The sequence below is a fragment of the Agrobacterium sp. A3-95 genome (assembly GCF_053521785.1).
In genome coordinates this window covers 1-54529 of sequence record NZ_JBNWDR010000017.1, presented here as the reverse complement: position 1 = coordinate 54529, position 54529 = coordinate 1, and the positions used below count along the sequence as shown (strand labels likewise).

Here is a 54529-nt window from a genome sequence, read left to right as displayed (position 1 = left end):
GATAAGAGTGAATCAGGCGCGCGGGGGCCGTGGGGGAGGCTCGACGAGAGCCGATGCGAATTCCTCTCCGGCGATGCGCGGGAAAGATACCGGAAGCGGATGGATGAGCGGCAGGCTGGCGCCCGCGGACAGGTTCCCGACGATCATTGTCGAGCAAACGAGCGCAAGAGGGCAGGACTTCATGCAGTCGGGTATGGCAGGCTTATTCTCATCCGGACAGCACGGCATATCCGCCATTGCCTCTTCGTCCGCAACCTGGCCCTCCAACTCCATCGCCATGTCCGCCATCGGGGACGATGATCCCATGGCTGCTGCGACCGCCGTCACGCTCACTGGACCCATCAGGACCGAGAGCATGGCGAACGCGCAGAGAATGCGTGGAATGACCATCAGTGGCTTCATGGATGCATTCTTGCACGACAATGAGGCAGTTGTGAAGCCGCCCGAGCCCACTGCGCCATCCGATCGCCATGGCAACAGGTCATCAAAGTGGTCGGGAGGATGAGGACACCCTCCCGATACCCGCTCAGGCCGCCATCTTCTCACAGCTCTCGGCGCACTTCCTGCATGCAGCGACGCAGTTCTGCATGCCACCGACGCGTTCGCAGTCGTCCGCGCACTGACGGCAGATTTCCGCGCACTCGCGGCAGGTGTGCCTGTGATGCTCGGTACCGATCAGCATGAGGTGCGCGGATGTCCGGCACATTTCAGCGCAGGCCATCATCAGCTTGAAGTGCCCCGGCTCGGTGTGCTCTCCTCCCATCTCGAGGCAGTGCCCCATCGCCATCGAGAGGCATTCGCTGTAGCAGGCGAGGCAGTTGTCGATGCAGGTCTTCATTTCGGACGACATGTGCTGCATCACCTGACCTCCTTCTCGACCCACGCCGTCAGTTCCTTGATCTCCTTCGTCTGGTCGTCAATGATCTTCTGTGCCTTCGCCTTGGTCTCGGCGTTGTCACCGTACTTCAGCTCGACCTGGGCCATGCTGATAGCGCCCATGTGGTGCGCGATCATCCCGCACGCGAATGCCACGTCCGGGTCCTTCTTCATCATGCCCTGCATCATGTTCATGTTCATGGTCTTCATGCCGTCCATGGAAGCCTTCTGATGCTCTCCCATGCCGGACATCTCATGCCCCTGCATGGCCATGTCACCACCGGAAGACATGTCGGACTTGCACTTCTCTGGAAACGCCATCGCGGATGGGGCCATCTGGGCGGACGCCATCGGGGCGGCAAGGAGATACGCTGCGAGAAGCGAAGAGGCGAAAGCAGTCTTGATCGTGTTGTTCATCTTGAACTCCTGTTTCGTAAGATTTCGTTCCGGGTTCACGAAGCGGAAGATCGTGGAGGCGGGTCGATCACCGTCACTAGCAGCAGTGGCTGCTCGGACTTGAGGTAGGCATGCGGTCGGAAGCACGCTGCCGACGGCGTTTCCGGCGACGGGAGCCCCGGAAGCATGGGACAGCAGTGCATGCTGTCACAGCAGGCTGGCTGCGTTGTCGAATCATGATGATGAGCGGTGTGGGTGTCGGACCGCGAAGCATTGCACTCATGTGCCGAAGCGGCGGCTGGCGGAACCATGGCAAACAGGTTTGTAGCCACCATCGCGATCGCGAAGGCGCTCAGAACAGATCGCAGGCTGAGTTTCAGGATCATCCGCTACCCCCGAGATTAATGCGTGAACATCAGGCTGAGAATAAAGTTCCACAGAGTGGATGATGCGAACTTGATTTTTTTCGTCTGAAACACGTGGAAGATGCGCTTTTTGCGCGAGGCCGCAAGCCGAAAAGATACGCACCGCGTCGGCGGCAAAGGTGGCAGATGCGGTTCAGGCTTCTGCCGCATCCATCTCCTTGCCTCGCGAGGAGCGTGTGGCGGCGCTCGCGGCTCCGGCGGAATCCGAACGCGATTTGAAGAGTTCGTTCAGTTCCAGCTACACGACCGGATATACGGGCCCGAACGGCTTCAGCCCGGTGTCCGCGACAGGGACGTTCGACATCGGACGTTTCGGCGATCTCTCTCGCCAGGCAGTGAGCTCCCCCCCGTTTCACGATCGGTCGCCTGGGAAGATGACCGTGACCTTGAGGCCGGGGGCGTTGTCGGACAGTTCTATACTGGCATCGTGCAGCTCGCAGATCGCCTTCACCATGCTCAGGCCGAGACCAGAACCTTCGGTCGTCCTGCTCTTGTCGAGACGATAGAAGCGCTCTAGCACCCTGAAGCGCTCGGCCTGCGGAATTCCCGGACCATTGTCGCTGATTGTGAGCGCCATTCCCTTCCCACGGTGCGCCAGCTCTAGGGCGATTGCGGATCCGGCAGGGGTGTGTCGCATGGAGTTCGCGAGCAGGTTGGTCAACATCTGCCGGATCAGGTCGGGATCGCCTAGAAGGCGAAGTTCCTCCTCGGGGACCACCAACCGGAGAAGGTGTCCTTCTTCGGACGCGATGACATCGTATATCTCGTGAATGTCGCGGACAATGTCGGTCAGGTCGATGTCAACGAACTGCGCCCTCCTGCTTCTGGATTCGATCTGCGCGATCCGGAGCAATGCGTCGAAAGTCTTGGCGAGGGACGATAATTCCTGAAGCGCCACCGCGACGGCGCCCTTCACTTCGTCAGGATGGTCGCGGTTCAGTGCGTCGTCGAGAGCGAGAAAAGCGCGTCCGATCGGAGTCTTGAGATCGTGGGCGATATCCGTCGTCACCTGCTTGAGGGCAGTGACGCTCGCCTCCAGCCTACCCAGTGCGACGTTTACCTCGCTAGAAAGTACGTCGATCTCGTCCATGCGCGGCGACACCGCAAGCCTTCTCGACAGCTCGCCATGACCGATCGCATGTGCCGCCTGGGACAGGGCGAAGATTCGGTTGCGCGCCCGGTATCTGAGAACTGCCGCACCAAGCAGACCCACGGCGAAGACGATGGCTGTGGTCCAGCCGAAGCTCAAGAGTACGATCCGCGCAAGTTGCTCGGTGTCTCCTTCGCTTGTCCCCACCACAAGATCGTTGTCCCCGAGCTTGCCCCTCAAGAGCTTGTACCCTGTCGCTCCTTCACGATGGTTGTCGGGCATCAGGACCGAAAATCCGGCGGGAACGGCTGCGAGCGCGGCGTTGCCTGCCAGCACCCTGCCCGTCGGATCCTGTAGCGTATAGATTGTCTCCTGCCCCCTGATGGCGGGGCCGTGGCTATTGACCATGTCGACAGCACCGGAGACGCCTCTGGTCAGGAACGCGGTCTCGATCTCCCGGTAACGCTCCATCACTGCCGCTTCGAGGCGATCGTCGAGATAGCCGAGCACCATCTGATATGCGACGACGTTCGCCCCCAGGTAGGCAAATACGAACAGCGAGCTGTAGATGATGGCGAGCCGGACAGCGGTGCTCTTGAAGAAGCTACCGCCGAGCATGGAGCGAGTAGCCGATGTTGCGCACGGTGTGGAGCAGCGGGAATTCGAAGGGCTTGTCGATCTTCGCGCGCAGCCTGCTGATGTGCGTTTCGACCACCGAGCTCTGGGGGTCGAAATTGAAGTTCCATATCCGTTCCAGCAGCATGGTCTTGGTGAGCACCCTGCCCTCGTTCCTCATGAAATGCTCCAGGAGCAGGAACTCCCGGGGCAGCAGCTCGACTGGAGCGCCCCCACGTTGGGTGGTCCGCTTCACGAGGTCGATTTCCAGATCGCTCACGCGCAGCGTCGTCTTCTCTGCCGCAATCGGAGGCCGTCTCACAAGCGCGTTTATCCTGGCGGCGAGTTCTGAGAAGGCGAAGGGTTTCACGAGGTAGTCGTCACCGCCCGCCTCGAGGCCTTCAACACGGTCGTTGACCCCGCTCATGGACGTGAGGAAAAGAACGGGGGTGCGAACGGCGGCGGCACGCATCGTCTTGACGACAAGAAGCCCGTCCAGTCCCGGCACCATGCGATCGACCACCATCACGTCGTAGGCTGATCCCAGGGCCGCCGAGAGACCGTCGCGACCGTCGCAAACCCAGTCCACCACGTGTCCGGACGAGGTCAGCCCCTTGGAGACATAGTCTCCGGTTTTCTGGTCGTCTTCTAGGAGGAGTATCTTCATCTCGGGGACCTATCCGCGACTCGTCAGGCTTCATCGCACTCCCGAAGAGCCGAACAATCGGGCTTTGTTGCGGCGGATCTGATCACGCCAGCCGGACCGCGCCTTACAAAAATGTAAAGTTCGCGAGAAGGCCCTGTCAGAACGAGTGTCTAGTGTCTCCATGCTGCAGTCCGCAGCTTTCATACGAGGAGATCACCATGAATACAAAGTTCATCGCGACATTCATTGTTCTGGCATCGACGGCGACATCGGCGTTCGCAACCGGTACCCTGAGCGAAAGTGCTGGTCCGGTCGACCGGATCGTACAGGGCCACGGTCGGCCGGGCGAAAGTGCCGTCGCTTCTTCCGATCGGTCGGTCACGTTCGAGGTGCTTGCCGACGGACGCGTTCGGCGCACCAACGCCAAATATGGAACCGTCACCATCTCCAACCCGGCTGCCGAGGCCCTCAGAGCACGCGGTCGTCGCTAACCAAGTCCAACGGAACCGGAGCGTCCGAACATGAAGCGGATAAAAGTCAGGTATCTTGCAAGAGCGCTGGGCAGCATCCTTCTCACCACGGCGTGGGCGGAGCACGAAAGGGTGCTGCACAGCGCAAGGAGAGAGGCACCTCCCTCAAGAGACTTGCTACGCGTTCCCGGCTGAGAGCCTTCAGATGTTCCGGCGTGCCCGGCGTATCAGGAGGCAAGACTTATCGCGCCGTTGTGGCGATGCCACACAGATAACGCGAATTGATAATCGAAGACTGCGTCGATTGACAAGGCCATGGGCTTTGGTGATCTTGGAAGGCATGAGCGGGATGTATCGAATCACGTCGAAAGCGATGGCACTGTTGTTCAGACTGGTGATGATACTGTCACTGGCTGGCTATAGCTTTACCGCCGTCAACGCTGCGATGCATCCCGACAACTCGGCCGGGACCTCCCAGATGGAGACCGATCATTCTTCACACCACGGCGGCGATCACACTGCCATGGCCAAGGCGGATGATCATGGAGACCAGCACGAACACGCCAGCTCGGAGAAGACAAAGAACTCCTGCTGCAAGGACTACTGCGGTGTCGCCGCCATCACGTGCACTGGCTCATCCCTGAGCCATCCACGCGTGATCTCCATCCTTGAATTCGCCGACGACACGGACACGGTCGGCGAGGCGCCGAGCCTGCATCGACCACCTAACATCTGAGAACTAGCACCCGCTGCGCGGGTCTTGCTGTGCCTCGACGCTTGTCTGCGTGGCGGCGCAAAACCGATCTCATTCTTGGATACTCACCATGAAACGTATGTTCCTGGTGGTTGCCATTCCGCTTGCCGCAAGCGGATGCGCATCCACCCTGCCTCAAGTCGTAGCCTCGGCCGACAATCCCGACACCGTGTCCTATGCCCAGCATGTCCGCTACCAGAGCCCGATCGGTGGCTATACCCACCGGATGCCCGTCGACCCCAAGCCGTGGCGTGATCTCAACGACGCCCAGGCCCCCAAGAAGAAGGGCTGAACGCGATGAAGCTTCGCAAACTCAAGGTCATATCCGCCCTCGTGCTTCCTCTTGTAGCCGCCGGATGCGTGACGACGAACTATTCTGCGGTCGATGCGGGATTTGCCAATGCCTCCCTGAAAAGCGGCGAGGCCACGGGAAAGCAGACGGTCTGGATCCAGAACCAGGCGCAGGCTCAGGCAACCCGTGACCGCGTCAAGGCGCTGATGGCGAAGAAGACCATCGATGTCGAGACGGCAGTCCAGGTGGCGCTTCTTAATAACAAGGGTCTTCAGGCTTCGTATGCAGATCTCGGCGACAGCTCCGCCGATGCGTGGCAGACGCAGTTGTCGGTGTTTCCGACGTTTTCGGTCGGACTTTCCGGCATCGGAACGCCGGGCCTCGAGGCATACCGGGTTCTTGAAGGCGCGATCGCCGCAAACATCCTGGCGCTCGCAACCTACGACCGGAACATCAAGCTCGCCGACAACCGCTTCCGGCAGGCTCAGCTCAAGGCGGCGATCGCGACGATCTCGCTCGCTGCGGAGACGCGGCGTGCGTGGATCAATGCCGTCGCGGCATGGGAGAACGTCGCATACCTCAATCAGGCGAAGATCGCCGCCGACGCTTCCTCCGAACTCGCGAAGAAGATCGGCGAGGCTGGCTCCATGCCCAAGGGGGAGCAGGCACGCGAGCATGTCTTCTATGCGGAGCTGACAGGTGACACCGCAAAGGCGCGGCTGGCGGCCAAGATCGCAAAGGAGGAACTCGTCCGGTTGATGGGCCTGTCGGGATCGGACATCGACTTCCAGATACCGAACCGCCTGCCGAACCTGCCTAAGGCATTGATCAAGCGGGACGACATCGAAGCCGAGGCGGTCCACAAGCGGATGGATCTGCAGGTGTCCCGTCTCGAACTGCAGGCGACGGCAAGGTCCTACGACCTTACGAATGCGACGCGCATCGTCACCGACATCGAGCTTGTCGGCAACTGGGAGAAGGAGCGCGAGCGGGAGGACGGGAAGATCGTTTCCGACATTTCGAAGACCGCAGGCCTCGAGTTCACCATCCCGATCTTCGATTCCGGACAGGCGCGCCTGCGCAAGGGCGAACTCGCCTACATGCGGACGGCGAACCAGTTGGCCCAGCTTGCCGTGAACGTGCGGTCGGAGGCGCGCTCCGCCTACGTTGCCTACAGATCCAACTATGACATCGCCCGGCATTACCGGAACAACGTCCTGCCGCTGCGCAGCGCGATCGAGCAGCAGTCGATGCTCAACTACAACGGCATGATCACCAGCACGTTCGAGCTCATCTCCGACACGCGTGACAAGATCACGTCCACCATCCTCGCCGTGAACGCGAAGCGCGACTTCTGGCTAGCAGAGGCGAACCTTGCGCCCGTCATCTACGGCGGCAGCACAGGGTCCGCTGCGGCTGAATCCGAAGTCGCGTCGGCCGAAGAAGCGCCCGCGGGCGGTCACTGAGAAAGGAAAAGAGAATGTTCAGCAGAAGACAATTGCTCGGAGCGGGCGCTGCCTCCGCCGCCCTCGTCTCCTCACAGGCATGGAGCCAGACCACGAACATGGGCTTGCCGGAAGCGGCTCTCATGGATTCGGCGGCGACGCAGAAGCCTGTGAAGCCATCGGTCGGCCCGGACTACAATCCGGTCGTCACACTCAACGGCTGGACCCTGCCATTCCGTATGAACAACGGGGTCAAGGAGTTCCATCTCGTCGCCGAACCCGTCGAGCGGGAGATGGCGGAAGGCATGACAGCCTACCTCTGGGGCTACAACGGCCAGTCACCGGGTCCGACCATCGAGGCCGTCGAAGGCGACCGTGTCCGGATATTCGTGACCAACAAGCTTCCCGAGCACACCACCGTCCACTGGCACGGCATGATCCTGCCGTCGGGCATGGACGGCGTGGGCGGCCTGTCGCAGCCGCACATCCCGGTTGGCAAGACGTTCGTCTACGAGTTCGACCTCGTGAAATCGGGGACGTTCATGTACCACCCGCACTCCGACGAGATGGTGCAGATGGCGATGGGCATGATGGGCTTCTTCGTCGTTCATCCCAAGGATCCGGCGTTCATGCCCGTCGACCGGGACTTCGTCTTCCTCCTGAGCGCGTTTGACATCGATCCCGGCACCTATGTGCCTCGGGTGATGGAGATGACCGACTTCAACCTCTGGACATGGAACAGCCGCGTCTTTCCCGGCATCGATCCGCTGGTTGTTTCGAAAGACGACAGGGTCCGCGTCCGTGTCGGCAACCTGACGATGACGAACCATCCGATCCACATGCACGGCTACGACTTCGAGGTCACGTGCACCGACGGCGGCTGGGTCCGTCCGGAAGCCCGCTGGCCCGAGGTGTCGATCGACATTCCGGTCGGAGCTATGCGCGCCTACGAGTTCGACGCGAAGTATCTCGGCGACTGGGCGATCCACTGCCACAAGTCGCATCACACGATGAACGCGATGGGCCACGAGATCCCGACGTTCATCGGGGTCGACAAGAAGGAGGTCGCGAAGAAGATCCGGCAGTTCCGTCCGGAATACATGCCGATGGGCACTGCAGGCATGGCCGACATGGGCGAGATGTCGATGGAGATCCCGGAGAACACCGTTCCCATGATGACTGGCTGGGGTCCCCACGGCCCCATCGAGATGGGTGGCATGTTCTCCGTGGTGAAGGTCCGCGAGGGCATCTCGGCGGGCGATTACACCGATCCGGGCTGGTACGAGAACCCGCCCGGCACGCAGGCCTGGGAGTGGACGGGCAGCCTGCCCGACGCGACCAAGGCAAAAGACGCGAAGACGCAGCCGCCGTCGAAGCATTCGAACCACGGCTGAGAACAAGTTCCCCGAACAACCAAAGGACACCAACATGAAGAATGCATTTATCGGCCTTTTGCTGGCCACCGCACTTGCAACCCCTGCCCTCGCGTCCGGCAACCATGCCGGAGGACACGGCGAGGCCATGGCCGTCGGCGAGCCGGGCGACAAGTCCAAGGTCACGCAGACCATTCGCGTCAGCATGAAGGAAACTCCGGACGGCAAGATGGTCTTCACCCCGAACAATTTCAAAGTCCGCAAGGGCCAGACCGTCCGCTTCACGATCAAGAACGAAGGCGAACTGGATCACGAGTTCGTCCTCGATCAGGAAGACAAGGTCATGGAACACAAGGCCGTCATGGAGAAGTTCCCGGAAATGGAACATGACGACCCGAACGCAATCCGGCTGAAGGCGGGCAAGTCCGGCGAGATCGTCTGGAAGTTCACCAACGACGGCGTCTTCAAGATCGCCTGCCTCGTGCCCGGCCACTACGACGCTGGCATGCACGGCGATGTTGCCGTCGCCAAGTAACCTGAAAGGAAATCGAACATGAAGAACATCATCAAGCTCGGCCTTGCCGCCGCCATCGCCCTCTCTTCCGCCGCCGGCGCCTTCGCGCAGGAGTTCACCAACGGCACCGTGAAGAAGCTCGACGCAAAGGCGAAGAAGGTCACGCTGATCCATGAAGAGCTCAAGGGTCTTGAGATGCCCGCCATGACCATGGTCTTCGAGGTCAAGGACGATGCCGTCCTGGCCAAGCTCAAGGAGGGCGCGAAGGTCCAGTTTGTGGCCGAGCGCGTCAACGGCAAGCTGACGGTCACGCAGGTCAAGTGATGTGATGGCGGCCGCGCTTGCAGAGGCAGGCGCGGCCGCCCACCTCATGACGTGGGTTGTAGGCAGAGAGCCGTCCAGAGATCCTGCATCCAGTCACCGGATCCCGGCGCCACTGGCATGAGATGGACGGAGACACCAACCTTTACGGCCCGCGGCGTTTCGCACCTGACCTGCACTGCATGCGCTCCATTGTCCGTGAAGGCCTTGTCACCGCTCGCCGAAAACTCGGTGAGTCCGATTCCGACCTCATAGTCGTACTGCCTGTCATCCGGCTTCATCGATGACGTTATGGCAAGACTGATGGTCCGGCTGTCGGAAAACCTGGCAATGTGGAATGGCTGACGTTCCTGGGCGTGCGCGCCCGAGACGACGGTGGCGATTGCTGTAACGAAAATACAGATGCGGCACATGGGCACCTCCCGGTACCATTTGTCGAGCATACCATAATGCACGCGTCCGCGACAGGTTTTCCGTTGGTTGGCAGCGGGTCGTTCTGGGCAGTCGCAAGGAAGGAAAGAGACAATGAAACGCAGGCAATTCATCTGCATGGCAGCGTCGGCGGCGCTTCTCCCAAGCGCGGCGGCGGCCAGCATGCCGGAACTGATCGTCCACAAGGACCCATACTGCGGCTGCTGCGAGGCCTGGGCGTCTGCGTTCGGAGACGCTGGCTTTTCCGTCGTTATCAGGAACGAGGACGACATGGACGCAGTCAAGGCCAAGCTCAAGATCCCTGGCCCGATCCATGGATGCCATACCGCAACCGTGAACGGATACTTCCTCGAAGGCCACGTACCTCTGGAAGCGGCACAACGGCTTCTTTCGGAAAAGCCAACCCTGGCAGGGCTGGCTGTCGCAGGCATGCCAAGGGGATCGCTCGGCATGGGCACCGATCCCGGCGCGTCCTACGATGTCATCGCTGTACCGAAAAATGGTGGCGCGCCCTATGTCTACCTCGCCGTCAGGCCTAGGTGACAGCGCTCCGTCAGATTCCGAAAGACGACAGGATGGGGCATGGCCCCGTCTTCCCGGATGCGCACTCCCCCACCAACCGCTTGAGCGCCACCCTCGCCTGATCGAGTTCGGCGATGCGGGCTTCGAGGGCCTTGAGCCGGACCTTCGCAAGCTGTCGCGCCGTTTCACGATCGTCTCCGGCATCCAGATCCATGAGTTCCTTGATCTCTTCGAGCGTGAAGCCCGCGGTCTGCGCCTGCCTTATGAACCTGAGACGGCGAAGATCATCCTCCCCGTAATGCCGGACACCGATGTGCTTCTTCGGGGTCATGAGCAGACCCCGCCGCTGATAGAAGCGGATCGTCTCGACCCCGACGTTCCCTGCTGCAGCAAGTTTTCCGATTGTTATGTCCATTGGCTGTTGACTCCGTACCACGGTACGGAACGTATGGTCGTGGCAGAGGTTTCACAAGACAAAGGAGACGTGAAATGTTGCACAGGGTCCAGAACGATAAAAAGGCTCTGATCCACCGGATGGTGATGCCGGGCCACACCTGCCCATACGGCCTGAAGGCGAAGTATCTGCTTGAGCAGTCCGGCTACGAAGTCGAAGACCGTCATCTCACGACACGCGATGAGACGGACGCTTTCAAGAAGGAGCACAACGTGGCCACCACGCCGCAGGTGTTCATCGACGGCAGGCGGATCGGCGGACATGACGACCTCCGCAGGTTTCTAGGCAAGAAGGTTGCCGATCCCAAGGCGAAGACATACCGCCCGGTGGTGGTCCTCTTCGCCATGACCGCTCTGACGGCGATGGCGGCGAGCTATGCGGTCAGCGGCAATCCCTTCACGCTGAGAGCGGCGGAATGGTTCATTGCCTTCTCGATGGTCGTGCTCGCGCTTTTGAAGCTCCAGAACGTCGAGACCTTCGCGACCATGTTCCTGAACTATGATCTGCTAGCGAAGCGGTGGGTGCCCTACAGCTACGTCTATCCGTATGCGGAAGGACTCGCGGGCATCCTTATGGTGGCGGGCGCCCTCAACTGGATCTCCATCCCCGCCGCCCTTTTCATCGGCACCATCGGCGCGGTCTCGGTCTTCAAGGCCGTCTACATCGACAAGAGGGAGTTGAAATGCGCCTGCGTTGGCGGGTCGAGCAATGTCCCGCTGGGTTTCATCTCGCTCACCGAGAACCTGATGATGATCGCGATGGCGGTCTGGATGGCGGCGACGTCTCTAGGCTTCGTCGGCGGCCACGCGATGTGACCCGTGCGGTTGCTTGAGGATAGTCGGAGATGGCCGCCACCGTCTTCGGACTGGCCGACCCCAACGGCGTGCCCGGTCTCTCCTCGATGCGGGCTCTGAGTTCAACGTCCGCCTTCTCAACGGGTCACGCGAGGATACGCTTATCCACTGGCACGGGCTGACCCCGCCCTGGAACATGGACGGTGTGCCGGAAAATCCCGCTGCGCTGCTCGCCGCCGGACAGAGCCGCGATTACGCCTTTCCTGTCGGACCCGGCGGCACGCAATGGATGCATGCCCATACCCTGCAGGAACAGCGCCTGCTTGTCGCACCGCTGATCGTTTGGACGGCCGAGGACAAGAGCCGGGATGAACAGGAAGTCGTGCTCATGCTTCATGACTTCTGGTTCAAGTCACAGGAGGAGCTAATGGAAACCTTGAGGGGCGGCAGTCCCGGCCACGGCGGCATGCCGTCGGGGCACCAAGAAATGATGCAGACGATGACCAACATGCAGAGTCATCAGATGCCGATGACAGGCATGTCTACCATGGGCATGCCGATGAAAGGGATGTCGTCTGCGGACCTAAACGACATCGAGGACGAGGCGTACTTGGCAAACGACCGAACCTTGGACGATCCCGAAGTGGTCAGGGTCGAAAAAGGCGGGCGTATTCGCATACGCATCATCAATGGAGCCACCGCAACCGCGTTCACGGTCGACACGAGAGCTGTCGTCGGCAGCCTGATCGCATTGGGCGGCAACGATATCGAGCCCGTGGCAGGAAGCCGTTTCCCCATCTCGATAGGGCAGCGCCTCGATATCCGTCTGGAGCTTCCCGCGGTTTCAATTTCGTATCCGGTTCTTGCGATGCGAGAAGGCGCGGCAGAACAGACCGGAATAATCCTTGCGACCAAGGACGCAGCCGTCAGGAGGATCGACACCACCGCCTCGAAAACGGGTCCCGTCCTCGACCTCGCACTCGAGCAGAAGCTCCACGCACGGACGGGTCTCTCCACGCGCGCACCCCTCGAGGGGCGAAGTTCCGTCGACGAATCCATGATCACAGGTGAGTCCATGCCAGTGACCAAGGATGTTGGAGCCAAGCTGATCGGCGGCACGATGAACCAGACAGGTGGCTTCAACAAGTAGGCTGGCAAGGTCGGGCGCGACACCATGCTGTCGCAGATCGTCCGGATGGTCGCGGAGGCGCAGAGATCGCGTGCTCCCATCCAACGCCTGGCGGACAGGGTGTCCGGCTGGTTTGTCCCCGTGGTGATCGCGATCGCCGTTGTGTCCTTCGTCACGTGGCTGCTGGTCGGGCCGGAACCGCGGTTCGCGCATGGCCTGATTGCGGCGGTCGCCGTTCTCTTTATCGCCTGCCACTGCGCGCTGGGGCTTGCCACTCCCATGTCGATCATGGTTGGAGTTGGACGTGGCGCAAGGCTCGGCGTGCTCATCAAGAGCGCCGAAGCTCTTGAGCGCCTCGAAAAGATCGACGCGCTGATCGTCGACAAGACCGGGACCCTGACCGAAGGCCGCCCCAAGGTCACGGCGATCGCGCCCCGCGAGGGCATGTCCGAAACGGATTTGCTCCGGCTCGCGGCCACCCTGGAACGCTCGAGCGAACACCCCTTGGCGTCGGCGATCGTGAATGTCGCCACTGACCGAAACATTCCGCTTGGCGACGTACAGGACTTCGACAGCCCGGTTGGCAAGGGCGTGACGGGAACCGTCGAAGGCACGAACCTGATCCTGGGCAGCCACCGAATCATGAGCGAGGCCGGCGTCGATGTGTCAGTGATGGCATCGAAAGCCGAGGAACTGCGCGGCGAAGGAGCTAGTGTCATCTTCATGGCGGCGGACGGTGTGCTGACAGGCCTGTTCGCCATAGCGGATCCGATCAAGGCGACCACGCCGGAAGCGGTCAGAACACTGGTGGGCGAAGGAATTCGGGTCGTGATGCTGACGGGAGACAACAGGACGACGGCTGAGGCGGTGGCGCGGAAGGTGGGCATCGCCGAGATCGAGGCCGAGGTCCTGCCAGAGGACAAGAGCAAGATCGTCGCACGCCTCCGGAACGACGGCCGCATCGTCGCCATGGCCGGAGACGGCGTGAACGATGCTCCCGCATTGGCGGCCGCGGATGTCGGGATAGTGATGGGGACAGGCACCGACGTTGCGATCGAGAGCGCCGCAGTGACCCTCCTGAAGGGAGATCTGCAAGGCATCGCGCGTGCCCGGCGGTTGAGCGGGATGACGATGCGAAACATCCGCCAGAACCTGTTCTTCGCCTTCATCTACAACGCCGCAGGCATTCCCGTCGCCGCAGGCGTCCTTTATCCTACCTTCGGGCTTCTTCTGGCGCCGATCATCGCAGCCGCGGGGATGGCGCTTTCATAGGTCAGCGTGATCGCCAACTCCCTCAGACTGAGAAGCATCAACCTATGAACTTGTCTCGCACATGGCTGCTGATGGCGGCCTCACTCATCATCGTCGTTGCTTTCTTCAGAATCCGCGAACACTGGGCTCACGCGTTGGGGCTGGCGCCGTACCTCCTGCTGCTTGCCTACCCGCTGATGCATCTGTTCCAAGGACATGGCAGCCGCGACCACAAGGATCGCCATCATTAGGGGGAGAGGAAGGCCCTTAGGGCGCCGCGGCGTTTGTAAGCCCATTTTCCATCAACAATCCCACGGGTTGGCGATACTGGCTCATCCATTTCGCCAATAACTATCGTGCCAGGCAGGAATCTAGCAACGTCCTACATCGCAACAGCACCATGCAGTCGCACTTCGGTAGTTCAGGCTTGAGGATGCTTTCGTACACGGCGCCCGATCCCTCAAGTGGACTTTATCTGTTTGAGGACGCCGATCGGGTTCGCGCGCGCGATCAGCCTAATGACGATATCCCGAGACTGGTCAACAAATACGGGGACGCAATTCTGGTCGGCGACTTTTACCGGGGCATCTACAATATGACGCCTGCCCATATGGACGATATCCACGCCAGCGTCATGATCAATCCCGACCTTGAGATCGTGACCGATGCGGGCGGTGCCCGACGAACTTCGAACACCATCGCCGCGACCGACGTTCTGCGCCTGAAGCCACAACGAAGATTCCTTCCGATGTTCCTGAATTCTCAGACCGATCTCAAAAAAAAATAGGCGAAGGGTAGTCCTTGCGTGACCACACAGATGGTTCACCCAGCAGAATGGGCAACGATACGAAGCTCGACCGATGCATCACACGCTCGCATCCTTCGTAGTCTTGGTCGTCAGACATCCTGAGAAGGCAGCTCCTCTCTAGCAGAATCCCGCTTACGCGACCAGCGCGCTAAAGCTGCCGTCCTAGCGATAGCGGAACGCTGTTCGGCCGTCAGGCTTTGGGCCCTTTTCTTCCCACCCTTAGATCCAAGGGCTTGAGCGGCAGCATCCTTACAGGTTCCTGGCTCTGGATGAATTGGATCCTGCGTGGGTTTGCCTGCAATTGTATTGCTACGGTTACCGTTCATCAGACTTTCTCCGCGACCGGTCTAAGCAACGAGCTCAGATTGTCTGAGGGTATCTAGTGCTATTTCGACGATACGATCTTCAAACAGCTGCAGCTTTCGATCCGCCGACTCTTTTCCTCCCGGCCAAGACCCGAGCTTCTCCCGGATCGAGGGAACCGTGGGGTCCGCGCCCATTTCGACAATCAGCCAATCGACAGTTGAAAGCAGTTCCATACTAAGGGGAGATTCGAAGCCATCGATAAGGGTCGAGGTTGCTTCGAGGGCTGGCAGATGGCCTCTGCCCTCGGTCTTCATGAAGAGCGCAACCATGTCGCGCTTCGACTCGTCAAATCGTATTGGCTCGAAAGGACCTGCATCGGCAAGACGCTTGTCGCAGTGAAGATAGCTGCCATCAAGCCCGTTCAACATATGCTTCAGCTTCTCTGAGTAAGGTCCAAACTTGTTGGCACTAAATTCGAACTCAAACTTCGGGAGCGATAGCTTTTGATTAAACCGCTCAAGGAAGTATCCGAGCTTCTGAACTTCAAGAAGTGAGCATTCGATACCCAGGATCGAGTAACGTCTTATCAATTCCGCTATCGAAGCTCGCGGAGGCGTAAGTTTCTCAACGCCAGTCCGCTTAGCCACATTCTGATACTTCTTCGTCGGCTCATAGATGACAACATGAACATTTTCGAGGTCGGTGAGTTTCTCGACCATCAGTTTTCTGACTTCCGCCCATTCCAGTCCGCCATTGCCAGCGCCGAGAGGTGGCAAGGCGATGGATCGAATGTGGTTGTGAAAGATCACGGATTTCAAGTCATCAAGGCCCCGCTCGACCCATTCCATTTTGGACGGGTAACGCCAATGAGCCTTAGTTGGAAAATTCACAATCCACTTCGGCCCCAGTAACGAGTCCCGACGGGTTACGAACATTCTTCCGACTTGCAGCTCTTTTGCGTGGCAGGCAGCTTCATACTTTTTGAAATTTTCTGGAAATGCTTCCTTGAACATGAGCGCGACACCCTTACCCATGACGCCAACGGTGTTGACCGTGTTCACAAGCGCCTCGGCGTCGGAATCCAGCAAATTTCCTTCGGTGAATTCAATCATCATAAGAACCAGCTTCTTTGAGCGACGATCTGAACGGCTACGCCGTGCGCACCAGCCAACTGCTGCACGTTATCGCGGGTTTCGGTGTCATAACAGGCAATCCCGATCAGGGCATCCACAGGAACGTGCCAATGCACAAGCGCCTCGGCCTGATACTTTTCGAACTTGTCCAGATCGTCACGCTTAAAGTCACGCGATTGAAGCACTGACCAGATGATCCTGTCCAAATCCGCCAGATCGTTAGAAAACTGAGCAGTCTTTAGGTAAGCATGGCGGTCACTGAACACGAAGAGCCTGTTCTGTTTCTGCAGCTTTGGCAACGACGAGACTAGGATCACGATATCTTTCAGTGGCTTTTGCGGCACACCATAGCCTGTCTTGATGTTATAGATCATAGGCGTATAGGGCGTGAAGTAAAATGGAACATAGTCACTTAGCGTTCCGCCTGGTGCGCATGTTACTAGGCGCTGTGTCCTCTTTTGGATGAGTTCTTGGTTGCCAATCTCTACATAGCTTGCTTGTGCTGCAGCACTTCTGCTGTGGCTTTTACTTTGAGGTTTCAAACTGGAAATCGTCATTAGGCTGTTAGAGTTAGGCGTTATTGGTAGGAACGATTATCGCTAACGATTTCGATGAGGCCAGATGTGCCAAATCCATTTCAATATTGCCGATCGACACCTGCCCGTGAATCTACTGAAGCCGATTGGGCGGCTGCGCGCAGGCTCGCGGACCAACTGGATCGCATCCTGGAAGGATACGGTTCGCGCAAATCGGCCATTGACCGCGCTGCTGCGGAATTGAGGCTGTCGTCCCGACAAATATACAATCTCTTGGCCCGATATCGAACCGACAGAACGGTGACCGCGCTCCTGCCGCGCACATCCGGCCCCCGGCGAAAGCGGATCTCGGCGGACGTCGAAGCTATCGTTGCGAGAACTTTGCAGGAGCAGTGGCTCACCCTCGAAGCGCCGCCATTGGCTCCGGTCGTCGCCGAAATCCGCGCGCGCTGCGAGGAGGCAGGCCTGTCCCAGCCATCGTATGTCACTGTCGCGCGCAGGATCCCTGAATTGTTTTCAGCCGAAACGATCGCGAGGAAGCGCTCGGCCAATCCGAAACATCTGTTGCGGCTGAAGCCACGGCCTGGATACATCCATGCAACAAACCCATTGGATGTCTGCCAGATCGACCACACGCCGACGGATGTAAATTTCGTCGAGGTCATCGATGGGGCTGGGGTTTTCGTTGGGCGGGCGTATCTGACACTGGTATCGGACGTTGCTACCCGTGCCATCCTGGGCTTTTGCCTATCGCTGGAAAAACCCTCGGTGCTGTCGGTCGCGCTTTGCCTTGCGCAGGCGATTTGCCCCAAGGATGGCTGGCTCGCATCGCGCGATATTCGCCATGACTGGCCAATGTATGGAAGGCCCCGGCTGCTGATGGCCGACTCGGCGATGGAGTTCAAGGGGCATGCTTTTCAGCGAGGCTGCGACGAATACGGGATCCGCATTCGATATCGGGATCGTGCTCGGGTTCACCACGGCGGCGTCGTGGAACGGCTTCTCGGAAAGCTGAACGGTGTGTTGGCAACATTACCGGGCACCACGAAACGTTCCGTGGCAGCTCGTGACGAATATCCTGCCGAACACCGTGCCCGCCTCTCATTTTCCGAATTGGAGCGGTGCGTGGTCCTGGCGATCCTGGATCATAATCGCCATCAAAATCCGAAAACGCTGAACATTCCCGCCAAGGAGTGGGAGCAGCGTGCGTCAGGCCACCCTCATATCATCGACGACCAGCACCATGTGCTGCTCTCCTTCTTGCCGGCCGGTCAAAGGCAATTGTCGCCTCAAGGGATCAGTCTGTTCGCGCTGCACTACTATTCGAGTTGGATTGGCAGGCTGGTGCCGGAACGAGATCGGCTCAGTAAGCTCGAAGTGCGATACGATCCCCGCGATATAAGCCAGATCTTTGTTCGCGACCCCGAAACACAAGTGTTTCGGGCAGTGGAGCGGCGAGATGGCGTGGTCGCCAGTATCACACTGTGGGAGCATCGGGCCGAAAGGGCACGAAGGCGCGATTTATGCGGCCGATCCAGCGTCGAGATCGTCTCGCTGCGCCGGGAAATGGCTACGATTGCCGACACCGCCGGGCTTTAAAGCGCCGGCTGCGCAATGCGGCGCGGGGCATTTATGCCGCGACCGCGGAAAAACGAATGGCTGAAACATCGGAATCGGTTCCGCCACAATCGATCCAGCAGGAGCGGCCAAAGGCCCGACTACAGGTCGAAGACTGGTAGTCGGCTATGGAAGATCACCTCTTCGAACATGTTCGCCCCTATCTCGACCGCACCATTGCGGAGCGGAACGCGTATATCCGAGCTCCGAGGTGGATCGGGCATCAAGCTGCGATCGAAAGCCATCAGCGGCTATCGGATTTGTTGTCACGCCCTCCTTCACTGCGCACGCAAGGGCTGATGATTGTCGGGCCTTACGCCAATGGCAAGACGATGATCGTCGAACGATTTGCCGTGGATTGCCTGAAGGCCTCCGCAGACCAGAAGGTCTGGATCGTCCAGACCCGGGGAGGTGCAGGACTTGGCCATTTTTACGCCAGCATTCTCCACGCGCTCAACGCGCCGGGCGGCGATATGTGGACTGTCGGACGCAAAGCAGAGCAGCTCGACCATCTCCTTGCGGCGCTCAGGCCAAAGGTCCTGATCTTTGACGAATTCCACAACGCGCTTAGGGGCCGGCCGCGTGACGTTGAAGCAGTCTTCGCATTTCTGCGTCGCATTGGTCGGCAATACGATATCTCGCCGGTTCTGGTCGGAGAGGTCACGGTTTACGACTACATATGTGCAACCAGCGAGATGGCGAGCCGATTCGAACTCTTTCCGATTCCGCGCTGGTCGTACGATGAGGCCTACCTGTCATTGTTGGACAGTCTCGAGGCCGCCTTGCCCCTCGCACGCAGCTCGGATCTGTCGGCGGAGCGAAAGGCCCGACACATTCTTGGTCTTTCCGAGGGGCTGATCGGAGAGATCGTCGCGATCCTGACCAAGGCCGCGATTGCAGCAATCCAGGAGGGAGACGAACGTATCACCAGATCCTCCATCGATAACCTGCGGTACATTCCGCTGTCCAAAAGACGGCATGGGCCCATTCGTGAGGCGCTTCTTTGAGCCTGCTTGGGCCGTCACTGATGGTGGTCATTCCGCAGGAGCGCTACCGGGGCGTTGTGTATGAACGGTGGCCGGTCAAAGTAGAACCACACGCCGACGAACTCCTGTCGAGCTGGTTACATCGGATCGCTTCTGCCAATGGCGTAGCACCGCGAGATTTTGCGCGCGTTCTTGGACTGCGCCACAGAATGTGGTCTGCCAGGTTCGATTTAAAACTTCAGGACGATGTCTTGGACCAGCTCTCGGAGGGATCTGGAATTCCGAGAGACCGATTGTCGTCAATGGCCTTGCAGCCATGTGATTACAGACACATGCCGCTACCACTGGTCATCAAAGCCCGACGTGCTGCTGCGACGTGGCTGCAATTCTGTCCTGCGTGCCTCGGTTCTGATCAGCCCCCATATTTTCGGAGACGATGGCGACATTCGACTAGAATCTCTTGCTTTATCCATGGGTGCGGATTACGCGACCGTTGCCCATCGTGCCACCGAGGGATTACCGCCTTCGCTCAGCCACGGCTTGTCGGCCAGCATGTCTGCACCTCTTGCGCTTATGACCTGCGGCGGGCATCCAAGGTGCCGGTGACAATTGAAGCGCAATATTTTGAACAGATACTCAATCGTTCTATCGGTACAGTGGCAAGTACCTTGGCGACGAACAATCCGACGAGATGGCCTTGGCGACAAGATTTGATCGCAGTTCTACCGACTATGTCGGTTTCCAGCCGGATACGCTTGTTCGAGCGCTTCATCCCCGACGACGCCTATCTGGATGAGGGCTTCGTCCTTCCCATTCGGCGGTCGAAGCGGATTTTGAAAGATAAAACTGAACCAGCCCGTCAAGCTGCAGCTCGCTGATCGTCGTGGCGGCATTCGCCTCTTCGGAGGCTGGCGCCTATTCTCACAAATTTTGAGGAGAACACGCGTGCAATCTCCGCACAGGTTCTGTGCCAGCCTCCCCGTCCCACCATATCAGGATAACCCATCGCGCTCGCCCACGAGCTCTTCTATCGTTTTCTCCAGCATACTCTTCTGAAACCCGTCCAGATCGAGACCTTCAACGACGCTATAATCACCGTCCTCGCACATCACAGGTACGCCACACACCAGACCCTCCGGTATGCCATACTGCCCCTGCGATATAACAGCCATCGATGTCCAGCGCCCATCCGTGCCATGCATCCAATCACGCATCTGATCGATCGCCGCATTTGCGGCGGATGCCGCGGACGACGCGCCGCGCGCCTCTATGATGGCGGTGCCACGCCTTGCGATCTCAGGGATCAGCACCTCCTTGTACCAATGGTCGTCGGCGATGGTCTCGGATAAGGGCCTGCCGGCAGCCGTTGCATAGGTCCAGTCGGCAAACATGGTCGGCGAGTGATTGCCCCACACAACGAGCTTGTCGATGTCGCCGACGCCACAGGCGGCCTTGCGCGCCAGTTGGGTCAACGCCCTGTTGTGATCAAGCCGGATCATCGAGCTGACCTGCCTTGGGTTAAAGTCCGGAGCATTGGCGATCAGGATGGAAGCGTTGGTGTTGGCAGGGTTGCCAACCACCAAAATTTTGGCCTGGCGTCCGGCGACTTCGTTGATCGCCCTGCCCTGCACCTTGAAGATCTCTGCATTCGCAGCAAGCAGGTCCCGCCGTTCCATACCCTTTGATCGCGGTCTGGAGCCGACGAGGAACGCCGCATCGACACCCTCGAACGCCTGGCGGGGATCATCCGTCATGACGATGTTGTGCAGCAGCGGAAACGCGCAGTCTTCCAGCTCCATGACGACGCCGCGAACGGCGTCCTGGGCTTGAGGCAGATCGAGAAGACGTAGCTCGATCGGCTGCGACTTGCCGTAGAGGTCGCCATTCGCCAGCCGAAACAGCAGGGAGTAGCAGATCTGGCCGGCAGCACCGGTCACGGCGATCTTTTTGGGAGTGGATTGCATTGCCATTATCTTTCCTGACGGGGGATAGGGTTATTTCGAAGGGGTCGTCCAGCCGGCCTTAGCAAAGATCGCCTTGGCCTCAGGGCCCTGAAGGAATTCCGAAAACGCCTTGGCGTCGGCATTCTTGCCACCGCGCTCGGTCAGCACGATCCCTGTATCGCGGTAGATGCGATAGTCCGGCTCGACCTCAACGACGTCGGCGAGCGTGGGGTTGGCGACCTGCCAGATATTCCAGATGATCCAGGCATCGAAGGATTTGTCCTCGGTCCAGGCCTTCTTGGCTTCGGCACTGTTGGCGGCAAACGTCTTGATGTTGGCGCGAAGAGCCTTCACCTTCTCGATGTCACCGGTCCGGCCGGCCATGTCTTCCCACAGGCCGTTCTGCCCGGCACCATTGACGACGAGCACCTTATGGCCAGACTTGAAGAGATCAGCGAGGCCGGTGATCTTGTCCGGGTTCCCCGGACGCACGAGGATCGCCGAGGGGCGCAGGTAGAGCGGCACGACATCGGCGTCCTTGATCTGGCCGTCCATCGCCTTCACGAAATCCGACATCATCGTCTCTGAGCCGCTGAAGATCAGGTCGGCATTGTCTTTAGCCTTGCCGATCCATTGCGGCGTTGGGCCGGCGGTAACGATCACCGTGTTGCCTGAGCTTTTCTCGAAGGCGGCTGCCGCCTCCTTTATGGCAGGGAGTGGTCCACCGGGACCATAGACGTGGATATCGGCGGCAAGCGTTGGTGCTGTCGTGGCGACGAGCATCGCCGCGCCGATGATGATGGATTTCAGCATGATGTTTCATCCGTGTCTGGTTGGAAGGAAACTAGCGCCATCCTGCATCAGTTCCATCGCATAATTTCGCTCTAAACATTCGACAAAATCGATTATAGCTGAACCCAGATCCATTGTGAGTTTGCCATGACCCTCGACCAGTTGCGCATCTTCGCCGAAGTTGCACGCCACCAACATATCACCAAAGCCGCCAAGGCGATGAATATGACGCAGTCTGCCGTCAGCGCTGCGGTCAATGCATTAGAACAGCGTCATGGAATAACCCTGTTCGATCGGGTTGGCCGATCGATCGTCCTCAACCAAACCGGAACAATCTTTCTCGAACATGCACTCCAAGTCTTGGCTGAAGCGAAAGCGGCCGAGTCTGCGCTCAGCGACCTTGCGGGCCTTTTGCGCGGAGAATTGTCGGTCATGGCCAGCCAGACCGTTGGCGCCTATTGGTTGCCGTCCAGGCTGGCGAAGTTCCACTCACGTTATCCCGGTCTTGGACTCGATATCAGCATCGGCAATACCGAGGCGGTAGCCGATGCTGTCGAGGCCGGTCGGGTCGAGCTCGGCGTTGTAGAGGGCGTGGTCGACCGCCCTACATTATCGTCACGCATGATTGCCACGGACGAGATGATTGTCGTCGTTTCGCCAACCCACCCGTGGGCCAAAGGCAAAAAGGTCGGCAAGGCGGATTTTGCAGATTCGACATGGGTGCTGCGCGAACCCGGGTCGGGCACGCGTCTCGCCTTCGAGGCAATGATTGCCGAGGAAAAGCTGAAGCTGCAGGCTTTAGAGGTTGCGATCGTGCTGCCTGGCAACGAAGCCGTGCTCGGCGCAGTCGAGGCGGGCATGGGCGCGACGCTCACGTCGCGAAGTGCTGCCCAGACTGAGCTCACCAGTGGCCTGCTGGTCGAGGCGAACTATTCACCTCTGCCACGCCCGTTCTTTCTTCTGCGCCACAAGGAGCGCTATCGGAGCAAGGCGGCCGCTGCGTTCGAAGCGCAACTGGCCATTTGAGTTCGGTTCTCGCTGTAGTTTCAGCAATAGTCTCAAGAGCGTGGGTTTGGCGCGGGCGGAAAGCATCGTTAGCGACTGCCTTCGCCGCGCGAGACCAATCGAGAATATCGAACTTTCAGATCGCAATTATGCGTTGGAAATGATCAATAGTAGGATGCATGCTCTTGGGGTCACCTGCACAGTAAAGGAGGCAGATATGCCAAGTGCAATCAAGACCCCACAAAATCAGGTTCATCCACTTCGCCGCAATATCCGAACCACGACCTCCATCCACCCCGGCGCGGTAGCCATACCGCTCGCCTCGGCAACCTGGCTTATTGCAGTGGCCTGGATTGCGTTCGGACATGGAGACGCCATCCTGTCACTCATCATGGTTACGTTGATCTGTGCGGTATTTTTCGGCCTGCTCGTCGTCGGCGGAGCCTATGCACATCAGGCAGACGAGCCTGCACAACCACGCAGCTTTTCCGAATTTCTCGAAGGCGATGTCGATATTGCGACAGGTCGCATCTCCGGTCGTGAGGCATTGCTGCAAATTGCATCACTGCCCATAGCGCTTGCCATTGGTGGGACGATAATTGCCATCATTGCGGTGAGTGTTTAATGGCAGGATTGCCAAAATCCAAATGCGGCGCCACGATAAATCGATGACATACCGTGGCGCGAAAACCCTTTGGCACGCAGAGCGCCAGAACGAGCGATTGGCCGCTCTCGATAGCCAGAAGATGCGACCCCTGAATGCCTACCGCAAGCGTCTTCAAGAGGCTTCTGGCAGCCGCATCCCCAACTTCGACCCTTTCGACGGCGGGGTCAGCGCGCGACTGCTGATTCTTTTGGAGACACCCGGTCCCAGCGCGGTCGATATCGACCGGCGCTTCGTCTCGATCGACAACCCGACCGGCACAGCGAAAAATCTGCGTAGCGCTCTGGCTGCAGCCTCCGTACCGCGGAAGGATATTATCCTCTGGAATACGATTCCCTGGGTGCGTGCCAGCCAAAGGTCAATCACGGTCAGCCAGCGGCGCGCCGGGATAGAGCAGATCATCGATCTTCTGTCGATCCTTCCCAACTTGAAAGCAGCAATCCTTGCCGGATCGGTGGCGAGTGCCGCCGGGCGAGCTTTGGAGGATGCTGGAGTGAAGGTTATCCTCGCTCCTCACCCAAGTCCGACGCTCATCAATACCTCGTCAACGCTGCGCGACCGCCTGCACGCGGCTTTCGAAGCCGCCGCCAAAACGCTTGATCAATCGAAAATGCCGAATGATCTATTCTGAACTATGCGTTGGAACTGATTGACGGCGTCGCGTATTTTCTTTTCAACGATCAGGAGAAACGCCATGCAACAAGTTGTTGCCTTCAAGAAGGCCATCAAACCAATTCCGGATGTTGCCATACAAGGCCATATCATACGGAATTTTACTCCGAACTGGTTCGCCACCACGATGGGCACCGGCATCCTTTCGGTCGCCCTCGCACAGTTTCCTGGGCATCCGTGGCTTTTCGCGATCGGTCAGGCGCTTTGGCTATTCAATATCTTGCTGTTTGCCACCTGCACAACGCTCTACGCTGCAAGGTGGACGCTCTATTTCCATGAGGCAAGCCGCGTCTTCTCGCATTCGGTCGTATCGATGTTCTTCGGCTGCATCCCTATGGGCCTCGCCACGATCATCAATGGCTTTCTGATCTACGGCATTCCGCATATCGGCGACACGGCGGTAGCTATCGCAACGATGCTGTGGTGGATTGACGTCTCAATGTCGCTTGCCTGCGGCCTCGCCATCCCGTTCATGATGTTCACCCGCCAGTCGCATTCGATCGACCAGATGACCGCAGTCTGGCTGCTGCCGATCGTGGCCAGCGAGGTGGCGGCCGTCAGCGGTGGTCTGCTTCTGCCCCATATCGCCGATGCCCAGACACAGTTGACGGTGCTGATGACCAGCCTGGTTCTGTGGGCCTGTTCGGTGCCGCTGGCCATGAGCGTCTTGGTCATCCTGTTCCTGCGCATGGCCGTCCACAAGCTTCCTCATGTCAACATGGCCGCCTCGAGCTGGCTGGCGCTCGGCCCTATCGGAACGGGAGCCCTCGGCCTTCTCGTGATGAGCCAGACTGGACCGGCTGTCCTGTCGGCGAACGGGTTGGCAAGCGTTGCTCCGGCCTTCGGCGGTGCCAGTTGCCTCGGCGCGATCCTTCTGTGGGGATATGGCATCTGGTGGCTGGCCACTGCGGTTCTGATCACCCTACGCTATCTTCGCGAGGGCCTGCCCTTCAACATCGGCTGGTGGGGCTACACCTTCCCGCTTGGCGTGTTTGCAGTCGCCACGCTTCGTCTCTCGACAATGGTGCCAATGTCGGCCATAGCGGTCTTCGGCGCGGTCCTTGTCACGACCCTTGCCTGCATGTGGTTGCTGGTCGCAGCCAAGACGATCAAAGGGACCCTCGACCGCTCGCTCTTCGTCTCGCCTTGCCTCAAGGCGGACTGAATATCACAGCACTCTGGTATTTGCCCAAGCCGGAGCGTTTCCACAAACCCAACAGGAGAAGACATGACGTTTCGTATGATGGCCGCGGTCGTCGGCGGCATTGCGCTGGGATGTGTAACAACGGCCAACGCCGAACCTGTGCAAGGCTTGATGAACCCGGCTGTGTTCCAGGACATTTTCGTTGGAGAGAAGACCGCTCCTGTCACATTGGTTGTCTACTCATCCCCCACTTGTGGCCACTGCATCGACTTCCATGACAAAGACCTGCCAAAGCTACAGAATATGTATGTCACGCCAAGAAAGCTGAAGATCGCCTACCGGCCCTTCGTGCGAAACTCGGTGGATGCCGTCATCTTCATGCTGGCGAACGCGCGGGGACAGGACAAATTCGATGAGACCGTATCGACCTTCATGTCGAAGTTCGATGAGATCGCTTCGGCGTCCAATGCCGAGGATGCACTGCGCGAGATCGCCGCTAGCATGGGCATCGACCGTGCCGCTTTCGACCGCGCTCTTGCCGATCAGGCCTATCTGAATAAGCTCAATGCCGCGACGACGGAGGCTAATCAGAAATTTGGTGTTGCCGGCACACCGTCGTTCTTCGTCAATGGCGAGCGAATTGAGGTAAAGAGGAGTTTTGATGAGGTCGCCGACGCTGTGCGGCAACAAATTCGATAGCCGAGACAAAGTCGTCGCGTGTTAGCCGGGCAAAAACGACCCGAAAAGGCATTTCAGGGCGGCCCGTGTCATCGGGAACCACACGATGTCTGATGCAGGACGTCGACTGCCTGGCTGACCCATGCCTTGAAAGGCGTTGCCCGCATGATCGGGATCGCCACTCTTTCAGCCAGGACGGTCAAACTGTGTAAAGTTCAGGCGGGAGAACGTTTTGCGGAAGTCTCTCCCAGTGCCGAGTTCAACATTCTGCATGAATATTGGGTTTCAATTGTTGCTGAGACACGGAGCGACGAACAGAGTGCCAGAATAGGCGCCCTTTACCGTACGCCAGAAAATATAGCTCCAAGCCACGGTGAGCAATGCGACGAGGACGACGGCCACCCACCAGAACTCCTGTCGTCCAGTGACCTCGCCCAATCTCAAGGTCGCGATCGAGAACACGCCCAACGGGAACACGTATCCCCACCAACCGAGATTGAACGGTAGGCCTCGCTTGAAATACTTGATCGTCGAAAGGACTGAGATCCCGATCCACCAGACGCCTACGCCCCACAATACCAGGCCACCAACCATGCCCAAACTATGCAGGGATGCCGCATGCAGCGCCATAGAGGGGATCTTGAGAACGACAGTGCCGAGCGCCAGTACACCCAGAGCGCCCGTGCCGATTGGACCCAGCGTCAGGAACATCGACGGCGCCATGGTCGTGGGCGGTAGCTTGTGGAGTGATAGCCGCAGGACAAGAATGGCCATTATGCAAAATGCCATGGGCACGGAGAAGCCCCACAGAATATAGCTGACCAGGACGATCATTTGCGCGCCCGGTTCCAAGGACAAGTGATCGGCCAAAACCGCCCCTGAGGATGCTGCGACCTCGCCTGCTACGATCGGAAGCAGCCAGATCGCCGTCATTCCTTCGGTCGAGTGCTGCTGTCGTGTGAACATCAGAAATGGAACGGCGATCCCACATGCTATCGCAATGATGACATCCACGATCCAGAGCCAAACAGCTATATCGATTGCTTGAGTGCCCACCGCGGGCGTGGCAAAGATAACCAGCCCGTTGATCACGGTTGCGAGCGCCATGGGAATGCACCCGAAATACATCGATACGACAGAATGATCGAGGATCCGTTTGGCCTCCTGGAAAAACAGGATCCAGCGCGCGGCGTAGATGACAAGCATGAGAATGAAGATCACGGCGTTCAGCAGCCAGAGCCCGAATGCAACGCTATGAAGCGCAGGCACTGTCGAAACAAACTCGTTCAGGGCGAGAGCCACAATTCCGGTCCCCATGACGGCCGCAAACCAGTTTGGAGTGAACTGCCGTATAAGCTCCATCGGTCGCCGAAGATCCTTCAACGGCGCAACGCCAGACCAAAGGTCCTCCGCTGATGACATGTTGCCCACTTATCGCGGCCTGTCGAAGCGCTTCTCCTGTGTGAGGATCTGATATTTTGGAGCTTCGACCCAGCGTCTGAACGCCGGGTTTCGCAACCAGACTACAGAAAGCGCGAGGACAATCCCGGTCGATGCGATGACGATGCCGGCAAACATTTCATTCTCCTTGTAGTGGTGTGGCTGAAAGCGATCGCAGGTAGGCGACGACAGCGCGCCGATCCGCGTCATCGAGCTTGGTCTTCCAGCTGGGCATGGATGTTCCGGGTATCCCGTCCGTAATGGCGCTCAAAGCGTGGGCCTCGGTCGGGCGCTCGATATGGAAGTTGGTAGGGCGAGGTTGGAGCGCCGTTGCAGCAGGTCCATCGCCTCCCCCTTGTGGTCCGTGGCAGGTCGTACAATTGGCGGCGAATATCTGGCTGCCTCTGGTGACGAGCCGCGCATCCACATTGCCGTCAGTTGCACGGTCCTGATTGAGTGATACGACAAAAGACGTCAAGGCCTGCAAGTCGCGCTGCGGAAGGTCACGCCAGGCTGGCATCGCCGTCCCGGCGACGCCGTTCCACAGAGCGGAAGCCACCCGCTGCGGGGCGTAGTGATTTGCGGTCAGGTTGGCAGGCCTGGGCAGCAAGCTTGCTGCCGCAGACGATTGACCATCACCCATTGCTCCGTGACAACTGGCGCAATTGCTCGCAAACAGTTCCTTGCCCCGTGACAGATTAAAACTGCTGCCGGTTGTAACCACCGGCGCGACGGGGTTTGCCGGATCGGCCGCGACCGCGTTGGCGATCGCCGCGGGCACGAGATCCTTGCCGTGCAATCCGGCCATGGCTGGATCGTCCATGGACGGTGGCGCTACTGCATAACCTGAATCGATGCGTGGCCGGCCCAGGACCTGAAGATAGGCGAGAAGATCGGTTGCATCCTGACTGGGCACTGAAGCCTTGCCGTCGAATAGCCATGGATAGCCGGGCATTACCGAGTCAGCAACCGTCAGTCGTGGGTTGTAAAGATGGGTCAATTGCCAATCATCGGATCTCACCGTCGCCTCGCGCGCGAGGTCGGGACCGATCCGGCGCGTGCCCCAGAGCTGCGGCGCGTCGTACTTCGTCTCCCAGGCCTCGGTCGGCGCTCCGAAGCGCGCCACGTCCTCGGGGGTAAAACGCACCTGCTGTGTATGACAGTAGGCACAGCCCTCTCGAGCATAAATCTGCCGGCCCCGCTCCTGTTCGGGTGTATAGGCCGCCATGTTGACCGGTGCCTGTTCCTTCACCAGAGACGCGAGCTGGCGCCCCGGCAAAATGCCCAGGACAACAAAGGAAAGTGCGAAGAACCCGAAACCGGCAAGAAACGCGATCCACATCGCATAGGAGAACCAGCGGGATTTAGGTTCGTTGTCGTGATGAACTGTCATGGCTTACTCCGCCGGAACTGGAACGGAACCGCGCGACGGGTCACGTGCAATGGGAGATATATGGCCAGCCGCGATTGAGCGCGGTCCGGTCGATATGGCGACCAGAAGAGCGATGAAGCCGGCAAGGAGCGGGACCGCGGAGAGCGTACGAACGATCCAGTATCCTGAGGACGCACGAACAGATTCGATCCATGGCGCCGACGTGCCCCAAAGTTCGCCCTGCACCAGCCCTGCGGCAGTCAGGTCAACCACCATCAGCAGAAGTCCTGTCAGCAGCAGCCAGTAGGCGGCGGTGACAGCTGCCGGGTTATAGCGGGTGGCCGGCAACGAGCGCCAGATATGCATGAGACCGCCTGCCGCCGTGAAGGTTGCAAAGCCCAGCATCGCGAGATGCGAATGGCCGATGACCCAGTCGCTGAAATGGGTAAGCCGATTGACGGGCATCGAGGCCTGGAGCGAACCCTGCAGGCTGACGATGAGATAAAACACCGTGCCGGTGAAGACGAACCTGAGGGGTAGATCTCCACCAACCTTTCCGCCCTGCCCGCGAAGCGACATCAACTGGTTGAAGACGACAAGAATGACATCCATGCCGAGATAGGCTGAGGCGACAATGGCGGCTTTTTGCGCATCCATAGGCAGCGAGGAGTAGACGTAGTGATGTGTGCCATTGAGGGGATAGACGAAGAACAGCAGCCAGAAGCCAACCATTGAAAGGAAATGGCTATAGATCGGCCGACCTGTGACGGCCGGAATGACGTAATAGGCGATCGCAACGGCGAAGGGTGTGATGTAGAGACCAACGGCGTCGTGAATCCAAAGGCCACTGAAGGCTGCGCCCTCGGCTCCGGGTAAAAACTCAGGAACGAGGTTTCCGACAGGATAGGCAAACAGCGTAAAAACGGCGCCACCAATGATATACCAGCCCGACACGTATAGACCGCCCGGCACGCGCGAGCGAACGATCGGCACCACGAATTGCAAAACGATCAGTAAAAGCCCGACGGTGGCGAAGACGTCGACCGAGATCGGAAACTCGGCCCACTCCAGCGGCTGGGATGCGAAAAGCCAATGGGACGGAGCCGCCAGGACCAGCGCCCAGCCCGGCAGCAGAACGACAAAATTCCAAACCAGGAAAAGCACCCATCCAAGGCCTCGGCTCAGAACCGGACGATCGCATAGGCGGGGAACCGCGTGATACAGGAAAGCCAGAAACGCATTGCCCAGCCAACCGAACAGGATGCCCTGCGTGTGATCGTAGCGTAGACGCCCCCAGGTCAACCAGGGCGTTGAGCCCAGGAACTCGGGATAGGTGAACTTGATCGCAACGAGCGTCCCGAAGATCGCCGATATAAATAGTGTGATCAGCGCAGCAAAGCCGTGCCACTTGATGAGGTCGTAGTCGACGCGGGGCAGTTCGTCATCATTTGGCGATACCGCTTGATGGCCGGTTGGCGTCATTTGCTGGCTCCAGAAGGCTTTTTGCTCAAGATGAATGCGGCAAGGTTCTGCTTGTCCTCGAGCGACAAGGATTGCGCCGGCCCTTGCGGATAGCCTGGCCATCCGGGGGCTGGATGCGTGACAGCCGAGACGAGTTGCGGAAGGCAGGTCTCCTGAGGCTTTCCATCACTGTAGCGTGCGGCAATTTCCCGCCAGGATGGCCCAATCAGACGACCGGTTAGAGCATGACATCCTGAACATTGTTGTGTTGCCAGGGATGCCCCACGGTCGGGGTCGCCTGTTATGCCCGTTGATGCGCCCTTATCGATCGCGGCAGGGCTCGCCGGCTGGAAGATGCCTGCGATCGATGAAACGGCAGGCTGCTTCACGATGAAATAGGCCGCGACACTTCCCAAAATCAACACTGCGACGGCCATCGCAACCGCCGGAGGCCGAACACCCGAGTCGTGCCGCGCGCCTCCTTGCGCCATCGCATCGGTCTGGTTGAGGTCATCCGTGCCCTTATCCTCGTCGATGCTCATGGTTCACCTGTCTCCCGACCGTTGAAATGGACCAGGTAGTCGGTGATGGCTTTCACATCGCCCTGCGCGATCGGCGCGCCGTAGACCTTGATCATCTTGTTGACCTCGGCTTCCCATGTCTTGCGCGGAAACTGCGGCTGATTGGTCACATAGCGTGGCGAATGACAGGTCAGACAGTTGCTCACGAACGCCTCCTTTCCGGGACCGGGAGGCAGGTAGGGAGGCTGAGTGACCAGGACGATGGATTTCTGCTGGCCGTCCTCTGCCAAGGCGGCTGGCGATAAGATCATCACAAAGGACAGGATCGAAAAGCCAAGGCGAAGGGCAATCATACGACCATCCCCCTGGTTTCCTCGATCACACGGCGCGCGTAGCCGCCGTGGTTCCATTGTTCCTGTAACTGCTGTTCACCGGCCGTATTGGTCGCCTTGACCTTAAGACTGAAGGGCCCACGCGCCGAAGGCGTCCAATCCAGTCTCCAGCGCCGCCATGAGAAATTCCCAAGCGAAGGATCGAGCTTAGCCGCCAGCCATGAAGCGCCGCCGTCGACCGACACATCGACGCCGGTGATGCCGTAACCGCTGTCCATGGCGAGGCCCTCGAGCTGATAGGGCTGGCCGGCCGTCAGAACCTCATCTGGCTCCGGGCGCACAAAAATGGAATGGATGCTGAACCGGTTGATCGGCACGGTGTCCTTGGCGAGATCCTTTTCGCTTTCGACAGCGGTCGGATTGTTGGGCACCCGGTAAGCCGTATCCATCCAGATGTTGTGAAGCGGGCTCGAAAGAGCCTCGATGTGATCGAGCGACTTGATCCAGTAGGTCGCATACCATCCCGGCACAACAAGCCGGCAGGGAAACCCGTTGAGAAGTGGCAAAGGCTCGCCGTTCATCAGGTAGGCAACCATGACATTGCCGTCGAGCGCATGATCGACTTCGATCGACTTTCGCATATCGGGAAGGGTTGGCATTGGCGACTTGTCGAGACCGGACAAACCGATGCCCGCCGCTCCGGAATTCAGGCCGGCACGATCCAGGATGTCTTTCAGCCTTACCCCCGTCCAGCGCGCGTTACCCATCGCTCCGTGTTTCCACTGACTGCCGGCGACACGCGGTTCGAAAAAGCTTCGCGAGTTGCCGGAACACTGGTTGAGGGCGACCAGCTCCACAGCCTCGAAGTCGTTCTTCAAGTTGTCGATCGAAAGCGACAAGGGTGTCGAGACGGCGCCATCGACGCGCAGGCGAAAAGACCCGAGATCGACGCGGGTCGGCACCCCAGCCAGGTGCCAGCGCACGAAATAGGCTTCGTTCGGCGTCAGATCCTGGCGGAAATAGTGAAGCGGCGTTTCGAGCTGCGGCGGCCGATCTGTCAGAAGGATCAGATCAGCCTTTTCGGGAAAGCGCGAGCGCATTCGCGTGTCAGCCGCAAGCGGCACACGTGGAAGAATCGAGGATATCGCGGCGGTCGCTCCCCATTTGAGAAGCCCGCGTCTGTCGACAGGTATTTTCATGAACGGCTCCGTGACTGCCCACAGGCTACGTTCGGGCGCAATCACCGTCCAACACAATTCAGCGATGTATATGCGTGACTTGATCGACTGGGTCGCTGATCACGCCAGAAGGCCGCGTCGCGCCAAATCAATCGAAAACATCGAATGGAAATAGAGATACTATTCGTTGGATGAGATTTATACCTCCCGGTAAAATGCTCTCAGATGTTATGGGAGGGTCTAGCAATGACGCTTGATCAGTTGCGAATTTTTATCGCGGTTGCCGAACTAGAGCACGTCACACGAGCCGCCGAGCAGCTTCACATGACCCAGTCGGCCACGAGCGCCGCGGTCGGTGCCCTGGAAAAGCGATATGGCGTCCAGCTTTTCGACCGCCTCAAGCGACGCATCACACTGACGAGCGCCGGCAAGATTTTCCTGCGGGAAGCTAAAAGCGTAACGGCGCGCGCAAAGGTGGCTGAAAGCGTTCTGAACGAGCTGGCTGGCGGCAATCCGACAGTTCGGATCGCCGCCGCCCCACGGATCGGCAATTACTGGCTTACGACAGAAATCTGTCGCTTCAAGGAAAGCCACCCGAACATCGAAATCGAGCTAATCCTGAAGAACGACGCGGACATCGTCCGCTGCATCAACGAAGGCCTGATCGATATTGGAATTACCGAGCACAAACCAGAATGCCCTGAGCTCATAGTCGAGTTTGCTCACACGGAGGAATTCGTTCTCGTGTCGTCCTGTGAATATCACAAACTCAATGCCCGCAGGCCCACCAACCCGGTCTGGCTGGTGCGGGAGGTTGGCTCCGAATCACGCCGCTTGTTCGAAGCCGCGCTCGACGGAACGGGACATCCCCTTGGCACGATCATAACACTTCCATCCGACGAGTCTCTCAAGTCGGCAATTGCGTGTGACATGGGCATCGGGATGATTCCACGCTCCTTGATTGCCTCCGATCTGAGCGTCGGCCGGATGGTGCAATGGCCGGACAGCCCTGTACCAACGCAGACCAACTATCTGGTCTGGAGTGCTCGTAGACAGCACAAATCGATAGCCGCACTTTGCGCATCTATCAGCTCTTCTTATCCACAGCTCTCGCCGGATTACGGCAAGGTTTCATAGGGGACTTGGCTGAATCTGACTCACACCCATCGAACCAGTCCAAGCTGCCGCGCAGGGTGCCTAACTGGAATGTCAAATTGCCGGCAAACCAGTCGAGGAGCGGGATCTCCCCCGGCTCACGCCGACGTGAGAACAAATACGGATGAGCAATGGAATAAACGGCGACCCACAGCGTTCTTATCCACTCCAGCCAAAAGGATTTTGCCATGCGTGTCTACAGTTTCATACTTGTTGCCAGTTTCGTCTTTGTGGGAAGTGCATCTGCTGAGCAGTCCCACGACCACCATCCGGCGATGAGCATGGAAGATAGCGGCACTTCCACTGCGTTCTCCAAAAGCATGAAGGTCGCCATGGACAAAATGCATGCCGGCATGATGGCGGTACCCGAAACAGGCAATCCAGACCACGATTTTCTGGCGCAGATGATCCCACATCACCAGGGCGCCATCGACATGGCCAAGGCTGTGTTGCTCACCACCAAAGATTCGCAGATCCGAAACCTCGCCCAGTCGATCATCACAGAGCAGGCTTACGAAATTCAGTTGATGAATTCGATGCTCACACAACAGCGCGGCTCCGTCGCCGCCAACCCGGAGACTTCGAAATGAAACGTTCCGCAGCCCTGCTGATCGCCCTGATGGCGAGCACCCCAGCCTTTGCTCTGCCCGAATCCAAGGACCGGGTCTATGCTGCTGACCAGAACAGCAACACCGTATCTGTCATCGATCCATCGACCAACACGCTTCTCGGCCTGATCAAGCTCGGCGACCCACGCCCGAATGTCTTGAGCCCGCTCTACAAGGGTGAGGTCAACGTCCACGGCCTTGGCTTCTCGCCGGATCACCGCACTATCGTCGCCGTCTCGACCGTGACCAATTCCGTGACCTTCATCGATACCGAGACAAACAAGATCAAAGGCGTCGCCTATATCGGCCGCAACCCGCACGAGGCCTTCTTCACGCCGGATGGCAAACACGTCTGGGCAACAGTGCGGGGCGAGGATTACCTTTCGGTCATCGATGCGAAGACATTCAAGGAGACCGATCGCATCAAGACCGAAAGCGGTCCCGGCATGACGATCTTTACGCCAGACGGCAAGCGCGCCTTTGTGGCCAACAGCTTCAATCCGGTCGTTCAGGTGTTCGATGTAGCGTCGAAAAAGCTGCTTGCATCCATTCCGGTGGTCTCGCCATTCTCGCCTTTCATTCAGGTGACGCCAGATGGAAAGGAAGCTTGGCTAACCCACAAGGATGTCGGCAAGGTGACGCGGATTGATACCAAGACATTGAAAGTCAAGGGCGTGATCGATAGTGGTCCGATCACCAACCATCTGGCGTTCGCCAAAACATCCACCGGAACATTGGCTTATGTGACCATCGGCGGCGAGAACGTCGTAAAAGTCTACACGCTAGACGACGAGGCCAAGCTGATAGCCACCATTCCCGTCGGCGCCCTGCCGCACGGTGTCTGGGGTTCTGGCGACGGCAGCCGCGTCTTTGTTGGCCTTGAAAACGGCGACGCGGTGGACGTGATCGACACGCAGAAGAATGAGAAGATCGCCCATATCCCCTCAGGCCAGGCCCCACAAGCGCTGATCTACGTTCCGGATGCGGTCCCGACAGGCGATGGCCGCCAAAACCTTGAACCACGCAAGGACATGCCGGAGAACATCACACTTATGCTGAAGCCTGCCGCAGATGCGCAAGGCGGCGGCATGGTCGTCTCGCGCAATCTTGGCCTGATCGATATCGTAGATCTCAGCGTATCGAAATTGAAGCCGGACACGGCTTATGCGCTGTTGTTCGAAGGTCAGCCGGAACCGATCGTGGCGTTCAAGACGGATGCCAAAGGTGCCGCGATGGCATCGGCCACCAGTCCGACCCGCTCCATCGTTAAACCGGGCGAAGCCTCCAAGACACCTAAGGTTATCCTCGTTGAGGGAACAGAACCGTCAGCAACTACGGTCTTGCAGAGCAACTAACAGTTTGGCTGCCTGTTAAAGGCAACCCCGAAACAAGTTGACTGCGGCGTTCGTACAATGCCGCAGTCATTTTTGACATTGAGATTGACCCGGTTTCAAATCATTCCTTGATAAATCGCAGTTGCGATCGGAAGGAGCTTTGCCCGATCGACCGAGGCGGATACCGCGAAATCGAACCCCTGATCCACCCAGACAAAGCTGGACACGCCGTTTTTCTCTTCAAACGTGAACGCTGTCTGCGCTGATTGGCCGGCGCGTAGATAAACGGCCAGCCTCTCGCCTTTGTCATCCTCGTACATGAGTTGTGCAGCCGCAGCGCCACCGCCCGGAAGGACGCGTCCGCCGAGCAGCTTATACCCGAATGCCGAAAGGTTCGGTGGCGTCAGTGCCCGGCCGGATCGCTTCGACAGCCATGTGACCAGATGTGCCTCGTCATCCGCTCCAACTTCGACCGGATGGGCTACTTCGACCACGAAGGTCCGATAGGCGTCAGATGCATTCGCGGCAAAACCCGCCTCGGACAATCGCGCTGCGTTGATTTGCACGCCTTCAGGCTTTAGCCACCAGCCACCGGTCAGGCCTATTCCCAGGAAGATGCAAGCGGTCATGGCGGAGCGATACCAGCCTCGTCTTCGCAAAGCTGCGTTGGACTGAAGGTTGGCGATGCGCAGCCGCGCTGGAATGGGCTCTGCGAATTTTTCAGATAGCCGCACTCGCAAGGCTTCCCGGTCCGCAAGCTGTTGCGTGACCCTTGCGCTCACTTCAGGATGACCAGCAAGATAGGCGTCGACAAGCGCCTGACGGTCAGGCGTCAGCTTTCCGTCGATGTAAGCCTGAAGATCATCTTCGCCGATCGGCGAACCGGTGTTCATCATTTTACCCTTCGCAAGGTCACGGGCGTCTTGTTGTCTAGGATAGATCGGAATTTCTGCCTGGCGCGCGACAGCCGCGACATCACGGTTCCTACCGGCACACCAATGACGGCAGCAGCCTGCTCATAGGACAGATCCTCGACGCCAACCAGAAGCAAAAGCGATTTTTGATCGTCGGAAAGCCTATCGAGCGCTTCGAGTATATCGCGCACGGCAATGCCATGATCCTGATCGGCTGGCGATCCGGGGAGCGTGACGGTATCGAGGTCGTGGTGTGGACCCCGGCGCTGGGATTGGCGTCCAGCCGAGATGTGCAGGTTTCGCATGATGGTAAACAGCCATGCCCGCAGGTCACCATCAGTCCGGCGCAGATACCAGCGTGATATCGCACGCTCAAGGCAATCCTGTACGAGATCGTCGGCACGGTTGTGATCACGCAGAAGCGCGAAGGCATAGCGTCGCAATGCCGGTATTTCAGCCTCCAGTCGCATCGCCATTGTCGACATCATCAGCCCTTCGGATCGGTGGCCACACCGGCGAAGCCGGTGTGGCCACCCGTCGCCTTACTTTGCAGGCGGGTTGACCTGCCAGATTTCGTCGACAAGTTTTCCGTCACGATAGGTCATGATGTAAAGAACGGGAACCTTGTTCTTGCCGGCAAAGACAACATTCGCGGCAACGGTCGCGCCCTTGGGATTGGCTGCCTCCCAGAGTTCACCGACTGTGGCGGTCTGTTCGCCCTGTGCCGTCGAGAATTTGGCCCAGACTTCCGCAATCGCCTTTTCCGACGCATAACTGCCGTCGAGCGGACCACCAATCCAGGCAAGGGAAGGATCCTTGCCGTAGTCTTTGGTGATTGTCGCGACATCGCCCTTGGCAATCGCTTCGATACGGGTCTTGGCCATGTCCATGGCAGGGCCAGCAAGGGCTGCACCGGTAGACATGAGAAAAACGAGCGGCAGAGCCATCAGAACTGTTTTGCGCATAGTGTGATCTCCTTGTTGAAATGACAGCAGAGAGACGCTGGCAATCACGCGTTATTCCACCCGGCAGCAAAATAATTTTTCACTCTTTCACTGCGCTCAAGGATATGGAACTCTTTTTTGCTTGTAGAACGGATTCCTTGGGCGAAGTTCCACATGAAGATGCGTCGTATTTGGGCCTAATGGCTAAGAAAAGCGGGCAAACTTGTGTGGTCCATCACTGTCTTCGTGGCCCCGCCAAAGACGGCCTCAAGAAATGCGCCATGACGGTAGGCGCCCATCAAAAGTGTATCGGCACCGCCCCTATTGGCCTTTTCCAGAAATTCGTCGGCGTTTTTCGCCACGGAGGTCTGCAGCCGCCCTGTCCCGCTGACATGCAGTGACTGAATGAACCCAACCGCCTCTGGGACTTCGTTCTCGTGTGCTGCGAGAATTACCAATGTATCAGCAGCGCGGAGCCAAGCTCTGGCCTTTTGAAGGCAAGAACGTATTTCGTCATCGTCCCTCCAGAAAATGGCAATCGAGCGGCCGAAAGAAACCGCAGTTCCGTTAGTATCCGGCGTAAAAACCACCAGCCTATGATGATCGAAGAGCGCCGCATGCAGGGCGTCGCCGCCGTCCATCGATTGCGGGCGGGCGATGGTCACCAGATCGGCCGATCCGAGATGATTGCGGACACCGTCTTCTTCTCCACCATCAGCTTCCACCCACTCGACCTTGGCGCCAGCCGGCGACGGTTCACGCCCTGCCGACCACTCCTCGAAGATCTTTCTGACCTCGTTCCGTCGCTGAGAGGCCGTGCCCTCATCGCGGATCCGCATTTCCTGCATGTCGACTTCCTCTACACTGCCTCCGATCTTGGCGGGATCGACGCAAACATGGAGCGCCGTGATTGTTGATCCCGGTTCGACCGCTGATGCAGCGTCGGCGATCAGCAGGCTGGAAAGGGCTGTTTTAGGATGTGGGATGAGCGCAACAACGTGCATGGTGTTCCTCCTGATTCAGATTTCCTGCGACGCAGCTTCTGCGTCCCGTTCGTCTCGTGTTCGAAATGAGCGATACCGCCATCGCCCATCCGTCGGCTCCCATCGCCTCCACACGACTTCCAGCCAGAATATACGATCATCCTCTGGTAGAACTGCGTGCCACGCGTACCAGACCTGCCAGATGGGGAGACGGAGTGGGTTCGACATCTGGTCTGCTCTAGGCGCGGTAAGCGACGAGGACAGCGCCGCAGGCAATCAGGCAGACGCCAAGCCAATTGGGGAGCGACAGACGCTCCCCCAGAAAGAGTACGGCAAAGATTGCGACAAAGACGACACTGAGCTTGTCGATCGGCGCAACGCGTGCGGCATCACCGAGTTTCAACGCCCGGAAATAGCAGATCCACGACGCGCCGGTTGCCAGGCCCGATAGAACAAGGAAACTCCAGCTACGGCCGGACACCGTACCCGGCGATTGCCAGTTTCCGGTGACATAGACCATCATCCCGGCGGCGGCCAGAATGACGATCGTGCGAATGAAAGTCGCGAAATCGGAATTGACGTTTTCGACCCCGACTTTTGCGAAGATAGCCGTTATTGCCGCAAAGCCAGCCGACAATAGCGCCCAGAAGGGCCAGCCAAGAAGAATACTTTTCATGCCGTTTTACCTCCAACCATACCACGCACCAGCGCCATGCCAGCGAATACTGCAATGAATGCCAGGATGACAGAAGCGCTGGCGTAGAGGATGGCGGCGCTAGTCTCTCCCCTTTCCCAAAGCCCTACAGCATCCAGCGAAAACGTCGAGAAGGTCGTAAAACCGCCAAGAATGCCGGTTGTCAGAAACAACCGCAGTTCCTGCGGCAGCCCGGTTCGCATGACAAAAATCTCCGTCAGGATACCCATCAGCAATGACCCGATGATATTGATCGATAAGGTTGCCCATGGAAAACCAAGTCCGAGCAGATGGGCCACTATAAGGTTCACACCATGGCGGACGGCACCACCGACGCCTGCACCCAGAAATACGATGACAAATCCCATGATCGCTTCCTCAGAACGTGCTGGATGACGACAAGCGACCCGACAGCGCGTCTTGCGCCGCAATCTCTTCACCCAGGACTTCCTACTGCTCGATATGCTTGTAGATGACCACCTTGCGGCATAGCAACTCACCGTGCGTCCGGCAGAAGGTCTCGAGATCCTGCTTCGGCGCGATCAGTTCGACGCACATGGTGAGATTGGGGTTCTGGATCTCCACACCTTCTGACTGCATCTTGCCGTGGTTGCTGTATCCGAACGTCGTGTGATGAGCGACCGCATTGATGATCCCTGCCGCTTTCGCCTGGATCACAAGTTCACGCTAGAGCGGCTTGCTGCCGAACCAGCGCTTAGCCCCCTTCACTTTCTCCCCAGGGCGAAGATAGATGCGCACCATGCCGAATTCGCGTGAGGAGACGGTGTGGGTCATGACGATAGGCCTTTCGGTCAGATTGGAGTGAATGGAGAGGGAATTTGCATGCGTTGCCACAGGCGCGGGCGTTCTGCCGCCCTTCGTGCGGATCGCGCGCACCGGAACACCGGTCGGCAGGTCCGAACCAGCCGATTTGACGACGCCGATACGCTGAGACAAATAGATGCTCGAATGGCCGCTGAAGAGGTAGGCGAGAAAGCAGGCGGTGGCGATATAGACGCCATGGGTGGCCCCGAAGAGTTCAATCCCCATGACCATGCAGGCAAGTGGCGTGTTCGTTGCGCCAGCAAAGACGGCGACGAAGCCAAGTCCCGCCATCAAATCGACCGGGGCGCCGAGAAGCCCGCCGAGCGCACTGCCAAGCCCTGCACCGATGAAAAACAGCGGCGTCACCTCACCACCCTTGAAGCCGGCCGAGAGTGTGATGATCGTGAACAGTGCCTTCCACAACCAGCTCCAGTAATCGACGTGATCAGGGCGGAAGAAGCCGAGAATGGTCGGGTCCGCCGGATCAGGCGACCAGACCCCCAAGCCGAGATAGGCTCGAGTTCCAAGAAGATAGGTCAGGCCGATCAGGCTGTCGGCCCTCTTGAAAAAGGTGATCAGGTACGCGCCGCTAAGGCCCGTCCTCGCAGGGCTGGTGCCTCGCTCGATACCGGCAAGGTGACTGTTCGGATCGACCCGGAGATCATCGGCGCGGACATCCTGCAGGAGACCGTCGTCGAGCTCGGATATACAGTTCCAAACTGAAATCCCGCCGATGCAATGAGGCCGGCCGCGCCGCTTGCGCGTCCGGCCTGACCGGAAATCTGCAATTGCGATTGCCGGCCCAAGCAGACCTCCGCGTCGACCATCGTCTTCACAGCCCGTGCGAATTTGGAATATCAACCGCATCGAGCACCGACTTGAAACCCATTTTACTTGGTGTCACGGCGACCGTGTCGCAGAAGCCGCAGCGCGTTTGCGGTTACGAGAACCGTCGCCCCGGTATCGGCCAGGATAGCCATCCACAAAGTCGTGACACCAAAAAGGGTCGTCATGAGGAAGATGGCCTTGAGGCCAAGAGCGAGCCCGATATTTTGCCAGATGTTGCCGAGCGTCGCCCTTGACAGGGCAATGAGATCCGCCACTCCCATAACCTTGTCGCGAAGCAGCGCAGCGTCGGCGGTTTCCAGCGCGACGTCGGTGCCTCCGCCCATTGCCACCCCGACGGAAGCGGTGGCGAGCGCCGGAGCGTCATTGATACCGTCGCCGATCATGGCAATGGGCCCTTGCGTCTTGAGGCGCGAGATCTCGGCAAGCTTGGCGTCCGGAAGTAGTTCCGCCTTCACGTCCAGTCCGAGCGCCGATCCGATCGCTGTCGCCGTGCGCTGATTGTCGCCGGTAAGCATGACAGTTTTGACGCCGATATCCTTCAGATGCCGGATGGCAGTTGCGGCGTCGTCACGCGGCTCGTCCCTGAGCGCGATCAGGCCCTCAATCTGGCCGTTCATCATCAGAACGACGACCGTCTTTCCTTCTTCCTCAAGGTACGTGATCCGCCGCGCAAGTTCGTCATCGAGTACGGCCTGCTCGGCGGCAAATCGGGGAGATCCGACGGAGACGAAACCGTTCTTCAGCCGCGCAGTAACCGCCTTTCCAGGCGTCGCCTTGGCACCGCCGAAGCTCGCCGGCACAGATAAGCCTTTTGCGACCGCCGCTTCACCAATCGCAACGCCAAGCGGGTGGCTGCTGTTGCGTTCGACGGCGGCCGCGCGGGCCAGCACATCGGCCTCTGTCCCGACAATTGCCAACACATCCGTCACCTGCGGTCGGCCGCGGGTCAGCGTTCCTGTCTTGTCGAAGGCGACGGTCTTGACCTTTCCGAGCGTCTCAAGTGCCGCGCCGCCCTTGATCAGCAAGCCCTTGCGAGCGCCGGCCGCAAGTCCGGAGGCTATGGCCGCCGGCGTGGAGATGACCAGCGCACAGGGGCAGGCGATTAGGAGGGTCGAGAGCCCTCGATAGATCCACGTCGTCCAATCGCCGCCGAAGAAGATCGGCGGCACGACGATGACGAGCGCCGCCACGACCATAGCCGCCGGCGTGTACCAGGCGCTGAAGCGATCGATCAAACGTGCCATCGGTGCCTTCGACGACTGCGCTTCCTCGACCATGTGAATGATGCGCGAAATCGTATTGTCGGCCGCGACATGACTGATCGCCACCCGAAGCTCGCCATTGGTGTTGATGCTGCCGGCATAGACCTTGTCGCCGACGTTCTTGGCGACGGGAACAGACTCCCCTGTAACCGGAGCCTCGTTGAGCTCGGAATAGCCCTGCGTGACCTTGCCATCGGAGGGAACACGGTCGCCTGGCCGCACGACGACTATGTCGTCGATCGCCAGTTCCTCTACCGCAACCTTCTCGACCACGCCATCGCGCTCGCGAAAGGCGGTTCTTGGGACAAGATCGATCAATGCCTTGATACCAGCCCGCGCGCGGCCGGCCGCGATGGTTTCGAGAAGCTCGCCAACGGCAAACAGCAGGATTACGACCGCCGATTCCTCGGCGGCCCCAATCAGCAACGCGCCGAGCGCGGCAACCGTCATCAGCGTCTCGATGCTAAACGGCGTTCCGGAGACAGCGCCGACGAAGGCACGTCTTGCGAATGGAACGATGGCGATCAGCGCCGCTACCGAATAAGCGATCTGACCCCAGTCGGGAGATACGTGGGAGATGCTCCAGGCAGTTGCAAACATCGCGCCAGTGAAGATGACGAGACGCCCTTTCTTACCCTTCCACCATGCCTGGTCGTGGTAGTCCGGGAGCTGGCTCGCACCAGCTTGATTGTCAGCGCCCGCTGAAATGGGGGTGAAGCCGAGCGCCTTGATTTTGTCCTCGACAGTCTGCGGCGAGGTCCTGTCCTCATCCAGCATGATGACCATGCTTTCCTGACTGTAATTGACATTGATGTCGCTGACACCTGGCAAGCGCTTCATCGCGTTTTCGATCTTCATTGCGCAGGCAGCGCAATCCATGCCCTCGATCTTCAATTTCAACGCGCTGGAAGCAGCCATGACATCACCTCGACAATTACGAACTGGCGCCTTACATGGGGCCTGTAGCAACTACAGGGTCAAGCCATGTCGCCAAACATTCTGACAATCGGGTATCTTGCCAAGAAGACCGGCACCAAGGTTGAAACGATCCGCTTCTATGAAAAGAACGGTTTGCTGCCCGAACCGGGCCGCACCGAGGGCAACTACCGCGCCTATGACCATGCGCATCTGAATCGACTGAGCTTCATCCGTCGCGCGCGCGACCTTGGATTTTCCCTCGATCAGGTACGCGGTCTTCTGAGGCTGAGTGACGACCGTGACCAGTCATGCAAGGCGGTCGACGAAATTGCCAACGAGCATCGCGCCGAGGTCGAACGCAAGATCCGCGATCTGCAGGCGCTGAAGGCGGAACTCGACAATATTATCGACCAGTGTAGCTGTGGAACGGTCGCCGACTGCCGCATTATCGAGTCTCTTTCGCCAAAGCATTAGGGGGTCAGCACCCATTCGAGTGCCGCTTCAATGTGTGGCACTCGACTACTTGAGGCCCTCGTTTCAGTGCGTCTGTAGCGGCAGGCGACGAATTGCCGAACAGCGTCGTGAACTGCAACGAGCGCCGATCTCCTCCATTGCAAGGCCGCTACGATGCGTCCTTCGCCTCTTCCAGGATTTCCCAGCCACCCCTCAGGACGATACCTGCAACAAACACCCCGATAATCAGATCCGGGTAAGGAGAAGCGAAGAACATAACCGCTGCGCCCGAAACGACAATGCCGGCATTGGCGATCATATCGTTCGTCGTGAAAATCCACGACGCCTTCAGGTGAACGCCCTGATCGCGATGCGATCGAAGAAGATTCAGGCAAATGACATTCAGCGCGGCATTGATGAAGGCGGTGATAATCATGGCCAAGCCAATCGGCTCGGCGCCCACGAAGAACCGACGCCCTACCTCGACGAAAAGTGCCAGACCTAGGGCGATCAGCAGGATCCCGGACAGGCGCGCAACACGCACCTTTGCCACAACCGTCCGACCGACGGCGTAAAGGCTGATGGCATAAACGCCAGCGTCGCCCATATTATCCAGGGCTGCTCCCAGAAGACCGGTCGAGTCAGCGAAGACGCCAACGACGCCGGCAACGATCACTTGCAAAAGATTGATGGCAAGGACCCAGATAAGTGTCGTTCGCTCGGAGGCATTTCTCGCGTCGAGCCGTATTTCGTCCTCGCGGTGTTTCTCGCTCATTCAAGTTTTCCCAATATTCTGCACAGCTTGGAAAGCCGATGCACTGATCCTTAGCGTCGCGTGCGGCCCTGAAAACCGACAACGTCTTCATTCAGCGCTTCTCGGTACCGGACGGTCCGGGTGTGCGTGCCGGGTCAAAAGAAAAGATCGACCCAGCGAAGAGCAGCGCTGCCCCCATGGTGATCGCGACATCTGCCATGTTGAAAGCGGGCCAATGCCAAGTCCCGATGTGAAAATCGAGAAAGTCGGTGACGGCGCCATGCTGTACGCGATCAAGTATGTTTCCGGCCGCCCCGCCGGCAATCAAGCCGAACGCAGTCGCTTCCAACGTCCGGTCCGCTCGCATTGCCCAGACGATCAGCCCGATGGTTATGACCGTCTTTATGGTGGCCAGCAGCAACGGGCGCTCAAAAAAGATATCGCTGAACATTCCGAAACTGACGCCGGTGTTGAAACCCAGTGTCAGGTTGAAGAAGCTCACAAGCTCAATCGTCCGCGGCGGGGCCATGACGATGTTAACGATCAGCCACTTTGTCGCGATGTCGAACAGAAGCGCGACGACAAAAGCGATCGCAATCCAGACGGCTCGATGTTTAACGGAATTAGTCGGCAATATGATTTCCCCTCGTTGGCTGGGCCTGATCGACAGTTGATTTCGAGCGCGAGGGCGCCCACACCGCGCGCCGATGTCGCCCTCGCCGTCGCTGCAGTCGGCCGCGCTTCTCGACTGGTGCCGAACTAAGATTGCTCGGCGGACTGAATGTCGCGAAATGGGACCCCGGCGCATCTCTTGGATGGGCTTCCGTCGTCAGATATGCGTTCGAGCTTAGGTCTACAGCCTGTAGCGGCTACAGGGTCAATCGCGAATTTGTCGAAGCGTGACTAAAGAACATGTTGGCGAATTGGAGCGCTTACATTCAGCCTTGGAGAACTCCCGTCCCGGTCGAGGACATGGTGGATATCACCGCGGCAAGAAAATACGCCGAGACGAAAACCGCGCCGCAACATGAAGAGGCAGTGTAACCGAGCTAAAAGACACCCGCTCCCTCGTTGAGCGCTTCCCGTGCTCAGCCACATTGAACTTCAGGTGAAGAGCTTCGCTCGATCCTCCACCCCGGCTGCCTGAGCATCCGTGCCCAGCTTAATCCCAACGTCTCGGCGTCAATATTGATTCGCTCGAAGCGGATCGATGGAGGCAAATCCGGCAGAAAGGCAACTATACGCCTGCCGTCTTTCTCATTCGCGCCCCATCAATCGGCGTCTTTGCCCTTTTCCGAACGGCTGAGCGCCGGTTTCCAAGGCTCGCCCGTGTAAGGATCCGCCAGGGCGGCGTCTGGACGGCTGATCGGGTACTTGATGGTCGAGATTTTCTGAGCGAGCTTGTCGGCGCCGTTTTGCTTCAGCAGCTCGCGGAAGCTGGAGTGCATCCCACCGTCAGCATAGGCAGTCACGGTTGCGGGAGGATCCTTGTCCAGCAGCGAGGTCAGTTTCTGATCCTCTTGTTGAACTTTGGCGGAAAGGGTCGGATCCACAACCTGTTTAAAAGAGGGACAGGCAGCAAGAGGGTTGGTGGGGTCCCTGTCGAAATCGGCGTTGAAAATATATCGACGATTGCACGCCGCGACTTTTGGCTGCTGCTTGGAAAATTCGAAGGCGTCGTAACCTTCCTTCAGGTTTTTCCAGAACGCGAAGTTCGGATCGCTGCGATTGGCCGCCATGTTCTCCACGGTCATGCGAAACGGATATGCCTGCACCTGAAAACTGTCCTGGCCACCGGCAAGCGCGCTGTGCACGAGGGCGTAGATTTCGCCGACACCTTGGTCGGTCATCGCGTAGCATCCCGACGAAGAACAAGCGCCGTGGACCATCAACGCTTCGCCGGTGTAATTCAGTGCCGCCTCAAGGCGGTTCGGATAACCAAGATTGAACGACAGATAAAATTGCGACTTGGGATTCATCATGCCTGTGGAGACATGATAAAATCCTTCAGGCGCCTGCCGATCACCGGTCCTGGTTTTCGGGCCGAGTTTTCCTGACCATCGGCACATCGGGTACACCTTCAAAAGTGCGTAGCGACCGGTCCGATCCTGCTTCCAAATCTCGAGCTCGCTTTCTTGTTTGAAGATCCGTATCAGCACTGGGCTGTCCGGCTTCATCCCTTTCTTCGCCATCTCTCCGACCAGTTTGACCGGAATTTTGGGCGACGGATCGCCGATATCGTCAAGGCTCATAGTGGTACAGCCGTTAAGTCCGGCGACAAGCAGCACAAACAAGACGAGCGGCCCCAGCCGGTGGAATATTGCCTGGATCATTTAGTCTGGGCCCTGATTCGTATGACGAAACGGTGCTACGGCCTGTAGCCACTGCAGGGTCAATACCCGTAGATCTAGATTCTCAACTGGCTCCCATTTCCCAAATCCGCGCAGTGCATGTAGAATGATCAGCGTTCCGAACCCTGGTAGTCCTTGCTATCGTCGTCGAAGTCGGCTTGTTCGTCGTGTTCGTCCGAAGCGATCGGGATGTCGCCATCGAACATCCTGTCCCTGCTCAGCAGGCCGGCATCTTCGAGCAATTCGAGGTTCGGCAGGTCGCGCAACGTCTCCATCCCAAAGGCGGAAAGAAAATGCGGTGTTGTCACGTAGGTGTAAGGCGCGCCGGGCGTCGGGCTGCGTGGCCCGGAGCCGATGAAACCCGCACCCCGTAAATTGCCAATGACATCTCGGCTCACTTCCTTGCCAAAAATCTTGGACAATTCGCCGCGGGTGACCGGCTGGAAATATCCGACCGCCATCAGCACCATCGCCTCGAATTCCGACAGCGCTGCCGCGCCTCCCCGCGTCGGCGCCGACGAAGCGCGGATCGTCTCGGCGAACCGCGGTCGGGTGCGATGCTGCCAGCCGCCGGCGACCGACACCAGTTCGTAGGGCCGGGCGCTGAGCTCCTCGCGCAGATCGTCGATCAGCAGATCGATGCTGCAATCTTTTCCGACCACCCGCGCCAGCGTCTCGCGGCTGACCGGTTCGGCCGAAGCAAAGATCACCGCCTCGACCCGCAGCATCCATTCCCGCCAGCGCAGTTCCGGCGGCAGCTCCTCCAGCTCCCGATCAAACAAGCGTTCGCTTGCGACGTTCGTCCTGTCCTTGCGGCGAGATGTTTTGGGTGCAGCGGATCCGGCCACTGTCACAACCCAAACATCCGGAAGGAGGACCGGCCAGAGAGTTCGCGCACGGCCTCGAAGCTTTCCAACCGCTCGAACAGCCGGGTCGCCGCCCAGCGCGACAGGGCGCTGCCGGGCGCCGAGGCCGGTACGGCGTCCTCGGTCAGCAACTTGCGGATCACCGGCTCGGCGCCCTTGGTGCGCAATTTCGGCGCGATGGCCAGCAGCCTTGCGGCGCGTCTGTCGATCTCGACGCCGGATCGCAGTGCTGCGTCGACACCGTCGGCCAGCGCCAGGCAAATCGCCTTTGGATAAGCCGGTTCGCCGGGGCGGACACGGCCGCGCCCGCCGATCGTGCGGAAGGCCGGGCCAAACCGTTCGGGCAGCAGCAGCGGCACGGGCTTTTGCCAGTTCAGCCTTTGCGCCAGCACGGCCTCGGCGAGCCCAAGCGCCAGCACCTCGGTGTCTGGGCGAACGGCAGAGATCGCCGTTATCAGGTCCGCCACCGCGAAGGGTGCTGCTCGCCCAGACTGCATGGCAGAATCGACCATATCGGGAATTGAGGCAAGGCTGTCGTGCCAGCTGATCCCCAACAGAGCGGCAAGCTCCTGAACGAACGGTGTGGCGATTGTCCCGGGTCGACGCGCCAGCAATCGTGTGGCCAGAAACAGCTTTCCGGCCGGTCCCGGATCGTCACCGGCGCCAGTCAGCAAAACGGCGTCCCGGATGGCGTGTTCGTCCTCATTGCGGCCGACCATTTTGGCGGCGACGGCGGCCGATTTCAGGGCGGAACGGTCGCGCCAGCAGCCAAGCCATGGCGGGTCGGCGCGGATCAGATCGTCTAGCGATTTCAGTGCGATACCAGCGGAAAAGGCCGCGTCGGCTTCGCTGACGTCACGGCTAAGCGAGAGCGCCCACCCAGGCAGGCGGGCCGCCCATGCGGCTGTCGGCGCAACGGAAGGCGGGAGCGAATCCATGCTTCGGATCATAAGTGAAGCGCGCGGTTTACACCAGCAATATCACCGAAAACCGCACAGGTTGTCTGCGACAGAAAACAAACGATAATCTTGCATTATCGGACGTTTTTCTCATTATAGAGAAATGGCCCAAATCATCGAGCAAAACACCAAAAATCACGTCGAGGAGACCTCAGCTCCGTTTCTCAGCACGGCGGCTGGGCGTGATGTTTCCGCGCCGGAGGTGTCAGGCGCAAGCCCCCTCCCCTCTCTCGCCGGCGGTGGCGAGACACCTGCTCATCTTGCCAGCCTCGCCGATCGCGCTCGTGGCTATGTCCAGGCGGCCAGTTCCGCCAACACGCGCAAGGCCTACGCGGCCGACTGGAAGCATTTTTCGGCCTGGTGCAGGCGCTCCAATCTGGCCCCCCTGCCCCCGCATCCGCAAACCGTCGGACTTTACATCACAGCCTGCGCTTCCGGCACGGCTGAACGGGGTGCAAAAGCGAACTCTGTCTCGACCATCGAACGCCGCCTCTCCTCACTCTCCTGGAACTATGCCCAGCGTGGCCTCTCGCTCGATCGCAAGGACCGGCATATCGCCACCGTGATGGCCGGCATCCGCAACAGCCACGCCAAGCCACCTGTCCAGAAGGAAGCGGTCATGGCTGAGGATATCATTGCCATGGTCGAAACGCTCGATCGCGGCTCCCTGCGCGGCCTGCGTGATCGGGCCATGTTGCTCATCGGCTTTGCTGGCGGCCTTCGGCGCTCCGAGATCGTCGGCCTCGACCTGAAGGCCGACCAGACTGAGGACGGTCGTGGTTGGATCGAGATCCTCGACAAGGGTATGATTATTACGCTGCGCGGTAAAACCGGATGGCGAGAGGTCGAGGTCGGTCGCGGCTCGGCCGATGCGACCTGCCCGGTCGCCGCAATCGAGACTTGGATTAAGTTCGCCAAGCTTGCGCACGGTCCCCTCTTCCGTCGCGTGACGGGACAAGGCAAAGCAGTTGGGCCGGAACGGCTGAATGACAAGGAAGTGGCTCGGCTGGTGAAGCGGGCCGCAATGGCGGCCGGCGTTCGCGGTGATCTCAGCGAGATCGAACGCGCCATCAAATTCTCCGGACATTCCCTTCGCGCTGGCCTCGCTTCTTCTGCCGAAGTTGATGAGCGATATGTCCAGAAGCAACTGGGGCACGCGTCCGCAGAGATGACCCGCAGATACCAGAGACGCCGTGATCGCTTCCGCGTGAATCTGACCAAGGCATCGGGGCTTTAGCTGCCCCCTCCCCACCTAGAAGTTCAGTCGCCGGTCCAAGGGGCGAGGGAGTTTCATGTCTGCAACCACAGAACTGCCAGTGCTGCAGTGACGTCGGACATTCTCGCTGGTATGAAAGAGGCTGCGTATATAGGAATTAGATAAGAAGGATCGGCACTTGGACTTCATGAAGCTGCTCAAGTCGCTAGAAGAGCTGCTCTACGAACTCGTCTCATGGCTGGTCTTCTATCCTGTCACCATGTGGCGCTCGGTCGTCCGGCCACTCGGGATGATGCGCTACGCTGACATCGAACTCACCGATAAGCCGGAAGATCAGTATCAGGATACTCTCAGCCCGCCGCTGTTCCTACTGATCACGCTGCTTCTTTCGCAGGGACTGTCCGCTTCGCTGCCCTCGGTTTATGATCCGACCGAAGCCGCCCGGGAACTAGGGTCCGGATCGAACCTTCTGATCGCACGAGGAGTGATCTTCGGTATCTATCCCCTGTGCATGGCCGTGACGCTTCTGCGATCGAAGACGGTCAGCATCACGCGAAATTCGCTCCGCCCGCCCTTCTTCAGCCAGTGTTACGTCGCAGCACCCTTCGCCTTCGTGCTCGTTCTAGGTTTGGATTTTCTCAGCATGCCACAAGGCCAGGGTACGCTCGCAGGCACTGTTGCAATAGTGATGGCCTTGACCTGGTACGCACAAGCGCAGTTCCGCTGGTTGATGCATGATCTGGGCATCGGCGTGGCTAGAGCGCTTGTCATCTTCGTCGGAGCATTTCTTCTTGCCACCGTCGCCGCATTTCTCGTGGCGCTTATGATTACTCTCGATGTAAAAAACATAGCACCCTCAACTAGTTGACCAGCCGACGGTGCAGCGAAAATAACGTCGCCTACGCGACAGCTTGCGGTAAATCTGGCTAAGACATCGGGGTTTAACTACCCCTCCCCTACTCTGGTGTGAAATCGCAAGCGGAGATTTCAGTGACGAATTTCTCGCTTATCGCTTCAATTGAAACCGGGAGCTAAAAGCCACACCAGCGTCGAAAGCCGGCCGCATCAGGGCTGTCATGCTGATTTTCGTGAGATCGTAAGTCATTGATTTTATGGTAAGCGATTTGCTAAAGGAACTCTATATAAATGTTACTGTTCCTCACATGGTATGACTGCGGGTTGTCGTTCTAACCATCGATAAGTACCCCTTATCGATGGTAGTTGATTTCGCGGCGCAAATCGAGGAAAATCGGGGCAAATCACGGTGCCAGCGGCCGCCGAAACCCGCGATTCTGGAGCCTATCGTGCCTAAAGCGAAGACATCACACACGTCCGTCGAGCGGCGCGCCGAGGAGCTCGATACCATCGCGTCCGTGTTGCCGCTCGAACGCCGCGACGAGCTTGCCGAGCTGTTGAGCGATGATGACATCGAGACGCTGCGGCATCTCGTTAATCAGGGCATGGGCGACAATACGCTGAGGGCCCTGACGTCTGATCTTGCCTACCTGGAGGCCTGGGCTCTCGCTGCCACCGGACAATCCCTGCCCTGGCCAGCGCCCGAGGCGTTGCTGCTCAAATTCGTAGCCCATCATCTGTGGGATCCGGAAAAGCGCGCAAGTGACCCCAACCACGGCATGCCCGATGATGTCGACAAAAATCTAAGGCGTCAGGGTTTCCTGAAATCCGTTGGTCCGCACGCGCCTGACACGGTACGGCGCCGGCTGGCCAGCTGGTCGACATTGAGTAAGTGGCGCGGCCTTACGGGTGCCTTCGCCTCCCCTGCTCTTAAGTCAGCCATTCGTCTGGCCGTGCGCGCCGTTCCGCGAACCCGTGCGCGCAAGAGCGCAAAGGCCGTCACTGGCGACGTTCTGGCAAAGCTGCTGGCGACGTGCGAGTCAGACAGCCTGCGCGATCTACGCGACAAAGCAATCCTGATGGTCGCCTTTGCTTCCGGCGGCCGTCGACGCAGCGAGATCGCCAGGCTACGCGTCGAGCAGCTGACAGTCGAGCCACCGATCGAGGTGAACGACGGTCCTCCCCTCCCCTCACTTGCCATCCATCTTGGTCGAACCAAAACGACGACAGGCGAGCAGGACGATGTCGTCTATCTCACAGGCCGACCTGTCGAGGCGCTGAACGCCTGGCTGGCGGCCGCAAAGATCGAAAAGGGCAGCGTGTTTCGGGGAATTGGGCGATGGGGCACCGTTTCGCGGCGTGCGCTCGATCCGCAGTCGGTCAATGCGATCCTGAAGCAGCGGGCACAGATGGCCGGGCTAGACAGTGGGGAGTTTTCAGCGCACGGGCTACGATCGGGATATTTAACGGAGGCCGCCAATCGCGGAATTCCCCTTCTTGAGGCGATGGAGCAGTCCAGACATCGGTCGATGCAGCAGGCTTCCAGCTACTATAACAACGCTACAAGGCGAAGCGGGCGTGCGGCATGTATTCTGTAGTGGCGCTCATGCGTAGCATCAGACGCCCCGGCTTGTGGGAACTGGTTGCACAGTCAATCGGTCTCCCTGACGACCTAGGCAGGGTCGGAAAGCCCGCTTCTCTGACGTTCTCCACAGGCTGGCATGCCCCCCCCCTCTGCCTAAGTCGATGATCGATACGTGCAGAAGCAAGGCAGGCTTCACCAGAGACGATCAAAGAGAGAGCGCCCAGTCGGCGCCTCAGACGATTACCCGCAAAGGAAAACCGAGCGTGGTTGTTGTTTCTGCAGAATAGTGGCTGAAGAAAATTACTCGCAGGGGATCGCCTGCGGAATTTCTGTCGGCATCGCCCCTATACGGCGCCGACTTGGATACTGAGAGACAACACGACGCGCCCCGTGGCCTGTCCTTGTGAGACTTCTACTCGATACGAATGTTATGTCGAAAGTTACAAAGCCTCGCCCTGATGAAGGGTGTCTGAAGTGCCTTCAAGGGCTGCACGTGGATCGAACCTTAATCAGCATCGTCTCTGTTGCTGAAATTCGCCGCGGTGTCGCGCTGATGGATAGCGGCTGGCGCCTTGGACGAACGGCTCACGCATGATCTGCCTCAACGCTTAAGAGAACAGGATTATTCCGGTGGCAGGTCATGCCGCCTTCGCCTGGGCCTATCTGATGGCGCTTGCCAAGCGAAATGGTCGCCGGCTCGGCTCGATGGTTGCTACAGCCGTCACTCACCCATTGACCCTTGCGACGCGCAACATCAAGGATTTAGAAGGCTTCGGAATAAAAATCAGTGGTCAGTGGGTGGACTGATCTGGCCGTTGCTTTTCGATTGAAAGGGCTGGACTGAACGCTCTCCTACAAAATGCTCAGGAATCACGCCGTAATCTTCTTATTGCTGACCACACGCCCCTTATCTGGCTGCATGAAGTCATCCATCACGTGAATGAACACTCGCGAATTGTGAAAGGCAAGCAAGGCTCGTTCCTTGGGTTGGCCCACGATGTGCGCCGAGCATAAGAGCGGCAGCGTCAAATTATTCAGCCGCCTAAACATTTTTGAAGAAATCGGCGTCCGATATGGCGTTCGGATCCTCTGGCCTGTCCTTTGGCTGCAGCATAGGCTGTTGAAGCGATCTCTCGCGTTTCTCGACGATAGAGCTAAGCTATCACTTATGCGTTGGAGGCCGTCATCGACGATGCATTGCGCGAGGATTTTGGCGCGCAGGCAGGTATATCATCGGTCTCTGACAGCACCTTAGTCCAGCACAGCCTGCAGTATTTGAGATGATCGACCGCCCAAGGGGATATTTTCTTCGGGGACGAAAGGGCAACGGAAGGCCGGCTTTGCGCTGCTCATTTCGAGTTTCGATCAGATCTGTGACCGCTTCTACCCAATTCAATTTAAGAACTGCGAAAAGAACCTGATATCTCCAGAAAAATTCGCTGCCTGGGAAAATTCAGGAGCGGGAACCTACAAACGGTCTCTACCCTCGTGACCGCCCTCCTCTGCAGACAGGCAGAGATCTCTCTGCTGTCCCTCCAGATAAGGAGGCTTTCTGAAGTTCTCGCCCTTCCAATTTTAGTTAGTATTTCCGCTGCAGATGCCCGGCTACGAAGGGGAATATTTCGAGAGCACGTAACGGGCGCAGCGAGGATTCGATCGTTCTAGTGGCTCTGGTAGTCAAATTCCTCAATTGCCATGTGCTTGGGATATTCTGATGAGCTCCCTTGGCTGGCCAATAAGTCTTTCAAACGGCACAGATCGTCGAAGCGCGGCGTCCTTTTTCAGTCCATCGGCAATCCGATCGATACGTTCGCTAAACAAGTCTGTTTTTTTGACTGTTCTTTTGCGCCGTCGTGTAGTTGGCGCCAAAGCTGATTACTGAGCGCACGCAAGTCGCTTTCATGGCGGCAAAAGCCGCATCAACCTGAGAAAAATGCTGCCTTTTCAAGAAAAGCGCCAGGAGCCAATCAACGCGGTGTAGACGGCTCCGGAAAAGGCTAGACTTCGTCGGACGTTTTCCTCGGCTAAACCCCGGTGCCCGGCCTTTAACAATTTTGCCCGGGTCAAAACTGGTTTATTACCCTGCCAGGCTCGCTCCCTGGGAGCCGGGACGGGCGACAAAGGCTTTCATGCGCCCTGAACCGCAAAGCCGGCTCGAAGCCGCAGCCAGAAGGACTGACGCGACAAGAGGCGACTTTTTGTCCGCTGATATCTGTGAACGGGCAGAATTGATCCGTACGGTACAAGCAGCGAAGGCGTGAGCGCATCATCGATGGTTTTGCGACAGTTGACGTCCCAGGCCCAATCGGAAAACCTTGTCAGCTGACAAGGTTTTGGAGACGCGGCTCTGGCTATGGATCAGCTCATCTCTTGAGGAAGCCCAGATACCAGATCATCAGCTGTCGCGACCGCTAAAGTTCGCCCAGCTACCAGCGTCAGCGGTTTACGACGCTCGCTATCGAAAACCTTGTCAGCTGACAAGGTTTGCAGTCCTGCACCAACTTCAACGGTCAACAGTCATACCGACGCCGGGGCAGGGGGGCAGGGGGCAGGGGGCAGGGGGGAGTGGGCGGGGGCCAGGCGCCAGGGACATCACAACACCGACATTCACCGCTAG

55 protein-coding genes and 6 pseudogenes are annotated in these 54529 nt (G+C 58.7%); 30 read left to right on the top strand and 31 right to left on the bottom strand.

Annotated elements, in window-relative coordinates; all coding sequences use genetic code 11:
* Window positions 1-12: 12 nt before the first annotated feature.
* The 5 genes from ACQZ5Y_RS27580 to ACQZ5Y_RS27560 form a co-directional block, all read right to left on the bottom strand.
* Window positions 13-402 (bottom strand): hypothetical protein, encoded by a 390-nt coding sequence (locus ACQZ5Y_RS27580; protein WP_174060301.1) that lies wholly within the window; start codon window positions 400-402, stop codon window positions 13-15.
* A 124-nt stretch (window positions 403-526) separates the two neighbouring features.
* Window positions 527-859: a four-helix bundle copper-binding protein gene (locus ACQZ5Y_RS27575; RefSeq protein ID WP_174060300.1), complete on the bottom strand. Its 333-nt coding sequence runs from the start codon at window positions 857-859 to the stop codon at window positions 527-529.
* Window positions 859-1293 carry a DUF305 domain-containing protein gene (locus ACQZ5Y_RS27570; protein WP_174060299.1) on the bottom strand — a complete coding sequence of 145 codons (435 nt, stop codon included), beginning with the start codon at window positions 1291-1293 and terminating at the stop codon, window positions 859-861. The genes ACQZ5Y_RS27575 and ACQZ5Y_RS27570 overlap by 1 nt, the downstream gene beginning before the upstream one ends.
* Before the next feature lie 756 nt (window positions 1294-2049).
* Window positions 2050-3405 (bottom strand): sensor histidine kinase, encoded by a 1356-nt coding sequence (locus tag ACQZ5Y_RS27565; protein WP_174060298.1) that lies wholly within the window; start codon window positions 3403-3405, stop codon window positions 2050-2052.
* On the bottom strand, window positions 3392-4069 hold the full coding sequence (locus ACQZ5Y_RS27560) for a winged helix-turn-helix domain-containing protein (protein ID WP_174060297.1): 678 nt from the start codon (window positions 4067-4069) through the stop codon (window positions 3392-3394). The genes ACQZ5Y_RS27565 and ACQZ5Y_RS27560 overlap by 14 nt, the downstream gene beginning before the upstream one ends.
* Window positions 4070-4266: 197 nt before the next feature.
* Between ACQZ5Y_RS27560 and ACQZ5Y_RS27555 the strand changes: the two genes are divergently transcribed.
* The 7 genes from ACQZ5Y_RS27555 (at window position 4267) to ACQZ5Y_RS27525 (ending at window position 9220) form a co-directional block, all read left to right on the top strand.
* Window positions 4267-4539 carry a hypothetical protein gene (locus ACQZ5Y_RS27555; RefSeq protein WP_174060296.1) on the top strand — a complete coding sequence of 91 codons (273 nt, stop codon included), beginning with the start codon at window positions 4267-4269 and terminating at the stop codon, window positions 4537-4539.
* A gap of 304 nt (window positions 4540-4843) precedes the next feature.
* Window positions 4844-5254: a hypothetical protein gene (locus tag ACQZ5Y_RS27550; protein WP_336510367.1), complete on the top strand. Its 411-nt coding sequence runs from the start codon at window positions 4844-4846 to the stop codon at window positions 5252-5254.
* Between the two features lie 88 nt (window positions 5255-5342).
* On the top strand, window positions 5343-5564 hold the full coding sequence (locus ACQZ5Y_RS27545; protein ID WP_174060295.1) for a hypothetical protein: 222 nt from the start codon (window positions 5343-5345) through the stop codon (window positions 5562-5564).
* 5 nt (window positions 5565-5569) lie between these two features.
* Window positions 5570-7030: a TolC family protein gene (locus tag ACQZ5Y_RS27540; protein ID WP_174060294.1), complete on the top strand. Its 1461-nt coding sequence runs from the start codon at window positions 5570-5572 to the stop codon at window positions 7028-7030.
* Window positions 7031-7044: 14 nt separating this feature from the next.
* Complete coding sequence (locus tag ACQZ5Y_RS27535; protein ID WP_174060293.1) at window positions 7045-8403, top strand: multicopper oxidase family protein; 1359 nt, start codon at window positions 7045-7047, stop codon at window positions 8401-8403.
* Between the two features lie 34 nt (window positions 8404-8437).
* On the top strand, window positions 8438-8917 hold the full coding sequence (locus ACQZ5Y_RS27530; protein WP_174060292.1) for a cupredoxin domain-containing protein: 480 nt from the start codon (window positions 8438-8440) through the stop codon (window positions 8915-8917).
* 18 nt (window positions 8918-8935) lie between these two features.
* Window positions 8936-9220 (top strand): copper-binding protein, encoded by a 285-nt coding sequence (locus ACQZ5Y_RS27525; RefSeq protein ID WP_174060291.1) that lies wholly within the window; start codon window positions 8936-8938, stop codon window positions 9218-9220.
* Between the two features lie 44 nt (window positions 9221-9264).
* Here the strand turns inward: ACQZ5Y_RS27525 and ACQZ5Y_RS27520 are convergent, their stop codons facing one another.
* Window positions 9265-9630 carry a hypothetical protein gene (locus tag ACQZ5Y_RS27520; RefSeq protein ID WP_174060290.1) on the bottom strand — a complete coding sequence of 122 codons (366 nt, stop codon included), beginning with the start codon at window positions 9628-9630 and terminating at the stop codon, window positions 9265-9267.
* Window positions 9631-9742: 112 nt separating this feature from the next.
* Here ACQZ5Y_RS27520 and ACQZ5Y_RS27515 point away from each other — a divergent pair, with 112 nt between their 5' ends.
* Complete coding sequence (locus ACQZ5Y_RS27515; protein WP_174060289.1) at window positions 9743-10192, top strand: DUF411 domain-containing protein; 450 nt, start codon at window positions 9743-9745, stop codon at window positions 10190-10192.
* Window positions 10193-10202: 10 nt separating this feature from the next.
* On the opposite strand, the gene ACQZ5Y_RS27510 is transcribed toward ACQZ5Y_RS27515, so the two are convergent.
* Window positions 10203-10607 (bottom strand): MerR family transcriptional regulator, encoded by a 405-nt coding sequence (locus tag ACQZ5Y_RS27510; protein ID WP_174060288.1) that lies wholly within the window; start codon window positions 10605-10607, stop codon window positions 10203-10205.
* A gap of 53 nt (window positions 10608-10660) precedes the next feature.
* Between ACQZ5Y_RS27510 and ACQZ5Y_RS27505 the strand changes: the two genes are divergently transcribed.
* From ACQZ5Y_RS27505 to ACQZ5Y_RS27485, 5 genes and pseudogenes are all read left to right on the top strand, one after another.
* On the top strand, window positions 10661-11440 hold the full coding sequence (locus ACQZ5Y_RS27505; RefSeq protein ID WP_174060287.1) for a MauE/DoxX family redox-associated membrane protein: 780 nt from the start codon (window positions 10661-10663) through the stop codon (window positions 11438-11440).
* A gap of 13 nt (window positions 11441-11453) precedes the next feature.
* Window positions 11454-12260: pseudogene (locus tag ACQZ5Y_RS27500) on the top strand (multicopper oxidase domain-containing protein); the annotation flags it as partial.
* A gap of 186 nt (window positions 12261-12446) precedes the next feature.
* Window positions 12447-13820, top strand: a pseudogene (locus ACQZ5Y_RS27495) (heavy metal translocating P-type ATPase); the annotation flags it as partial.
* A gap of 44 nt (window positions 13821-13864) precedes the next feature.
* Window positions 13865-14050, top strand: coding sequence for a DUF2933 domain-containing protein (locus ACQZ5Y_RS27490; protein WP_174060286.1), 186 nt, complete (start codon window positions 13865-13867; stop codon window positions 14048-14050).
* A gap of 149 nt (window positions 14051-14199) precedes the next feature.
* Window positions 14200-14586 (top strand): hypothetical protein, encoded by a 387-nt coding sequence (locus ACQZ5Y_RS27485; protein WP_174060285.1) that lies wholly within the window; start codon window positions 14200-14202, stop codon window positions 14584-14586.
* 368 nt (window positions 14587-14954) lie between these two features.
* On the opposite strand, the gene darG is transcribed toward ACQZ5Y_RS27485, so the two are convergent.
* Window positions 14955-16028 (bottom strand): type II toxin-antitoxin system antitoxin DNA ADP-ribosyl glycohydrolase DarG, encoded by a 1074-nt coding sequence (darG, locus tag ACQZ5Y_RS27480; RefSeq protein ID WP_236763102.1) that lies wholly within the window; start codon window positions 16026-16028, stop codon window positions 14955-14957.
* The gene (gene darT, locus ACQZ5Y_RS27475) at window positions 16025-16603 is read right to left on the bottom strand and encodes a type II toxin-antitoxin system toxin DNA ADP-ribosyl transferase DarT (RefSeq protein WP_174060284.1); all 579 of its coding nucleotides are present in this window, start codon (window positions 16601-16603) and stop codon (window positions 16025-16027) included. The genes darG and darT overlap by 4 nt, the downstream gene beginning before the upstream one ends.
* Window positions 16604-16657: 54 nt before the next feature.
* On the opposite strand from darT, the pseudogene ACQZ5Y_RS27470 reads away from it, so the two are divergent.
* From ACQZ5Y_RS27470 to ACQZ5Y_RS27460, 3 genes and pseudogenes are all read left to right on the top strand, one after another.
* Window positions 16658-18321, top strand: a pseudogene (locus ACQZ5Y_RS27470) (Mu transposase C-terminal domain-containing protein).
* A gap of 6 nt (window positions 18322-18327) precedes the next feature.
* Window positions 18328-19206, top strand: coding sequence for a TniB family NTP-binding protein (locus ACQZ5Y_RS27465; RefSeq protein WP_174060283.1), 879 nt, complete (start codon window positions 18328-18330; stop codon window positions 19204-19206).
* A gap of 20 nt (window positions 19207-19226) precedes the next feature.
* Window positions 19227-20063, top strand: coding sequence for a TniQ family protein (locus tag ACQZ5Y_RS27460; RefSeq protein WP_174060282.1), 837 nt, complete (start codon window positions 19227-19229; stop codon window positions 20061-20063).
* 114 nt (window positions 20064-20177) lie between these two features.
* Here the strand turns inward: ACQZ5Y_RS27460 and ACQZ5Y_RS27455 are convergent, their stop codons facing one another.
* Complete coding sequence (locus ACQZ5Y_RS27455; protein WP_236763100.1) at window positions 20178-21155, bottom strand: malate dehydrogenase; 978 nt, start codon at window positions 21153-21155, stop codon at window positions 20178-20180.
* A 24-nt stretch (window positions 21156-21179) separates the two neighbouring features.
* Entirely contained in the window at window positions 21180-21941 is a 762-nt protein-coding gene (locus tag ACQZ5Y_RS27450; protein WP_174060281.1) for a substrate-binding domain-containing protein, read from the bottom strand.
* A 126-nt stretch (window positions 21942-22067) separates the two neighbouring features.
* Between ACQZ5Y_RS27450 and ACQZ5Y_RS27445 the strand changes: the two genes are divergently transcribed.
* From ACQZ5Y_RS27445 to ACQZ5Y_RS27425, 5 genes are all read left to right on the top strand, one after another.
* The gene (locus ACQZ5Y_RS27445) at window positions 22068-22946 is read left to right on the top strand and encodes a LysR family transcriptional regulator (protein WP_174060280.1); all 879 of its coding nucleotides are present in this window, start codon (window positions 22068-22070) and stop codon (window positions 22944-22946) included.
* 196 nt (window positions 22947-23142) lie between these two features.
* Window positions 23143-23550 (top strand): hypothetical protein, encoded by a 408-nt coding sequence (locus ACQZ5Y_RS27440; RefSeq protein ID WP_174060279.1) that lies wholly within the window; start codon window positions 23143-23145, stop codon window positions 23548-23550.
* Window positions 23551-23593: 43 nt separating this feature from the next.
* On the top strand, window positions 23594-24220 hold the full coding sequence (locus ACQZ5Y_RS27435) for a uracil-DNA glycosylase (RefSeq protein WP_174060278.1): 627 nt from the start codon (window positions 23594-23596) through the stop codon (window positions 24218-24220).
* A gap of 63 nt (window positions 24221-24283) precedes the next feature.
* A complete protein-coding gene (locus ACQZ5Y_RS27430; protein WP_174060277.1) occupies window positions 24284-25426 on the top strand; it encodes a TDT family transporter in 1143 nt (380 codons plus the stop codon).
* Between the two features lie 63 nt (window positions 25427-25489).
* Entirely contained in the window at window positions 25490-26104 is a 615-nt protein-coding gene (locus ACQZ5Y_RS27425; RefSeq protein ID WP_174060276.1) for a DsbA family protein, read from the top strand.
* A 264-nt stretch (window positions 26105-26368) separates the two neighbouring features.
* On the opposite strand, the gene ACQZ5Y_RS27420 is transcribed toward ACQZ5Y_RS27425, so the two are convergent.
* The 7 genes from ACQZ5Y_RS27420 to ACQZ5Y_RS27390 form a co-directional block, all read right to left on the bottom strand.
* Complete coding sequence (locus ACQZ5Y_RS27420) at window positions 26369-27445, bottom strand: TDT family transporter (protein WP_236763098.1); 1077 nt, start codon at window positions 27443-27445, stop codon at window positions 26369-26371.
* A 69-nt stretch (window positions 27446-27514) separates the two neighbouring features.
* Window positions 27515-27661, bottom strand: a complete 147-nt coding sequence (locus tag ACQZ5Y_RS27415) for a hypothetical protein (RefSeq protein ID WP_174060274.1) — start codon at window positions 27659-27661, stop codon at window positions 27515-27517.
* Window position 27662: 1 nt separating this feature from the next.
* Window positions 27663-28916, bottom strand: a complete 1254-nt coding sequence (locus ACQZ5Y_RS27410; RefSeq protein WP_174060273.1) for a cbb3-type cytochrome c oxidase subunit II — start codon at window positions 28914-28916, stop codon at window positions 27663-27665.
* Between the two features lie 3 nt (window positions 28917-28919).
* Window positions 28920-30377: a cbb3-type cytochrome c oxidase subunit I gene (locus tag ACQZ5Y_RS27405; protein WP_174060272.1), complete on the bottom strand. Its 1458-nt coding sequence runs from the start codon at window positions 30375-30377 to the stop codon at window positions 28920-28922.
* Entirely contained in the window at window positions 30374-30898 is a 525-nt protein-coding gene (locus ACQZ5Y_RS27400; protein WP_174060271.1) for a c-type cytochrome, read from the bottom strand. Before ACQZ5Y_RS27400 ends, ACQZ5Y_RS27405 begins: the two co-directional genes overlap by 4 nt.
* Window positions 30895-31230 (bottom strand): hypothetical protein, encoded by a 336-nt coding sequence (locus ACQZ5Y_RS27395; RefSeq protein WP_174060270.1) that lies wholly within the window; start codon window positions 31228-31230, stop codon window positions 30895-30897. Before ACQZ5Y_RS27395 ends, ACQZ5Y_RS27400 begins: the two co-directional genes overlap by 4 nt.
* Window positions 31227-32408: a molybdopterin-dependent oxidoreductase gene (locus tag ACQZ5Y_RS27390; RefSeq protein WP_174060269.1), complete on the bottom strand. Its 1182-nt coding sequence runs from the start codon at window positions 32406-32408 to the stop codon at window positions 31227-31229. Before ACQZ5Y_RS27390 ends, ACQZ5Y_RS27395 begins: the two co-directional genes overlap by 4 nt.
* A gap of 225 nt (window positions 32409-32633) precedes the next feature.
* Here ACQZ5Y_RS27390 and ACQZ5Y_RS27385 point away from each other — a divergent pair, with 225 nt between their 5' ends.
* The 3 genes from ACQZ5Y_RS27385 to ACQZ5Y_RS27375 all read left to right on the top strand — a co-directional run bounded on the left by ACQZ5Y_RS27385 (window position 32634) and on the right by ACQZ5Y_RS27375 (window position 35505).
* The gene (locus tag ACQZ5Y_RS27385) at window positions 32634-33524 is read left to right on the top strand and encodes a LysR family transcriptional regulator (RefSeq protein WP_174060268.1); all 891 of its coding nucleotides are present in this window, start codon (window positions 32634-32636) and stop codon (window positions 33522-33524) included.
* 206 nt (window positions 33525-33730) lie between these two features.
* On the top strand, window positions 33731-34132 hold the full coding sequence (locus ACQZ5Y_RS27380; protein WP_174060267.1) for a DUF305 domain-containing protein: 402 nt from the start codon (window positions 33731-33733) through the stop codon (window positions 34130-34132).
* Window positions 34129-35505: a YncE family protein gene (locus ACQZ5Y_RS27375; protein ID WP_165137459.1), complete on the top strand. Its 1377-nt coding sequence runs from the start codon at window positions 34129-34131 to the stop codon at window positions 35503-35505. The genes ACQZ5Y_RS27380 and ACQZ5Y_RS27375 overlap by 4 nt, the downstream gene beginning before the upstream one ends.
* Before the next feature lie 95 nt (window positions 35506-35600).
* On the opposite strand, the gene ACQZ5Y_RS27370 is transcribed toward ACQZ5Y_RS27375, so the two are convergent.
* The 8 genes and pseudogenes from ACQZ5Y_RS27370 to ACQZ5Y_RS27335 all read right to left on the bottom strand — a co-directional run bounded on the left by ACQZ5Y_RS27370 (window position 35601) and on the right by ACQZ5Y_RS27335 (window position 42873).
* Window positions 35601-36377: an anti-sigma factor family protein gene (locus ACQZ5Y_RS27370; RefSeq protein ID WP_236763096.1), complete on the bottom strand. Its 777-nt coding sequence runs from the start codon at window positions 36375-36377 to the stop codon at window positions 35601-35603.
* A complete protein-coding gene (locus tag ACQZ5Y_RS27365; RefSeq protein WP_081177394.1) occupies window positions 36377-36883 on the bottom strand; it encodes a sigma-70 family RNA polymerase sigma factor in 507 nt (168 codons plus the stop codon). The genes ACQZ5Y_RS27370 and ACQZ5Y_RS27365 overlap by 1 nt, the downstream gene beginning before the upstream one ends.
* 57 nt (window positions 36884-36940) lie before the next feature.
* Window positions 36941-37363 carry a nuclear transport factor 2 family protein gene (locus tag ACQZ5Y_RS27360; protein ID WP_174060265.1) on the bottom strand — a complete coding sequence of 141 codons (423 nt, stop codon included), beginning with the start codon at window positions 37361-37363 and terminating at the stop codon, window positions 36941-36943.
* 176 nt (window positions 37364-37539) lie between these two features.
* Complete coding sequence (locus ACQZ5Y_RS27355; protein WP_075627914.1) at window positions 37540-38346, bottom strand: universal stress protein; 807 nt, start codon at window positions 38344-38346, stop codon at window positions 37540-37542.
* Between the two features lie 217 nt (window positions 38347-38563).
* Window positions 38564-39001, bottom strand: coding sequence for an EamA family transporter (locus tag ACQZ5Y_RS27350; RefSeq protein ID WP_174060264.1), 438 nt, complete (start codon window positions 38999-39001; stop codon window positions 38564-38566).
* Window positions 38998-39387 (bottom strand): fluoride efflux transporter CrcB, encoded by a 390-nt coding sequence (gene crcB / locus ACQZ5Y_RS27345; protein WP_174060263.1) that lies wholly within the window; start codon window positions 39385-39387, stop codon window positions 38998-39000. Before crcB ends, ACQZ5Y_RS27350 begins: the two co-directional genes overlap by 4 nt.
* A gap of 82 nt (window positions 39388-39469) precedes the next feature.
* Window positions 39470-40393 (bottom strand): annotated as a pseudogene (locus tag ACQZ5Y_RS27340) (DUF190 domain-containing protein); the annotation flags it as partial.
* A 341-nt stretch (window positions 40394-40734) separates the two neighbouring features.
* Window positions 40735-42873, bottom strand: coding sequence for a heavy metal translocating P-type ATPase (locus tag ACQZ5Y_RS27335; protein ID WP_174060260.1), 2139 nt, complete (start codon window positions 42871-42873; stop codon window positions 40735-40737).
* Window positions 42874-42939: 66 nt separating this feature from the next.
* On the opposite strand from ACQZ5Y_RS27335, the gene ACQZ5Y_RS27330 reads away from it, so the two are divergent.
* Window positions 42940-43347: a MerR family transcriptional regulator gene (locus ACQZ5Y_RS27330; protein ID WP_174060259.1), complete on the top strand. Its 408-nt coding sequence runs from the start codon at window positions 42940-42942 to the stop codon at window positions 43345-43347.
* 148 nt (window positions 43348-43495) lie between these two features.
* Here the strand turns inward: ACQZ5Y_RS27330 and ACQZ5Y_RS27325 are convergent, their stop codons facing one another.
* From ACQZ5Y_RS27325 to ACQZ5Y_RS27305, 5 genes are all read right to left on the bottom strand, one after another.
* Window positions 43496-44101, bottom strand: coding sequence for a cation transporter (locus ACQZ5Y_RS27325; RefSeq protein ID WP_174060258.1), 606 nt, complete (start codon window positions 44099-44101; stop codon window positions 43496-43498).
* 91 nt (window positions 44102-44192) lie between these two features.
* A complete protein-coding gene (gene lspA / locus ACQZ5Y_RS27320) occupies window positions 44193-44714 on the bottom strand; it encodes a signal peptidase II (RefSeq protein WP_236763094.1) in 522 nt (173 codons plus the stop codon).
* Window positions 44715-45351: 637 nt separating this feature from the next.
* Entirely contained in the window at window positions 45352-46413 is a 1062-nt protein-coding gene (locus ACQZ5Y_RS27315; RefSeq protein ID WP_174060256.1) for a L,D-transpeptidase family protein, read from the bottom strand.
* Window positions 46414-46541: 128 nt separating this feature from the next.
* Entirely contained in the window at window positions 46542-47279 is a 738-nt protein-coding gene (gene scpB, locus ACQZ5Y_RS27310) for an SMC-Scp complex subunit ScpB (protein WP_174060305.1), read from the bottom strand.
* Window positions 47280-47281: 2 nt separating this feature from the next.
* Window positions 47282-48235, bottom strand: a complete 954-nt coding sequence (locus ACQZ5Y_RS27305) for a DUF1403 family protein (protein ID WP_174060255.1) — start codon at window positions 48233-48235, stop codon at window positions 47282-47284.
* Window positions 48236-48359: 124 nt separating this feature from the next.
* Between ACQZ5Y_RS27305 and ACQZ5Y_RS27300 the strand changes: the two genes are divergently transcribed.
* From ACQZ5Y_RS27300 to ACQZ5Y_RS27280, 5 genes and pseudogenes are all read left to right on the top strand, one after another.
* Window positions 48360-49493 carry a site-specific integrase gene (locus tag ACQZ5Y_RS27300; RefSeq protein ID WP_174060254.1) on the top strand — a complete coding sequence of 378 codons (1134 nt, stop codon included), beginning with the start codon at window positions 48360-48362 and terminating at the stop codon, window positions 49491-49493.
* 166 nt (window positions 49494-49659) lie between these two features.
* Entirely contained in the window at window positions 49660-50340 is a 681-nt protein-coding gene (locus ACQZ5Y_RS27295) for a permease (protein ID WP_236763108.1), read from the top strand.
* 436 nt (window positions 50341-50776) lie between these two features.
* Window positions 50777-51925 (top strand): tyrosine-type recombinase/integrase, encoded by a 1149-nt coding sequence (locus ACQZ5Y_RS27290; RefSeq protein ID WP_174051762.1) that lies wholly within the window; start codon window positions 50777-50779, stop codon window positions 51923-51925.
* Window positions 51926-52073: 148 nt separating this feature from the next.
* A pseudogene (locus ACQZ5Y_RS27285) lies at window positions 52074-52319 on the top strand (type II toxin-antitoxin system prevent-host-death family antitoxin).
* A pseudogene (locus ACQZ5Y_RS27280) lies at window positions 52316-52719 on the top strand (PIN domain-containing protein). The pseudogenes ACQZ5Y_RS27285 and ACQZ5Y_RS27280 overlap by 4 nt, the downstream one beginning before the upstream one ends.
* Window positions 52720-54529: the final 1810 nt, after the last annotated feature.

What these genes read in the sequence shown, in the direction of transcription:
- ACQZ5Y_RS27490 (WP_174060286.1), top strand. Translation starts at nt 13,865, where the DNA reads ATGAACTTGTCTCGCACATGGCTGCTGATGGCGGCCTCACTCATCATC.
- ACQZ5Y_RS27515 (WP_174060289.1), top strand. Translation starts at nt 9,743, where the DNA reads ATGAAACGCAGGCAATTCATCTGCATGGCAGCGTCGGCGGCGCTTCTC.
- ACQZ5Y_RS27545 (WP_174060295.1), top strand. Translation starts at nt 5,343, where the DNA reads ATGAAACGTATGTTCCTGGTGGTTGCCATTCCGCTTGCCGCAAGCGGA.
- ACQZ5Y_RS27370 (WP_236763096.1), bottom strand. Translation starts at nt 36,377, where the DNA reads ATGAACACCGGTTCGCCGATCGGCGAAGATGATCTTCAGGCTTACATC.
- ACQZ5Y_RS27295 (WP_236763108.1), top strand. Translation starts at nt 49,660, where the DNA reads ATGAAGCTGCTCAAGTCGCTAGAAGAGCTGCTCTACGAACTCGTCTCA.
- ACQZ5Y_RS27455 (WP_236763100.1), bottom strand. Translation starts at nt 21,155, where the DNA reads ATGGCAATGCAATCCACTCCCAAAAAGATCGCCGTGACCGGTGCTGCC.
- ACQZ5Y_RS27420 (WP_236763098.1), bottom strand. Translation starts at nt 27,445, where the DNA reads ATGGAGCTTATACGGCAGTTCACTCCAAACTGGTTTGCGGCCGTCATG.
- ACQZ5Y_RS27325 (WP_174060258.1), bottom strand. Translation starts at nt 44,101, where the DNA reads ATGAGCGAGAAACACCGCGAGGACGAAATACGGCTCGACGCGAGAAAT.
- crcB (WP_174060263.1), bottom strand. Translation starts at nt 39,387, where the DNA reads ATGGGATTTGTCATCGTATTTCTGGGTGCAGGCGTCGGTGGTGCCGTC.
- ACQZ5Y_RS27365 (WP_081177394.1), bottom strand. Translation starts at nt 36,883, where the DNA reads ATGTCGACAATGGCGATGCGACTGGAGGCTGAAATACCGGCATTGCGA.
- ACQZ5Y_RS27560 (WP_174060297.1), bottom strand. Translation starts at nt 4,069, where the DNA reads ATGAAGATACTCCTCCTAGAAGACGACCAGAAAACCGGAGACTATGTC.
- ACQZ5Y_RS27395 (WP_174060270.1), bottom strand. Translation starts at nt 31,230, where the DNA reads ATGATTGCCCTTCGCCTTGGCTTTTCGATCCTGTCCTTTGTGATGATC.
- ACQZ5Y_RS27460 (WP_174060282.1), top strand. Translation starts at nt 19,227, where the DNA reads ATGGTGGTCATTCCGCAGGAGCGCTACCGGGGCGTTGTGTATGAACGG.
- ACQZ5Y_RS27485 (WP_174060285.1), top strand. Translation starts at nt 14,200, where the DNA reads ATGCAGTCGCACTTCGGTAGTTCAGGCTTGAGGATGCTTTCGTACACG.
- ACQZ5Y_RS27565 (WP_174060298.1), bottom strand. Translation starts at nt 3,405, where the DNA reads ATGCTCGGCGGTAGCTTCTTCAAGAGCACCGCTGTCCGGCTCGCCATC.
- ACQZ5Y_RS27440 (WP_174060279.1), top strand. Translation starts at nt 23,143, where the DNA reads ATGCCAAGTGCAATCAAGACCCCACAAAATCAGGTTCATCCACTTCGC.
- darG (WP_236763102.1), bottom strand. Translation starts at nt 16,028, where the DNA reads ATGATGATTGAATTCACCGAAGGAAATTTGCTGGATTCCGACGCCGAG.
- ACQZ5Y_RS27350 (WP_174060264.1), bottom strand. Translation starts at nt 39,001, where the DNA reads ATGAAAAGTATTCTTCTTGGCTGGCCCTTCTGGGCGCTATTGTCGGCT.
- ACQZ5Y_RS27315 (WP_174060256.1), bottom strand. Translation starts at nt 46,413, where the DNA reads ATGATCCAGGCAATATTCCACCGGCTGGGGCCGCTCGTCTTGTTTGTG.
- ACQZ5Y_RS27575 (WP_174060300.1), bottom strand. Translation starts at nt 859, where the DNA reads ATGCAGCACATGTCGTCCGAAATGAAGACCTGCATCGACAACTGCCTC.
- ACQZ5Y_RS27570 (WP_174060299.1), bottom strand. Translation starts at nt 1,293, where the DNA reads ATGAACAACACGATCAAGACTGCTTTCGCCTCTTCGCTTCTCGCAGCG.
- ACQZ5Y_RS27390 (WP_174060269.1), bottom strand. Translation starts at nt 32,408, where the DNA reads ATGAAAATACCTGTCGACAGACGCGGGCTTCTCAAATGGGGAGCGACC.
- ACQZ5Y_RS27355 (WP_075627914.1), bottom strand. Translation starts at nt 38,346, where the DNA reads ATGCACGTTGTTGCGCTCATCCCACATCCTAAAACAGCCCTTTCCAGC.
- ACQZ5Y_RS27555 (WP_174060296.1), top strand. Translation starts at nt 4,267, where the DNA reads ATGAATACAAAGTTCATCGCGACATTCATTGTTCTGGCATCGACGGCG.
- ACQZ5Y_RS27300 (WP_174060254.1), top strand. Translation starts at nt 48,360, where the DNA reads ATGGCCCAAATCATCGAGCAAAACACCAAAAATCACGTCGAGGAGACC.
- ACQZ5Y_RS27525 (WP_174060291.1), top strand. Translation starts at nt 8,936, where the DNA reads ATGAAGAACATCATCAAGCTCGGCCTTGCCGCCGCCATCGCCCTCTCT.
- ACQZ5Y_RS27415 (WP_174060274.1), bottom strand. Translation starts at nt 27,661, where the DNA reads ATGTTTGCCGGCATCGTCATCGCATCGACCGGGATTGTCCTCGCGCTT.
- darT (WP_174060284.1), bottom strand. Translation starts at nt 16,603, where the DNA reads ATGACGATTTCCAGTTTGAAACCTCAAAGTAAAAGCCACAGCAGAAGT.
- ACQZ5Y_RS27305 (WP_174060255.1), bottom strand. Translation starts at nt 48,235, where the DNA reads ATGGATTCGCTCCCGCCTTCCGTTGCGCCGACAGCCGCATGGGCGGCC.
- ACQZ5Y_RS27445 (WP_174060280.1), top strand. Translation starts at nt 22,068, where the DNA reads ATGACCCTCGACCAGTTGCGCATCTTCGCCGAAGTTGCACGCCACCAA.
- ACQZ5Y_RS27400 (WP_174060271.1), bottom strand. Translation starts at nt 30,898, where the DNA reads ATGAGCATCGACGAGGATAAGGGCACGGATGACCTCAACCAGACCGAT.
- ACQZ5Y_RS27410 (WP_174060273.1), bottom strand. Translation starts at nt 28,916, where the DNA reads ATGACAGTTCATCACGACAACGAACCTAAATCCCGCTGGTTCTCCTAT.
- ACQZ5Y_RS27375 (WP_165137459.1), top strand. Translation starts at nt 34,129, where the DNA reads ATGAAACGTTCCGCAGCCCTGCTGATCGCCCTGATGGCGAGCACCCCA.
- ACQZ5Y_RS27380 (WP_174060267.1), top strand. Translation starts at nt 33,731, where the DNA reads ATGCGTGTCTACAGTTTCATACTTGTTGCCAGTTTCGTCTTTGTGGGA.
- ACQZ5Y_RS27405 (WP_174060272.1), bottom strand. Translation starts at nt 30,377, where the DNA reads ATGACGCCAACCGGCCATCAAGCGGTATCGCCAAATGATGACGAACTG.
- ACQZ5Y_RS27530 (WP_174060292.1), top strand. Translation starts at nt 8,438, where the DNA reads ATGAAGAATGCATTTATCGGCCTTTTGCTGGCCACCGCACTTGCAACC.
- ACQZ5Y_RS27435 (WP_174060278.1), top strand. Translation starts at nt 23,594, where the DNA reads ATGACATACCGTGGCGCGAAAACCCTTTGGCACGCAGAGCGCCAGAAC.
- ACQZ5Y_RS27450 (WP_174060281.1), bottom strand. Translation starts at nt 21,941, where the DNA reads ATGCTGAAATCCATCATCATCGGCGCGGCGATGCTCGTCGCCACGACA.
- ACQZ5Y_RS27535 (WP_174060293.1), top strand. Translation starts at nt 7,045, where the DNA reads ATGTTCAGCAGAAGACAATTGCTCGGAGCGGGCGCTGCCTCCGCCGCC.
- ACQZ5Y_RS27430 (WP_174060277.1), top strand. Translation starts at nt 24,284, where the DNA reads ATGCAACAAGTTGTTGCCTTCAAGAAGGCCATCAAACCAATTCCGGAT.
- ACQZ5Y_RS27425 (WP_174060276.1), top strand. Translation starts at nt 25,490, where the DNA reads ATGACGTTTCGTATGATGGCCGCGGTCGTCGGCGGCATTGCGCTGGGA.
- ACQZ5Y_RS27520 (WP_174060290.1), bottom strand. Translation starts at nt 9,630, where the DNA reads ATGTGCCGCATCTGTATTTTCGTTACAGCAATCGCCACCGTCGTCTCG.
- ACQZ5Y_RS27540 (WP_174060294.1), top strand. Translation starts at nt 5,570, where the DNA reads ATGAAGCTTCGCAAACTCAAGGTCATATCCGCCCTCGTGCTTCCTCTT.
- ACQZ5Y_RS27335 (WP_174060260.1), bottom strand. Translation starts at nt 42,873, where the DNA reads ATGGCTGCTTCCAGCGCGTTGAAATTGAAGATCGAGGGCATGGATTGC.
- ACQZ5Y_RS27360 (WP_174060265.1), bottom strand. Translation starts at nt 37,363, where the DNA reads ATGCGCAAAACAGTTCTGATGGCTCTGCCGCTCGTTTTTCTCATGTCT.
- ACQZ5Y_RS27505 (WP_174060287.1), top strand. Translation starts at nt 10,661, where the DNA reads ATGTTGCACAGGGTCCAGAACGATAAAAAGGCTCTGATCCACCGGATG.
- ACQZ5Y_RS27385 (WP_174060268.1), top strand. Translation starts at nt 32,634, where the DNA reads ATGACGCTTGATCAGTTGCGAATTTTTATCGCGGTTGCCGAACTAGAG.
- ACQZ5Y_RS27465 (WP_174060283.1), top strand. Translation starts at nt 18,328, where the DNA reads ATGGAAGATCACCTCTTCGAACATGTTCGCCCCTATCTCGACCGCACC.
- ACQZ5Y_RS27330 (WP_174060259.1), top strand. Translation starts at nt 42,940, where the DNA reads ATGTCGCCAAACATTCTGACAATCGGGTATCTTGCCAAGAAGACCGGC.
- ACQZ5Y_RS27580 (WP_174060301.1), bottom strand. Translation starts at nt 402, where the DNA reads ATGAAGCCACTGATGGTCATTCCACGCATTCTCTGCGCGTTCGCCATG.